At 68.0% G+C, this 55,713-nt stretch carries 59 protein-coding genes and 1 riboswitch (2 of these 60 running past the window's edge); of the genes, 18 read left to right on the top strand and 41 right to left on the bottom strand.

Features of this window, described 5'->3' with window-relative positions:
- The 9 genes in view from NA10_RS03370 to NA10_RS03330 are tightly spaced (at most 48 nt apart) and all read right to left on the bottom strand, a layout consistent with a single transcriptional unit that may run on beyond the window.
- A protein-coding gene (locus tag NA10_RS03370; RefSeq protein WP_067563159.1) for an N-acyl homoserine lactonase family protein crosses the window boundary here: on the bottom strand, positions 1–649 show its 5' portion. 35 nt of this gene lie to the left of the window's left edge; only the first 649 of its 684 coding nucleotides appear in the window; it begins with the start codon at positions 647–649; the stop codon falls past the left edge of the window.
- Between the two features lie 12 nt (positions 650–661).
- Positions 662–2,038, bottom strand: coding sequence for an acetyl-CoA carboxylase biotin carboxylase subunit (locus tag NA10_RS03365; protein ID WP_067563157.1), 1,377 nt, complete (start codon positions 2,036–2,038; stop codon positions 662–664).
- Complete coding sequence (gene accA, locus NA10_RS03360; RefSeq protein ID WP_067563155.1) at positions 2,035–3,684, bottom strand: acetyl-CoA carboxylase carboxyl transferase subunit alpha; 1,650 nt, start codon at positions 3,682–3,684, stop codon at positions 2,035–2,037. Before accA ends, NA10_RS03365 begins: the two co-directional genes overlap by 4 nt.
- 16 nt (positions 3,685–3,700) lie before the next feature.
- Complete coding sequence (locus tag NA10_RS03355) at positions 3,701–4,003, bottom strand: antibiotic biosynthesis monooxygenase family protein (RefSeq protein WP_067563152.1); 303 nt, start codon at positions 4,001–4,003, stop codon at positions 3,701–3,703.
- Complete coding sequence (locus NA10_RS03350; protein WP_067563150.1) at positions 3,988–4,350, bottom strand: antibiotic biosynthesis monooxygenase family protein; 363 nt, start codon at positions 4,348–4,350, stop codon at positions 3,988–3,990. Before NA10_RS03350 ends, NA10_RS03355 begins: the two co-directional genes overlap by 16 nt.
- A complete protein-coding gene (locus tag NA10_RS03345) occupies positions 4,350–5,102 on the bottom strand; it encodes an SDR family NAD(P)-dependent oxidoreductase (RefSeq protein ID WP_067563148.1) in 753 nt (250 codons plus the stop codon). Before NA10_RS03345 ends, NA10_RS03350 begins: the two co-directional genes overlap by 1 nt.
- A gap of 48 nt (positions 5,103–5,150) precedes the next feature.
- Complete coding sequence (locus NA10_RS03340) at positions 5,151–5,606, bottom strand: anthrone oxygenase family protein (RefSeq protein ID WP_067563145.1); 456 nt, start codon at positions 5,604–5,606, stop codon at positions 5,151–5,153.
- Positions 5,607–5,614: 8 nt separating this feature from the next.
- The gene (locus NA10_RS03335) at positions 5,615–6,070 is read right to left on the bottom strand and encodes an SRPBCC family protein (protein ID WP_067563142.1); all 456 of its coding nucleotides are present in this window, start codon (positions 6,068–6,070) and stop codon (positions 5,615–5,617) included.
- Between the two features lie 8 nt (positions 6,071–6,078).
- Complete coding sequence (locus NA10_RS03330; protein ID WP_067563139.1) at positions 6,079–7,311, bottom strand: ketosynthase chain-length factor; 1,233 nt, start codon at positions 7,309–7,311, stop codon at positions 6,079–6,081.
- A gap of 209 nt (positions 7,312–7,520) precedes the next feature.
- Here NA10_RS03330 and NA10_RS39075 point away from each other — a divergent pair, with 209 nt between their 5' ends.
- The 5 genes from NA10_RS39075 (at position 7,521) to NA10_RS03305 (ending at position 14,822) form a co-directional block, all read left to right on the top strand.
- Positions 7,521–9,323, top strand: a complete 1,803-nt coding sequence (locus NA10_RS39075) for an FAD-dependent oxidoreductase (protein WP_084514259.1) — start codon at positions 7,521–7,523, stop codon at positions 9,321–9,323.
- A 106-nt stretch (positions 9,324–9,429) separates the two neighbouring features.
- The gene (glyA, locus tag NA10_RS03320) at positions 9,430–10,788 is read left to right on the top strand and encodes a serine hydroxymethyltransferase (protein WP_218021436.1); all 1,359 of its coding nucleotides are present in this window, start codon (positions 9,430–9,432) and stop codon (positions 10,786–10,788) included.
- 54 nt (positions 10,789–10,842) lie between these two features.
- Positions 10,843–12,306 carry a multicopper oxidase family protein gene (locus NA10_RS03315; protein WP_067563131.1) on the top strand — a complete coding sequence of 488 codons (1,464 nt, stop codon included), beginning with the start codon at positions 10,843–10,845 and terminating at the stop codon, positions 12,304–12,306.
- 60 nt (positions 12,307–12,366) lie between these two features.
- Entirely contained in the window at positions 12,367–13,716 is a 1,350-nt protein-coding gene (locus NA10_RS03310) for an NDP-hexose 2,3-dehydratase family protein (RefSeq protein WP_067563129.1), read from the top strand.
- A gap of 38 nt (positions 13,717–13,754) precedes the next feature.
- Entirely contained in the window at positions 13,755–14,822 is a 1,068-nt protein-coding gene (locus NA10_RS03305) for a glucose-1-phosphate thymidylyltransferase (RefSeq protein ID WP_067563127.1), read from the top strand.
- Here the strand turns inward: NA10_RS03305 and NA10_RS03300 are convergent.
- Genes NA10_RS03300 through NA10_RS03285 form a run of 4 tightly spaced genes read right to left on the bottom strand, consistent with a single transcriptional unit; the run spans position 14,801 to position 20,283 of the window.
- Positions 14,801–15,844: a Gfo/Idh/MocA family protein gene (locus NA10_RS03300; protein ID WP_218021435.1), complete on the bottom strand. Its 1,044-nt coding sequence runs from the start codon at positions 15,842–15,844 to the stop codon at positions 14,801–14,803. The two genes, NA10_RS03305 and NA10_RS03300, sit on opposite strands and share 22 nt — an antisense overlap.
- On the bottom strand, positions 15,841–17,163 hold the full coding sequence (locus tag NA10_RS03295) for a glycosyltransferase (RefSeq protein ID WP_067563124.1): 1,323 nt from the start codon (positions 17,161–17,163) through the stop codon (positions 15,841–15,843). The genes NA10_RS03300 and NA10_RS03295 overlap by 4 nt, the downstream gene beginning before the upstream one ends.
- A gap of 47 nt (positions 17,164–17,210) precedes the next feature.
- The gene (locus NA10_RS03290; protein ID WP_067563122.1) at positions 17,211–18,407 is read right to left on the bottom strand and encodes a phthiocerol/phthiodiolone dimycocerosyl transferase family protein; all 1,197 of its coding nucleotides are present in this window, start codon (positions 18,405–18,407) and stop codon (positions 17,211–17,213) included.
- 37 nt (positions 18,408–18,444) lie between these two features.
- Positions 18,445–20,283, bottom strand: coding sequence for a TolB-like translocation protein (locus tag NA10_RS03285; RefSeq protein WP_157555996.1), 1,839 nt, complete (start codon positions 20,281–20,283; stop codon positions 18,445–18,447).
- A gap of 202 nt (positions 20,284–20,485) precedes the next feature.
- Between NA10_RS03285 and NA10_RS03280 the strand changes: the two genes are divergently transcribed.
- Positions 20,486–20,731 carry an acyl carrier protein gene (locus NA10_RS03280; RefSeq protein ID WP_067563116.1) on the top strand — a complete coding sequence of 82 codons (246 nt, stop codon included), beginning with the start codon at positions 20,486–20,488 and terminating at the stop codon, positions 20,729–20,731.
- A gap of 58 nt (positions 20,732–20,789) precedes the next feature.
- Here the strand turns inward: NA10_RS03280 and NA10_RS03275 are convergent, their stop codons facing one another.
- Positions 20,790–21,626, bottom strand: a complete 837-nt coding sequence (locus NA10_RS03275) for an ABC transporter permease (RefSeq protein ID WP_084514257.1) — start codon at positions 21,624–21,626, stop codon at positions 20,790–20,792.
- Positions 21,623–22,567 (bottom strand): ATP-binding cassette domain-containing protein, encoded by a 945-nt coding sequence (locus NA10_RS03270; protein ID WP_067563113.1) that lies wholly within the window; start codon positions 22,565–22,567, stop codon positions 21,623–21,625. Before NA10_RS03270 ends, NA10_RS03275 begins: the two co-directional genes overlap by 4 nt.
- Positions 22,568–22,623: 56 nt before the next feature.
- Between NA10_RS03270 and NA10_RS03265 the strand changes: the two genes are divergently transcribed.
- A complete protein-coding gene (locus NA10_RS03265; RefSeq protein WP_245676995.1) occupies positions 22,624–23,193 on the top strand; it encodes a MarR family winged helix-turn-helix transcriptional regulator in 570 nt (189 codons plus the stop codon).
- Between the two features lie 73 nt (positions 23,194–23,266).
- Here the strand turns inward: NA10_RS03265 and NA10_RS03260 are convergent, their stop codons facing one another.
- The 18 genes from NA10_RS03260 to NA10_RS39745 form a co-directional block, all read right to left on the bottom strand.
- Positions 23,267–24,088: an alpha/beta fold hydrolase gene (locus NA10_RS03260; RefSeq protein WP_067563109.1), complete on the bottom strand. Its 822-nt coding sequence runs from the start codon at positions 24,086–24,088 to the stop codon at positions 23,267–23,269.
- Between the two features lie 35 nt (positions 24,089–24,123).
- Positions 24,124–25,119, bottom strand: a complete 996-nt coding sequence (locus tag NA10_RS03255; RefSeq protein WP_067563106.1) for a zinc-binding dehydrogenase — start codon at positions 25,117–25,119, stop codon at positions 24,124–24,126.
- Complete coding sequence (locus NA10_RS03250; protein WP_218021434.1) at positions 25,120–26,118, bottom strand: 3-oxoacyl-ACP synthase III family protein; 999 nt, start codon at positions 26,116–26,118, stop codon at positions 25,120–25,122. It abuts the gene before it with no gap.
- On the bottom strand, positions 26,115–27,455 hold the full coding sequence (locus NA10_RS03245) for an acyltransferase family protein (RefSeq protein WP_157555994.1): 1,341 nt from the start codon (positions 27,453–27,455) through the stop codon (positions 26,115–26,117). The genes NA10_RS03250 and NA10_RS03245 overlap by 4 nt, the downstream gene beginning before the upstream one ends.
- A 102-nt stretch (positions 27,456–27,557) precedes the next feature.
- Positions 27,558–28,640 carry a dihydrolipoamide acetyltransferase family protein gene (locus tag NA10_RS03240; RefSeq protein ID WP_067563100.1) on the bottom strand — a complete coding sequence of 361 codons (1,083 nt, stop codon included), beginning with the start codon at positions 28,638–28,640 and terminating at the stop codon, positions 27,558–27,560.
- Positions 28,641–28,691: 51 nt separating this feature from the next.
- Positions 28,692–29,651: an alpha-ketoacid dehydrogenase subunit beta gene (locus tag NA10_RS03235; RefSeq protein WP_067563214.1), complete on the bottom strand. Its 960-nt coding sequence runs from the start codon at positions 29,649–29,651 to the stop codon at positions 28,692–28,694.
- A 5-nt stretch (positions 29,652–29,656) separates the two neighbouring features.
- Positions 29,657–30,784 carry a pyruvate dehydrogenase (acetyl-transferring) E1 component subunit alpha gene (pdhA, locus tag NA10_RS03230; RefSeq protein WP_067563099.1) on the bottom strand — a complete coding sequence of 376 codons (1,128 nt, stop codon included), beginning with the start codon at positions 30,782–30,784 and terminating at the stop codon, positions 29,657–29,659.
- 2 nt (positions 30,785–30,786) lie between these two features.
- Positions 30,787–31,689: an NAD(P)-dependent oxidoreductase gene (locus NA10_RS03225; protein WP_218021433.1), complete on the bottom strand. Its 903-nt coding sequence runs from the start codon at positions 31,687–31,689 to the stop codon at positions 30,787–30,789.
- Positions 31,686–32,210, bottom strand: coding sequence for an acetyl-CoA carboxylase biotin carboxyl carrier protein (locus NA10_RS36385; protein WP_157555992.1), 525 nt, complete (start codon positions 32,208–32,210; stop codon positions 31,686–31,688). The genes NA10_RS03225 and NA10_RS36385 overlap by 4 nt, the downstream gene beginning before the upstream one ends.
- A gap of 20 nt (positions 32,211–32,230) precedes the next feature.
- Entirely contained in the window at positions 32,231–33,481 is a 1,251-nt protein-coding gene (locus tag NA10_RS03215; protein ID WP_067563096.1) for a beta-ketoacyl-[acyl-carrier-protein] synthase family protein, read from the bottom strand.
- A complete protein-coding gene (locus tag NA10_RS03210; RefSeq protein WP_067563093.1) occupies positions 33,478–33,906 on the bottom strand; it encodes a cupin domain-containing protein in 429 nt (142 codons plus the stop codon). The genes NA10_RS03215 and NA10_RS03210 overlap by 4 nt, the downstream gene beginning before the upstream one ends.
- Positions 33,903–34,238 (bottom strand): TcmI family type II polyketide cyclase, encoded by a 336-nt coding sequence (locus NA10_RS03205; protein WP_067563090.1) that lies wholly within the window; start codon positions 34,236–34,238, stop codon positions 33,903–33,905. Before NA10_RS03205 ends, NA10_RS03210 begins: the two co-directional genes overlap by 4 nt.
- 97 nt (positions 34,239–34,335) lie before the next feature.
- Positions 34,336–34,539 carry a hypothetical protein gene (locus tag NA10_RS03200; protein ID WP_067563087.1) on the bottom strand — a complete coding sequence of 68 codons (204 nt, stop codon included), beginning with the start codon at positions 34,537–34,539 and terminating at the stop codon, positions 34,336–34,338.
- 15 nt (positions 34,540–34,554) lie between these two features.
- Entirely contained in the window at positions 34,555–35,010 is a 456-nt protein-coding gene (locus NA10_RS03195) for an anthrone oxygenase family protein (protein WP_067563085.1), read from the bottom strand.
- 4 nt (positions 35,011–35,014) lie between these two features.
- On the bottom strand, positions 35,015–35,392 hold the full coding sequence (locus NA10_RS03190) for a SchA/CurD-like domain-containing protein (protein WP_067563082.1): 378 nt from the start codon (positions 35,390–35,392) through the stop codon (positions 35,015–35,017).
- Positions 35,392–36,132, bottom strand: coding sequence for an SDR family NAD(P)-dependent oxidoreductase (locus NA10_RS03185; RefSeq protein WP_067563081.1), 741 nt, complete (start codon positions 36,130–36,132; stop codon positions 35,392–35,394). Before NA10_RS03185 ends, NA10_RS03190 begins: the two co-directional genes overlap by 1 nt.
- A gap of 115 nt (positions 36,133–36,247) precedes the next feature.
- On the bottom strand, positions 36,248–38,113 hold the full coding sequence (locus NA10_RS03180; protein ID WP_084514255.1) for an AfsR/SARP family transcriptional regulator: 1,866 nt from the start codon (positions 38,111–38,113) through the stop codon (positions 36,248–36,250).
- Between the two features lie 530 nt (positions 38,114–38,643).
- Positions 38,644–39,126, bottom strand: a complete 483-nt coding sequence (locus NA10_RS39745; protein ID WP_507763257.1) for a DUF8817 family protein — start codon at positions 39,124–39,126, stop codon at positions 38,644–38,646.
- Positions 39,127–39,160: 34 nt separating this feature from the next.
- Between NA10_RS39745 and NA10_RS03175 the strand changes: the two genes are divergently transcribed.
- Positions 39,161–39,544 carry a PPOX class F420-dependent oxidoreductase gene (locus NA10_RS03175; RefSeq protein WP_067563075.1) on the top strand — a complete coding sequence of 128 codons (384 nt, stop codon included), beginning with the start codon at positions 39,161–39,163 and terminating at the stop codon, positions 39,542–39,544.
- Here the strand turns inward: NA10_RS03175 and NA10_RS03170 are convergent.
- From NA10_RS03170 to cobN, 3 genes are all read right to left on the bottom strand, one after another.
- Positions 39,541–39,921, bottom strand: coding sequence for a PPOX class F420-dependent oxidoreductase (locus NA10_RS03170; RefSeq protein ID WP_067563072.1), 381 nt, complete (start codon positions 39,919–39,921; stop codon positions 39,541–39,543). The genes NA10_RS03175 and NA10_RS03170 overlap by 4 nt on opposite strands.
- A gap of 170 nt (positions 39,922–40,091) precedes the next feature.
- Positions 40,092–40,631: a DUF8020 domain-containing protein gene (locus NA10_RS03165; RefSeq protein ID WP_067563070.1), complete on the bottom strand. Its 540-nt coding sequence runs from the start codon at positions 40,629–40,631 to the stop codon at positions 40,092–40,094.
- Between the two features lie 251 nt (positions 40,632–40,882).
- The gene (gene cobN, locus NA10_RS03160; RefSeq protein WP_067563068.1) at positions 40,883–44,521 is read right to left on the bottom strand and encodes a cobaltochelatase subunit CobN; all 3,639 of its coding nucleotides are present in this window, start codon (positions 44,519–44,521) and stop codon (positions 40,883–40,885) included.
- A gap of 47 nt (positions 44,522–44,568) precedes the next feature.
- Positions 44,569–44,645: riboswitch (adenosylcobalamin-variant (AdoCbl-variant) riboswitch) on the bottom strand.
- A gap of 148 nt (positions 44,646–44,793) precedes the next feature.
- Between cobN and NA10_RS03155 the strand changes: the two genes are divergently transcribed.
- The 3 genes from NA10_RS03155 (at position 44,794) to NA10_RS03145 (ending at position 46,964) form a co-directional block, all read left to right on the top strand.
- Positions 44,794–45,048 carry a hypothetical protein gene (locus tag NA10_RS03155; RefSeq protein WP_157555988.1) on the top strand — a complete coding sequence of 85 codons (255 nt, stop codon included), beginning with the start codon at positions 44,794–44,796 and terminating at the stop codon, positions 45,046–45,048.
- A gap of 62 nt (positions 45,049–45,110) precedes the next feature.
- A complete protein-coding gene (gene cobG / locus NA10_RS03150; protein WP_067563063.1) occupies positions 45,111–46,310 on the top strand; it encodes a precorrin-3B synthase in 1,200 nt (399 codons plus the stop codon).
- A 105-nt stretch (positions 46,311–46,415) separates the two neighbouring features.
- Positions 46,416–46,964, top strand: a complete 549-nt coding sequence (locus NA10_RS03145; protein WP_067563060.1) for a hypothetical protein — start codon at positions 46,416–46,418, stop codon at positions 46,962–46,964.
- Here NA10_RS03145 and ddaH read toward each other — a convergent pair.
- Entirely contained in the window at positions 46,933–47,808 is an 876-nt protein-coding gene (gene ddaH, locus NA10_RS03140) for a dimethylargininase (protein ID WP_245676994.1), read from the bottom strand. The two genes, NA10_RS03145 and ddaH, sit on opposite strands and share 32 nt — an antisense overlap.
- Positions 47,809–47,946: 138 nt before the next feature.
- On the opposite strand from ddaH, the gene NA10_RS03135 reads away from it, so the two are divergent.
- The 4 genes from NA10_RS03135 to NA10_RS03120 all read left to right on the top strand — a co-directional run bounded on the left by NA10_RS03135 (position 47,947) and on the right by NA10_RS03120 (position 51,243).
- A complete protein-coding gene (locus NA10_RS03135; protein ID WP_067563206.1) occupies positions 47,947–48,384 on the top strand; it encodes an Lrp/AsnC family transcriptional regulator in 438 nt (145 codons plus the stop codon).
- A 74-nt stretch (positions 48,385–48,458) separates the two neighbouring features.
- Positions 48,459–49,094, top strand: a complete 636-nt coding sequence (locus tag NA10_RS03130) for a precorrin-8X methylmutase (protein WP_067563204.1) — start codon at positions 48,459–48,461, stop codon at positions 49,092–49,094.
- Positions 49,091–50,662 (top strand): precorrin-3B C(17)-methyltransferase, encoded by a 1,572-nt coding sequence (cobJ, locus tag NA10_RS03125; RefSeq protein ID WP_067563054.1) that lies wholly within the window; start codon positions 49,091–49,093, stop codon positions 50,660–50,662. Before NA10_RS03130 ends, cobJ begins: the two co-directional genes overlap by 4 nt.
- A gap of 35 nt (positions 50,663–50,697) precedes the next feature.
- Complete coding sequence (locus NA10_RS03120; RefSeq protein WP_067563051.1) at positions 50,698–51,243, top strand: PadR family transcriptional regulator; 546 nt, start codon at positions 50,698–50,700, stop codon at positions 51,241–51,243.
- Here NA10_RS03120 and NA10_RS03115 read toward each other — a convergent pair.
- Both NA10_RS03115 and NA10_RS03110 read right to left on the bottom strand, forming a co-directional pair.
- Positions 51,214–51,975, bottom strand: coding sequence for a cobalt-precorrin-6A reductase (locus NA10_RS03115; protein ID WP_067563201.1), 762 nt, complete (start codon positions 51,973–51,975; stop codon positions 51,214–51,216). The genes NA10_RS03120 and NA10_RS03115 overlap by 30 nt on opposite strands.
- Entirely contained in the window at positions 51,972–52,553 is a 582-nt protein-coding gene (locus NA10_RS03110) for a DUF8020 domain-containing protein (RefSeq protein WP_067563048.1), read from the bottom strand. The genes NA10_RS03115 and NA10_RS03110 overlap by 4 nt, the downstream gene beginning before the upstream one ends.
- Positions 52,554–52,955: 402 nt before the next feature.
- Between NA10_RS03110 and NA10_RS03105 the strand changes: the two genes are divergently transcribed.
- Positions 52,956–53,627: a PAS and ANTAR domain-containing protein gene (locus NA10_RS03105; protein ID WP_245676993.1), complete on the top strand. Its 672-nt coding sequence runs from the start codon at positions 52,956–52,958 to the stop codon at positions 53,625–53,627.
- Between the two features lie 173 nt (positions 53,628–53,800).
- Here the strand turns inward: NA10_RS03105 and NA10_RS03100 are convergent, their stop codons facing one another.
- Positions 53,801–54,238 (bottom strand): MerR family transcriptional regulator, encoded by a 438-nt coding sequence (locus NA10_RS03100; protein ID WP_067563045.1) that lies wholly within the window; start codon positions 54,236–54,238, stop codon positions 53,801–53,803.
- Positions 54,235–54,579 carry a hypothetical protein gene (locus NA10_RS03095; protein ID WP_067563042.1) on the bottom strand — a complete coding sequence of 115 codons (345 nt, stop codon included), beginning with the start codon at positions 54,577–54,579 and terminating at the stop codon, positions 54,235–54,237. Before NA10_RS03095 ends, NA10_RS03100 begins: the two co-directional genes overlap by 4 nt.
- A 225-nt stretch (positions 54,580–54,804) precedes the next feature.
- On the opposite strand from NA10_RS03095, the gene NA10_RS36375 reads away from it, so the two are divergent.
- Positions 54,805–54,957 (top strand): hypothetical protein, encoded by a 153-nt coding sequence (locus tag NA10_RS36375; RefSeq protein WP_157555984.1) that lies wholly within the window; start codon positions 54,805–54,807, stop codon positions 54,955–54,957.
- A gap of 93 nt (positions 54,958–55,050) precedes the next feature.
- On the top strand, positions 55,051–55,713 hold the 5' portion of the coding sequence (locus NA10_RS03090; RefSeq protein WP_067563039.1) for a TIGR03557 family F420-dependent LLM class oxidoreductase. 345 nt of this gene lie beyond the right edge of the window; 663 of the gene's 1,008 nt are visible here — the first part of the coding sequence; its start codon is at positions 55,051–55,053; its stop codon lies off the right edge, out of view.

Here is a 55,713-nt window from a genome sequence, read left to right as displayed (position 1 = left end):
GCCACTGCTCGGCATCGTGACCGCGCACGATCAGCGCCCCCTCGCGCTCGGCGAGGTCGATGAGTTTGGCCGTGCTGACACGCACCTGCTCCTCATCGGTGTCGAACGGGAAGATCGGACGGGCCGCCGCGTCCAGCGCCATACCGTTGGGGATGGCGTCCACGGCCAGCAGGACCGGGCCCGTGCCGGGCAGCCGCACCAGCACCGATTGATGGCCGGGGACATGCCCGCCGGAGGCGATCAGTTCGATGCCGGGCAGCAGTTCGGTATCGCCGTCCACCTCCCGGTAGCGCAAACCCGGTGCGCCCCAATGCTCTTTGGCCGCCAGCAGGCGCGGGACGTCTCCGGCGCGCGCGGCGGCCAGATGGGTGCGCTGCACCACGAATTCCGCGCCGGGAAAGCGGTCGTGGTTACCGGCGTGATCGGGGTCCAGGTGCGAGCACACCACGAAATCCACATCGGCGGGCCGGACACCGACCGCGGCCAGCCGGGCCACCGGATCGTCCTGCGGGTCGACCTGGACCATGCCGCCGGGTTCGGCCCCGGTGTCGATGAGGATGTTCACCCCGTCCTCGGTCTGGACGAGATAGCCGGGGACGGGGGCATTGATCCCGGGGATCACGCCGAAGCGAAACAGATACAGCCGCATGGTTATTCTCCTTCAGGCGACATCGGTGGCCCGCGGTTCGCGCAGGTCCAGGAATGCCGTGGTGTGGGCGCCGGCGAGGAATTCCGGATCGCCGAGGATCTCGGTGAGAATGCCGGTGGTCACCCGCACCCCCGGCCCCTCGATCTCGAATTCGGCCAGGGCGCGCCGCATGCGGGCGATGGCGGTGGGGCGATCGGGACCCCAGGCGATGACCTTGGCCAGCAGTGAGTCGTATTCCGCGGGAATGCGATAGCCGGGGTGGGCGTGCGTATCGACCCGGATGAACGGGCCGCCCGGGGGCCGGAACACCTCGAGCAAGCCCGGACTGGGCCGGTAGCCGTGCGCGGGATCCTCGGCATTGATGCGGCATTCGATGGCTACGCCGCGCCGCACCAGTTCGGCCTGACTGTGCCGCAACGAATGTCCGGCCGCGATGCGCAGCTGTTCGGCGACGATATCGATGCCGGTGACCGCCTCGGTCACCGGATGCTCCACCTGGATACGGCAATTCACCTCGATGAGCGCGACTTCGGTAGCGGTGACCAGGAATTCGAAGGTGCCCGCGCCGACATAGCCGGTGGCCCGCGCGCCCCGCACCGCGTACGCCCCCAGCCGCTCGGCGAGGTCGACGGGCAGTTCGGGCGCGGGGCTCTCCTCGATCAGCTTCTGATGCCGCCGCTGCACCGAACAGTCCCGCTCGCCCAGGTGCCGCACATTCCCGTGCCGATCGGCCAGAATCTGGACCTCGATATGGCGGGCGTCGTCGAGATAGCGCTCCAGGTACACCCGGTCGTCGCCGAAGGCGATGCGGGCCGCGGCGCGGGTGGCGCGATAGGCGCGCCCGAGGTCGGCGGGGTCGCGCACCACGGTCATACCGCGTCCGCCGCCGCCCGCCGCGGCCTTGATGATGAGCGGGCAGCCGATGCGCGCGGCGACCCGCTCGGCCTCCTCGGCGGTGGCCACCGCACCCTCGCTACCGGGCAGTACCGGAATACCGGCCTCCCCCAGTAGTTTCCGGGCCAGTGACTTATCGCCGAGCCGGGCCATGACCTCGGGCGGCGGGCCGATGAAGACCAGCTGTTCGGCCCCGCAGATCTCGGCGAAATCCGGGTCCTCGGAGAGGAATCCGTAGCCGGGATGGATGGCCTGGGCCCCGGTGCTGTGCGCCGCCTCGATAATGGCGGGCGCGTACAGGTAGCTGCGCCGAGCCGCCGCCGGGCCGATGTGCACGGCGCGGTCGGCGGCCCGGACCACTGCGGAGTCGCGGTCCCCGGTCGAGTACACCGCGACCGTGCGGATTCCCATATCACGGCAGGTGCGCAGGATCCGCAGTGCGATCTCGCCGCGGTTGGCCACGAGAACGGTGTCGAAGATCGGTTCGGCGTTCATCGGACCACCCCGTAGCGGCGGAATCGTTCCTGACGGGTGCGCACCAGCTCGGCGGCGGCGGTGCCGCGCAATTCGCGCAGCGCGCAGACGATGGCGGCGCGGACCGCCCCGGAGGCGGCTTCGGGGTTGAGGTGCGCGCCCCCTTCGGGTTCGGGCACGATCCCGTCCACCACGCCCAGCTCCAGCAGGGTGCGGGCGTCCAAGCGCAGCGCATCGGCCGCCTCGGCGACCCGGCCGCGGTCACGCCAGAGAATCGCCGCGCATCCCTCGGGGCTGATCACCGAGTAGACGGCGTTGCGGCACAACAGGACCCGGTCCGCGACCGCCAGGGCCAGCGCGCCGCCGCTGCCGCCCTCACCGGTGATGACGCTGACCACCGGCACCGGCAGGGTGCCGAGTTCGCGCAGGCATTCGGCGATGGCCGCGGCCTGTCCGTGCCGTTCGGCGTCCGCACCCGGATACGCGCCGGGCGTATCGACCAGGGTGACCAGCGGCAGTCCGAGCTTGCCGGCCAGGCGCATCATGCGCCGCGCCTTGCGATAGCCCGCCGGGGTCGGCATGCCGAAGTTGCGACGCGCCAATTCCCTTGTCTCGCGGCCTTTCTGATGGCCGATGACGACCACCGGCAGTCCGTCGAGCGCGGCGATGCCGCAGACGATGCTGGGGCAGTCCGCGCCCATCCGGTCACCGTGCAGTTCCACGAAGCCGTCGGTCCAGGCGGCGAGGTGTTCCAGGGTGGTGGGCCGGTCCCGATGCCGGGCCAGACGCACCTGTTCCACCGCCGCGATGGGGTCGATCAGCTGCGGATCGCGGATCACCGCATCGGATTCGCCCGCGCCCCAGTCGGATTCGGGCCGGTCCTGCACGGCCAGCAGTACCCGCAGCGCCTGCGGCAGTTCGGCGCGTGAGCGCACATCGTCGGCGAGTCCGGAGCGCAGCAGGAAGTCCGCGGTCTGGAAGCCCTCCGGCAGCACCTGCCGCACGGTCTGTTCGATCACCCGGGGACCGGCGAAGCCCATGCGCGCACCGGGTTCGGCGATGATCACATCCGAGAGCGAGGCGAACGACGCCGCCACCCCGCCGTAGGTGGGATCGGTGACCAGGGTCAGGGTGAGCACGCCGGCCGCGTCCAGCTCGGCCATGGCATTGCTGGTCTTGGCCATCTGCATGAGCGCCAGCGCGCCCTCCTGCATCCGGGCCCCGCCCGAGGCGGTGATCAGCAGGAGCGGAATCCGTTCGGCGCGAGCGAGTTCGCAGGCGGTGGTGATCGCCTCCCCCGCCGCGACGCCGAGGCTGCCGCCCAGGAAGCGGAAGTCCATGACCGCCGCCACCACCGCCCGGCCGCCGATACGCCCGCGCACCACCCGCACCGCGTCCGCGCCGACCCGGTGGTGCGCCTCGGTCAGGCGGGCGCGGTAGGGTTTGCGGTCCACGAATCCCAGCGGGTCCACGACCGTATCCGCCGGCAGCGCTTCGTGTTCGGAGCCGGGGTCCAGGAGCAGCGCCAGCCGCTCATCGGGGGTGAGGGGTCCGTGCCACCCGCACTCCGGGCAGGTCCGGCCCAATCGCCGGTACCGGTTCCGGTAGATCAGGCCCCGGCAACCCTCGCATTTGAGCCATTCGGATTCCGCTACTGCACTGGTCATTTCCACTCCCGCTGCCTCAGTACGAGGCGCTGACCTCGAGCACGGCGAATGGTCTGGCCATCCGCGTGTCCTGATAGGGCCGCAGCGCCGCGGTGCTGTCCCGATGCCGCGCGCCGCGCTCCCACACCTGGAACGACTCCAGGTCCTGCCATCTGCTGAGTACGACGAAGCTGCCCGGATCCGAGACCGAGCGCAGCAGTTCGTTGCCGAGCATGCCGGGGACCTCGGACATCTCCCGGCTGACCTCGTGGTACGCCGCGTGCACGGCGTCGCCGTGCTCGGTGAGGTGGTAGACGAGCACCCTCACTTCGCCGCCCATGCGGTCGCCTCCCATTCGGCATGGGTGGTCGCGGTGGCCGCCTCGGTGAGATGCGCGACGATCGTCATGGTCGTCATCGAACCGCCGGAGCGGAACGGGTGCAGATGCTGACGATGCGCGAGATGTCTTGCGCTGGTTTCGAATTCGCGGAAGCGCGGCTCATCGACCCAGTCGCTGACGATGTAGTAGACCCCGGTCTCCTCATCACTGCGCGAGAGCCATTGGCCGCGATTGGCCGGATGCGAGGTGACCCCGTCCCCGATCTGCAGCCACAGCGCCTCGAAATCGGCCTCCATACCCGGGTTGATCTGCATGCGCAGCATGACCCGGAACGTCGCGTCGCTCATCACGAGATCCCGCCGTCCACGTGAATGGTGGCGCCGGTGACGTACCGGGCCAGATCGCTGGCCAGGAACAGCACCGCACCGGCCACCTCATCGGGGGTGCCGAGCCGGCCCAGCGCGGTCTTGGCGCTGTACTGGGCGATCATCGCCTCGCGCGTCTCCTGCGGGCGGGCGTCCAGCTCCTCGGTGTGGATTACGCCCAGGGCCAGGGTGTTGAAGCGAATTCCCTTGCCGCCGAACTCTTTCGCCAGCGAGCGACTCAAACCGCGCAGCGCGTGCTTGGTGGCGGTGTAGTGCGCGCGCAGCGGAATGCCGACCTCGGAGGATTTGGAGCCGATGCTGATCACCGACGCGCCCGCGCCCAGCAGCGGCAACGCGCGCTGGATGACCAGGAAGGTTCCGGTCAGGTTGGTGTCGATGATCCGATGCCATTCCTCCAGCGGCAGTTCACCGAACGGCACGTGGCTGATCGCACCGGCATTGTTGACCACCAGGTCCAGGCTGCCGAACTCCTGCTGCGCCAGCGCCAGCAGCGCGTCGATCTGCTCGGGCTGGGTCACGTCGGCGCGCACCACATGGTGGTTGCCGCCGAGCTCCTTGAGTTCGCGGGTGAGCGAGGCCACGGCCTCGCTGTCCTGCTGATAGCAGGTGATGACATCGACGCCGTTGCGGGCCAGTGCCAGCACGATGCCGCGGCCGCAGCCGCGGGTGCCGCCGGTGACCAGGGCCTTGCGGCCGGACAGATTGAGAGTCATCCGAATTACGCTCCTGTCTGGAAACTTTCGATGGTCGGCCGATGCGTGTCACGCCAGGGCGATGGCCACGCAATTGGCCACGAAGGCGGCGCTCACCAGCAGCGTGCGCCGCCGGTTCCACAGCCCCCAGTTGGTGCGCCGGGCCTGCCAGTCGGCGGGCGGCCGGTGCGGATCGGCACGCTGGACCCATTTGTTCAGCGGCACGTTCTTGGTCAGCGAGATGAGGATGGTGACCAGTGCCGCGGCGGCGGCCAGGCCGAAGAACAGTGCCTGCGTGGCACTTCCGGCGAGCAATACCGCGGCGGTATCGCCGAGTACGGTGCCCAGCAGGCAGGCGGGCATGAACGGGTCGTATCGGGTGGAGAAGAACGCGTGCGTGGTCACGTACTGGTCGGCGGGCAGCGCGCGCATGAGCGGGAAGCCGCCGAGTTCGGTGCCCACGAGTACGCCCGCGGCCAGACCGTTGGCCAGAACCACCAGTGCGAGAACGATATTCGCTGTCACCGCCGCGATCAGCCCGCCTTGGCCACGGACTCGATCTTGTCCTTGATGATCTTCATCTGCTCGGCGGTATTGGTATTGAGCCGATCGGTCATGGCGGCGTCGTCGATGGGCGCCTGCGGGCGCATCTCGAAGTCCTGCACCCAGCGCATCTTGATGCCGCCCGGCACCTCGAGGTACTCCCAGAACAGCGACATGTATTTGAACGGCCCGGTTTCCACGCGCGCGGAGCGCACGGTGCGACCGGCCTTGTTCGGCACCCGCTCGGAGACCCAGCCCCAGACCGTGCCGGTCTCGTCGGGATGCAGGGCCAGTTTGAAGCGGATGACGCCGTCGCGTTCGGACAGGATCTTCGCCTCACCGTATTCGGTGAAAAGCTCTGTCCAGGACTCGATGTCATTGGTCATATCCCAGACCAGGTCCATCGGCGCGTCGATGACGATGTGATTATCGGTGTGTCCAGTCATCGGACTCCTCATTCCCCTCGGGTGTTCGGCCCGCCCAGCAGCAGAGCCGAGGTATAGCCGCCGTAGCCGCGGGCCAGCACGAGCGCGGTGCGCAGCCGGGCCGGGCGCGGGGTCTCCAGCACCAGATCGATCTCACAGCCGGGGGCGAGGCGGGTGGTGGCGGTGGTCGGCGGAATCACCTGGTGGCGCAGCGCCAGCAGTGCGGTGGCCACATCGAGCGAGGAGCCGCCCCCGTAGAGTCGCCCGGTCATGGTCTTGGGTACGGTGACCGGAATCCGCTGCGGGCCGAAGACTCCCGTGATCGCCTGCGCCTCGGCGAGATCGTCCGCGGGCAGGCCCGCGCCGTCGGCGAAGACGACATCGATATCGGCCGGGGCCAGTTCGGCATCGGCCAGGGCTCGTTCGATCACCCGCTGCAGCACCCGCGCGCCCTCGCGGCCGGCGGTGGGGTCGAAGCCCGCCGCGTAGCCCAGTACGGTGCCCCACCGGTGTGCGCGATTGCGCTCATTGGCCGGCTCCACGATGATGACCGCGCCGCCCTCACCCGGGAGCGATCCGCAGGCTTCGGCGTCGAAGGGCGCGTAGGCGCGCTCGGGATCGGGCAATGTGGACAGCCGCCCCGGCGGCAGCTGGGAGACCAGCGCGTACGGGCACATCGCCGAGTCCAGGCCGCCGCTCACCACCAGTTTGGTGCCGGCCCGAATCAGCCTGCGCGACTTGGCGATGGCGTCCAGGCCACCGGCCTGTTCGGCGCAGATCACCCCGCAGGGTCCGCGCATCCCGTGCCGGATGGCGACCTGTCCGGTGGTGGCGGCGTAGAACCAGGCGATGGATTGGTAGACCCCCACCCAGGACGGCCCCTTGTTGTACAGCTTGTCCATTTCGCGCTGGCCGAACTCGGTACCGCTGGACGAACTCGAGGTGACCACGGCCATGTCGTACTCGTCGAAGGCGGCCGGATCCGCCGCCGCATCGGCCAGCGCCGCCTCCGCGGCGTACAGCGCCAGATGCGTCCAGCGGTCGGTCTGCGGGATCAACCGGCCCGGAACCCATTCCGCGGCTTCGAATTCGGAGACCTCGCCGGCGAAGCGCACCGGATAGCCGGACGGATCGAACCGCGTGATCCGGGCGATCCCGGTCTTGCCCGCCAGCACCGACTGCCAGTGGGCGTCGATGCCGAGTCCGGTCGGCGCGGCGACACCGATGCCGGTGACGACCGCTGATTCGGAAGCGCTGCTCATCCGCTCTACCTTCTCGCTCGGCAACCCCACGGATCCGGTTGCTGTGCGAGCAGATTGGCGGTGCGCGCTGGAACGAACCTGGAGTGGCACTGGAGCAGCGCCGCCGGGCGGGCCACGACTGTAGTTGCGGCCGAGCGTCATTCGAGCCCGACCGGCGACTATGCCTGGCGCGCGGAAGGATTCGCGGCCATCGGGTGAGGAGAACAAGGATGACCAGTGACCGGACATACCCCGTTGTGATCGTCGGAGGCGGTCTCGTCGGCCTCTCGGCGGCGTGTTTCCTGGCCTGGCACGGGGTGCACAGCCTGGTGGTGGAGCGGCGCGAGACGCTGTCGAGCCAGCCGCGCTCACGCGGGATCAATCCGCGCACCATGGAGTTGATGAGCGAAATCGGTCTGGCGGAACGGATTCGGCAGACGGTCTCGGCGCGGGCGCTGCGCGCCAATACCGGCATCATCGCCATGCAATCGCTGGCCGGGGCCGAGATCGGCGCGCTACGCGAAGGCTATGTCGCCGAGGTCGACGGCGAACTGGGCGAGCTGACACCGGCGAGCTGGTGCCTGTGCCATCAGGGTGAGCTCGAGCCACTGCTCGCCGACCATGCCCGCGAACTCGGCGCGCTCATCGAATTCGGTTCCGAGGTCGTGGATCTCACCCAGGACGCGGAAGCGGTGCGACTGCGGGTGCGGGACCGTTCGGGGACCGAGCGCGAGGTGCGCGCCGCCTATGTGATCGCCGCCGACGGTGCGGGCAGCACGGTCCGGCAGCTGCTCGGGATCGATTTCGAGGGCGAACAGACATTGGGGCACTTCATGAATGTGCATTTCCGGGCCGATCTGCGCGACCAGCTCGGGGATCGCCGGTTCATCATGGCCTATACCTTCGGCCGCTATCGCGCCGCGCTGCTGCCGATCGACAATGCCCGGGACTGGCTGGTGCACGTCATGTTCGATCCGGCGAGTGAGACGCCGGAATCGTTCACCGAGGACAGATGCGCCGAGGTGATCCGCACCGTCACCGGGGTGCCCGATCTGGAGGTGAGCGTGCTGGGTGCGGGGGCCTGGCGGTCCGCGGGCGCGGTGGCGGCGCGGCTGCGCCGGGGGCGGGTACTGCTCGCCGGGGACGCGGCGCATGTCATGCCGCCCAGCGGGGCGTTCGGCTCCAATACCGGAATCGCCGACGCGCACAACCTCGCCTGGAAGCTGGCCGCGGTGCTGCGCCGCACCGCCGGGGACGAACTCCTGGACACCTATGCGACCGAACGCGGCCGAGCGGCGGCGGCCACCGTGCGCCAGGCCGTACTGCGCTCGATGGACCGCCCGCGCATGGCGCATGAGGATCCCGCTCCGCCGAACCCGGCGATCATCGCGGACGAACTCGTCTGGTTCGGCCCCCGCCAGCACGACGACATCACCACCACTCCCCCCAACACCACGGCGACCACGGCCACGTCGCCCACCCCGGCCACCCCAGTCACCCAGGCCACCCAGGCCACCCAGGCCACCCAGGCCACCCAGGCCACCCAGGCCACCCAGGCCACCCAGGCCACCGAGGATGGGGCGAATCCCGGTGTACCCGAGGATATCTGGCCCACCGCGCTCGACGGTTCGGTCGGCACTCGCGCCCCGCACGTGCCCGTGCTCGAGGCCGGGCGCGCCATCTCCACCATCGATCTGTTCGGTGCGGAGTTCGTACTCTTCGCCGGGGCCGAGGGCGCCGCCTGGTTCGAAGCCTGCGCGCGGGTGGCCGATCGGGTCGGGGTGGCGATCCGGCGCTATCGCATCGCCCCCGGCTCCGAGCTGCGCGGTCCGGTCACCCGGTATCGCGGGGTGCCGCTCACCGACTGCCTGCACGATCACAAGGCGCTGTGGCATCAGGCATACGGGGTCTCCGAACGCGGTGCGGTACTGGTCCGCCCGGACGGTGTAGTCGCCTGGCGCACTTCGGAATCCACCGACAATGCCGCCGAGGAGTTGACCGCGGTGCTGCGCCGGGTCCTGCGCACGCACTGACCCGGACCCTCGACCACGCCGCGAGCAGCGCGCGATCGAACCGGCCGAGACTGCCGGGCAGCGTCGGCCGGATCGGTAGTGCCGACACCGAATCCGGAGGTGTCCCATGCGCACTGCCTCGATGCGCAATGGCTCATTGCGCGCGCTCGCGCTGGACGGGGTGGACCGGCTCGAAGCCGGTGACCCGGAACTGTTCTCGCTACTGGAACGCGAATACCTGCGTCAGCAGGACACTTTGGCCATGATCGCCTCGTCCAGTCTGGCCGACGTCTCGGTGCTGGCCTGCGAATCCACCCCGGCCAGCAATGTGACCACCGAGGGGTATCCGGGCCGGCGCTATCACGCGGGCTGCGCGGTGATCGACGATATCGAGCGCCTGGCCATCGCCCGCGCCAAGGAGCTCTTCGGCGCGGATTACGCCAATGTGCAACCGCATTCGGGCACCGGCGCGAATCAGATCGTCATGACCGCGCTGCTGCGCCCCGGCGATACCGTGCTCGGGCTGCGCCTGGACGCCGGCGGTCACCTCACGCACGGTGCGACCGCCTCGTTCTCCGGCACCTACTTCACCGGTATCGGCTACGGCCTGGACGAGCACGGCTTCATCGATTACGCCGAGGTCGCCGAACTGGCCCGCACACACCGCCCCACCCTCATCATCTGCGGGGCCAGCGCCTATCCCCGGCTCATCGATTTCGAGCGGTTCCGGGCCATCGCGGACGAGGTGGGCGCGTATCTGCTCGCCGATATCTCCCATATCGCGGGTCTGGTGGTGGGCGGGCGGCATCCGAGCCCGGTGCGGGTCGCGCACTTCACCACCACCAGCACCTACAAACAGCTCTTCGGTCCGCGCGGCGGGCTCATCCTGATGGGTCCCGATGCGAACGCGCCCTCACCGGGCCGCGGCAAAACGCTCGCGGGCATGTTGCAGCACGGCGCTTTCCCGTACTTCCAGGGCACCCCGCGCATCAATACCATCGCCGCCAAGGCACGCGCCTTCGCCATGGCCGCGACCCCGCAGTTCCGCGACCTGACCGGCCGCATCCAGGACGATGCCGCCGCGCTGGCCGCGGCATTACAGCGCTGCGGGTGGGCGATTCGCACCGGCGGCACCGACAATCACATCGTGCTGGTGGATGTGGCCGCGCGCGGTCTCACCGGCGCCATCGCCGAACGCGCCGCCGAATCCTGCGGAATCGTGGTGAACCGCAACAAACTCGACCGCGACGGCTACTCGGCACTGGTCACCGGCGGGGTGCGCCTGGGCACCAACAGTCTGGCCGCGCGCGGGATGGGCGTGCGCGAGATGGCCGAGTGCGCCGCCCTCACCGATCAGGTGTGGAGCGCCACCGAACCGATCAGCGAGACCGAATACCACCTCGATCCGGAGATCCGGTCCGAGGCCGAACAGGCCGTGCTGTCGCTGTGCAAACGGTTCCCCCTGCCCGCCGAACTCTTCGGCTGATCCGGTTCCAGCCCGGCTCCAGCGCCGCACGAGCGGGAGGGGCCATGCTGCCTCGTGCCTACCAGACACGATCGCAAGACGGCCCTTTCCAGGCGAGACGCCCTCAAGTTGGCGGCGACCGGCGCGGTGGCGCTCACGCTCGCGGCGTGTGAGAACGCCACCGGCGCAACCGAATCCACCGCCACGACCACCCCCGCGGCCACCGGCCCGTTCGCACCGGCGCTGCGGATTCCGCAGATCCTGAAGCCGACGCACACCTCCGGCGATACGGACTATTACGCGCTCGCGGCGAAGACCACCGAGACCGAGATCCTGCCGGGGGTGCGCACCAAGGTGCTGACCTACGGCGACACCCTGCCCGGACCCACCATCAAGGCCACCCGCGGCCGTACGGTGGTGCTGACCCAGTACAACAGCCATACCGAGCCGATCAGCACCCACCTGCACGGCGGGCATGTCCCGGTGTCCCAGGACGGGGTGCCCTGGGACACCATCGAACCCGGTAAGGATCGGGACTACCGCTATCCCAACACCCAACCGGGCGCGACCCTCTGGTACCACGATCACTCGCATATGACCGAGGCCGAACACGTCTACCGCGGCCTGGCCGGCATGTATCTGCTGGACGATCCCGCCGAACAGACGCTCGGCCTGCCCACCGGCGAGTACGACGTGCCGATCATGCTGCGGGACGCCCAATTCGACGATGCCGGGCAGCTGGTCTTCACCATGGGCGGTTTCAAGGACCGCAAGACCCTGCTGGTGAACGGCACGCTGCCACCGCATTTCGAGGTCGCGGCCCGCAAGTACCGGCTGCGCTTCCTCAACTCCGCCAATGAGCGCGGTTTCAAACTCTCCCTGGGGGATGCGGTGCCGATGCAGATCATCGGTACGGACGGCGGACTGGTGCCCGCGCCGATCACGGTCACCGAATTCTATCTCTGGCCGGGCGAACGGGTGGAGGTGGTGGTGGATTTCGCCGCGCATCCGGTGGGAACCCAACTGGTGCTGAACAATTCGATCGGCGAGGTCGATGCGGTGAAGTCGGTCATGCGCTTCGACGTGACCAGATCCGCGACCGACGCGAGTGTGGTCCCGGCCGCCCTGCGGCCCGCGCTCGACCTGGGTGCGCCGACGGTGGAGCGGCAGCTGGTCTTCAAATTCGATCTGGCCATGGGCATGTATCTGATCGACGGGAAGATGTTCGACGAGAATCGGATCGATCAGCGAATCGCCCTGGGCGCCACGGAGATCTGGACCATTCGCAATGACGATCTCAAACCCTCGATTCCACACAATATGCATTTGCATCTGACACACTTCACCGTGTTGGATCGCAATGGAAAACCCGTCGACCCCGCCGAGACCGGCCCCAAGGACACCGTCACCACATTGCCCGGCGATACGGTCCGCATCAAGGTGAAGTTCACCGAAAATGCCGGTAAAACGGTGTATCACTGCCATCTGCTGGATCATTCGGCAATGGGCATGATGGCGGTTATGGAGATCACCGCCTGATCGGATCGAATTCGAGTCAGCTCCCACAGGCGCTCCAGCCCGTCCCGGTGCAATCTGTTTATGATCGATCAGCTGCCGGAGTTCTTCGCCTGGTTCGACAAGTGCCGGGAACGCAACGACTACGAGGTCCGCCGGATCGGGCTGGACGATGCGCCGGGATGGCATATCGAGCCCCGCACCGGCGATCTCAGCCATGAGACCGGAAAATTCCTCTCCGTGCGCGGCGTCGAGATCGACACCGACCACCGCGATACCGCGCACTGGCGGCAGCCGATCATCCTGCAACCCGAGACCGGTATCCTCGGCATTCTCGTCACACGCGTGCGGGGTGCCGTGTACTGCCTGATGCAGGCGAAGATGGAGCCGGGCAACATCAATCTGCTGCAACTGTCCCCGACCGTCCAGGCCACCCGTAGCAACTACACCAAGGTGCACGGCGGCAAATCCGTGCCCTATCTGGAATATTTCACCGATCCCGCACCGGGCCGGGTGCTGGTCGATGCCATGCAATCCGAACAGGGCGCCTGGTTCCTGCACAAACGCAATCGCAATATGGTGGTCGAGGTGACCGGCGATATTCCGGTGCACGAGGATTTCCATTGGATTCGCCTGGACTGTGTGGCGCGGTTGCTGGTGCGACCGCATGTGGTCAATATGTCCGCACGCTCGGTATTGGCCGGAATGGTGTTGCTCTATCCGGAATTATCGGTCGCCACACCGTATTCCGGTCCGGCCCGGCATTCGCTGGGCGCGGTGCTGAGCTGGCTGCGCGATGCCCGGGCCCGCTATCGGCTGACCCAGAGCCCGATCCCGTTGCGTGCGGTGCCCGAGTGGAACTGGGTGGACGGCACGCTCGAACACGAAGCCGGACTGCACTTCTCGATCATCGGCGTGGATGTGCGCGCCAGTAATCGGGAGATCACCCGCTGGTCCCAGCCGTTGCTGCGGCCGATCGCGGCGGGCGTGATCGGTTTCGCGGTACGGCATTTCGACGGTGTCCCGCATTTCCTGGTGCACGCGCGCACCGAGGCGGGTACCCGCGAGGTGGTGGAGATCGGTCCGACCGTCGCCGCCATCCCCGCCAACTACACCGGACTGCCCGCGATCCGCCGCCCGCGCTATCTCGACGCCCTGCTGACGGCGGCTCCCGGCGCGGTACTGGTCGACGTCCTGCACTCGGAGGAGGGCGGGCGCTTCTACCGCGCCGAAAACCGTTATGTCATCGCCGATCTCGGCCCCGCCCTGGGCGAATCGGTACCACCGGACTACCACTGGGTGAGCCTGCCGCAACTGGTGGAACTGGCCCGCTACGGCAATCTGGTCAATATCGCGGCCCGCTCACTGCTGAGCTGCCTGCTGGCCACCACCCTGGGCCTCGAGGCGGCCGCGGCCGACCTGGCAGTCCTATAACCCATTGCGCCGGATCAGCGAGTACCGAAGGAGTTTCGATGAAGGGGTTGGTGCTGGCAGGGGGGCGCGGCACGCGATTGCGGCCGATCACCCATACCTCTGCCAAACAATTGGTCCCGATCGCGAACCGCCCGGTCATCTTCTACGGGCTGGAGAGCCTGCGCAGCGCCGGGATTCACGAGGTCGGCATTGTCGTCGGCGATACCGCCGCGGAGGTGCGGGCCGCCATCGGTGACGGTTCCGCCTTCGGACTGCGCGTGACCTATCTGCCGCAGCAGGCCCCCATGGGCCTGGCGCACGGCGTCCTGATCGCCCGGGACTATCTGGGCGAGGACGATTTCGTCATGTACCTCGGGGACAATTTCATCGTCGGCGGCATCGCGGAGACGGTGCGCACCTTCGGTGCCGAAACCTGTGATGCCCGACTGCTTTTGGCCAAGGTACCCGATCCCACCCAGTTCGGCGTCGCCGAGATCGACGAGAACGGGGTGGTGCTGGGCCTGGCCGAGAAACCTGTCCGGCCGCGCAGCGACCTGGCGGTGGTGGGGGTCTACCTCTTCCGCGCGAGCATCCACGAGGCGGTGCGCGCCATCGAACCCAGCGACCGCGGCGAACTCGAGATCACCGATGCCCTGGACTGGCTGCTGCGCACCGGGCGCACCGTGCGCTCGGATGTGATCACCGGTTTCTGGAAGGACACCGGTAGGGCCGCGGATCTGCTGGCGTGCAATCAGATCGTGCTCGACGGCATTCACCGCGATGTACGCGGCAGCGTCGACGCCGACACCACCGTCACCGGCCGGGTGGTCATCGCACCGGGTGCGCGAGTGCACCGCTCCCGACTGGTGGGACCGCTCATCATCGGACCCGGCACGGTGGTGGACCACAGCTATGTGGGCCCGTTCACCTCGGTGGGCCGGGACTGCACGGTCACGCACAGCGAACTGGAGGGGTCGATCGTCATGGACGGCTCGGCCATCACCGGCATTCGGCGGATTCAGGATTCGCTGATCGGACGGGATGTGCGCGTCGCCCCCGCCAGCGGCGTCGCGCACATCCACCGCCTGGTACTCGGCGATCACAGTCAGGTGGAACTCGCGGTCTGAGCGCCCACGGCCCGGACCCGGTCCAGCAACCGGGCCCGGTCCAGCACCGCGGCCGCGGTATCGCCGACCCCGCCGGGATCCACATCCACGCCTACGCCCGCGCGCACCGCGTTCACGAAGGCGCGCAGCGCGTTTCGGAACTGATCGTCGGGCCGCCCCGGCAAAACCCGGCGCTGCGGGGCGAATATCTCGATACCCGGGGTCACGTCCGGGGGCGGGGTGAACGCCCGGTCGAGCACCAGATGCCCACGACTGCCCCAGATTTCGTAGGCGCAGCGATAGCCGTGATCGAAGCCGAACTCCAGCTGCGCCGAGACCCCGTCGCCATTGACCAGCAGAGCCGCGCCGTGCACATCCACCCCGGTGGCCGGATCGAGTGCGCGCATCGCCCCGGCGACCGACAGCGGTCCGGGCACCAGTAGCTGCGCCGCGGCGATCGGGTAGACCCCGACATCCAGCAGTGCGCCGCCCCCCAACTCGGGCCGGTAGCGAATATCGTCCGCCGCGCGCGGGGGAATGCCGAATCTGGCGGTGATCGAGCGCAATTCGCCGATCTCACCGCTCGCGATCAACTCCCGGACCCGACGGTGCTGGTCGTGGTAGCGGAACATCAGGTTCTCGCGCAGCAGCAGCCCGCGCCGGCGCGCGTCGTCGAGCAGAATGCGCGCCTGGGATGCGGTGGCGCAGAGCGGCTTCTCCAGCAGGACGTGTTTCCCGGCGGCCAAAGCCCTTGTCGCCCAGTCGAAGTGCATACCGGTCGGCAGCGGGATGTAGACGGCGTCGATATCGGTGCGCGCCAGCAGCCGGTCATAGCCCACCACCGGGGCACAGTCGAAGGCCGTCGCGAATTCGCCGGCCTTGTCCGGCTCACGGCTGGCCACCGCGATCAGCTCGGCACCGGGGGTCAGCGCCAGCGCGGGAAGGGTGCGCCGCCAAGCGATCTCGGCACAGCCGAGCACTCCGAAGCGCACCCGGTCGCGCACCGGTTCCGGGTCCGCCACCGTCTCCCGCACCTGACTCACCGCGGTCGCACCGCCGTCGAGTAGCCGCGCGCGAGGACCGGTCGCACGATCGGTGCGCGCTCCTCGGCCAATCTGCCGATCAGCGCGGCCGCCTCCCGGGGCGCGTCGTGCCGGGCGTACTCATTGGCCATGCGCAATGCGGCCTGCCGGAAATGCGGTTCGGTCAGGATGGCGTCCACCGCGCGGAGCAGCACGACCGGACTGGGCTGTTCGGTCCGCAGATCGATACCCGCACCGCACCAGCTCACCCGCCCGCACACCTCCGGCTTGTCATCGAGTCGGCCCGAAACCACCAGCGGCAGTGCGTGTGTCAGCGCCTGCTGGACGGTGCCGTAGCCGCCGTTGCACACCACCACATCCACCTTGGGCAGCAGTTCGTGATACGGCACGAACGAGGCCACCCGGACATTGGACGGCAATTGCTCGCTGCCGACCTCGGTGCCCGGCCCGCCGGTGGTGACCACCACCAGCGCATCGGTCTCGGCGAACGCCTCGATGGCCCGGCTCATCAGCACCCCGCGCCCGCGCGCGGTGGTGCCCTGGGTGACCAGGATGACCGGACGATCGGTGTCCAGCTCGGCGTACCAGGCCGGAAGCAGGTGCGGGCGGGTGGGTTTGGGAATGAGGGCTCCGACGAAGTGCACCTGCGGGGCCACCCGCCGCCGCGGATACTCGAAGGACGGCACCGACGCCTGGAGGAACAGATACGGCGTCACCCGCTGTCCGCGTGCGGGCGGCAGCCCCAATCGCGAACGCAGCCTGCTCATCTGGATCTCCACCCGGCCGAAGGTGGCGGCGAAGGCATTGCGCCCGGCCACATCATCGCGGCGGCGGGTACCGCCCGGCGGCGCCGGATGCCAGCCCTTGCCGAACGGCGGCAGCTCGGGATCCGGAATCGACATGGGCGACTGCGAAATGGTCGCCCACACCACCCCGTGCACCTCGTGCAGCAGATTCGCCGCCCACATGCCCGAGTCCGCGAGCAGGATCGACCCCGGGTCGCGCTGGAATTCCGCTGCCAGATCGTGGAATTGCCCCTCGCAGGTATCCGCCCACACATGCTCGAGGAACCACGCCCGGCGAGCCACCGGCGCCATCGCGACGATCTGCGGATTGTCGAGTTCCATCCGATCGAAGTCGACGAAGGTTCCGCGCCGGGGCGGGAGATAGCGAGCGCCCGCCTCCTCGACGGTGCCGCGATAGGCCGGGCCGGTGTACCAAGACACCTCGTGCCCGCGCCGAATCAGCTCCCGGACCAGTGGAACCATGGGGTTGACATGCGCGCGCGCCGCGTGGGTCGCCAATACCAAGTGTGCCATGGGTCGATGGTTGGCGCGCATGCTCGACTGCCACTCGAAGCACCGGCTCAGCCCAGCTCATTCAGTATTTTGCCGAGCAGATCCACGCGCCGGCGCGCACTGGCGGCGGATTCGCCCGGCCGGGTGAGGAATTCGATGCTCAGGCGGCCGTCGGCGGTGTGCATGACGTACTCCCCCGGCGGTACCGCGCCCGGGCGCGGTGGTGCCGGGAAATCCGGCGGGTTCACCGTCATGGCGGCCCGGAAGTCCGACAGCGTCAGCCCCGGCGGTTCCGGGAACGGTGGAATCGGCCCCCAGTTGGTGGCCCGCACCAGTTCGACGCCCGGTACCGCCGGATCCGGCCCATGCAGGGCCGTGCGCTCGATATCGCCCGCCGCCAGCTGACGTTGCAGATCCGCGGCCACATCGGCGGCCAACTCCAGCAGGCCCGAACGCTCCACGCGCGCACGGTAGTCGGCGAATCCGATGACATTGGTGCCGCCGGTCGCGCCGACCGACGGGCGCAGTCGTGAACGCAGATCCACCGCGTACAGATAGCGCAGCGCGGTCAGCGGCACCCCGCGAATTCTGCTCTCCGCCAGCAGGATCGCGGCCGAGGCCACCGAATTCACGGTCAGGCCGGTCATTCTGGTGTAGTCGATGAGCGCCGCGGTGCGCGCCACGCTCAGGTGCGCGCGATCGGTGTGCAGCGCCCGGCTGCCCTGCCGCGGCACGGGTTCGACGGCGGGCGCGTCATGCGGCTCCGGCGGCGCACCGGTCAACAGCGTCTCGACCGAGTGCGGATAACCCCGCATCGCGCCGAGCGCGGCCGCGCCGCCCTCGGGATCACCGTAGGCCCACCACAGTTCACCCAGCAGCGCCAGCGAGTGCCGGGCGTCGGCGATGCTGTGATGGGTCAGCAGGATGACCCGGGTGCGATCCCAGCCGCGCACCACGTGCAGCACGCCCAATGCCCGGTACTGGTCCGTCTCGACCTCCACCGGTGCCCGGGCGGGATCATCATGCACCACCGTCATCGACCAGCGGGGTTCGGCGGGTGCGGTGATATCGAAGCGCGCACCGTCCCGGGGCAGCAGCGCGGCGCGCAGAATCGGATTGCGGGTGCGCACCGCGTCGAAGGCCAGGGCCAGACGCGCCAGCTCCAGCGAGCCCGCGACCAGCACCGAATACCCCACGTACACTTCGGCTCTGGTGAAACCCAGCTCACTCGGTGCGAGCGGTCGAACCGATACCGTGGTGGTCACCGCGGCTCTCCTCTCCTCGGGATGCGAACGGTGTGCCTCACCACACGAAGGTGCGGGCCTGGGTCGAGGTGGTCTGCACCGCGGCCCCGTACACCGCCTTGGCCGTGACCGTATGGGTGATGCGGTAGATCTGCCCGAAGGCCGAAGTGGGCTGGAAGTCCAGTCGCTCCCACAGGTGGTCGAGGCTGCGGGCGCCGGTGCCGGTGGTGGTCCAATCCACCTGCAGCGCCGAGCCTTCCGAATGCACCGTGGCCTCCGGCGGCTGCCCGGTGACCGCGAAACCCTCACCGAAGAAGTCGATGCGCCACGACTCGGTCAACTCCATCGAGTCCGGTATCGGCCGCTCCGGAGCCGCGGCCGCGATCGCGTTGCTGCCCAGGAAGGAGGCGTAGTAGTTCAGGTACGGCACCACCGCATAGGAGCTGCCGCTCAGATTCACCGTGCCGCGACCGCTACTGCTGAGGAACTCGTTGCGGCTGGGCCGATTCGGCGCCTCGTGCGCGGGCGCCGCGGCATCGGAGGCCACCCCGCCGGTGCGCAGATACACCTGGGCGTAGCCGCCGGTGTCCGCGCCGAGCATATCGGTGGCGAAGGACAGATAGGCGACCACGCGCGCGTCCCGGTTCGGCACCGCCCACCAGTTCTCGCCATTGTTCTGTTTGCCCGCGGGATTGGTGCTGATCAGACTCAGCTCACCGGTTCTCAGATCGCGGTAGTAGGTGCTGTAGCGCCCGGACGGCGCGGCGGGCAGCAGATTGGTGGCCAGTGAGGCGAAGATGACGCCGTTCCCGTCGCCGGTGAGCGAGGTCCAGGTGGACTGGCCGTTCCCGGGTGCGCCCGTGCTGTCGTGATCGATGGCGATGGTGCGGTTGCCGGTGAGATCACGAATATAGGAGTGCGCGGTGTGATCACCCGGATGCTGCGCGGCTTGCAGATTGTCCGCGTGCGAGGTGAACGCGACGTAGCGCCCGTCCCGGGTGATGGAGGAGCCCACGGCGATATCGTTGCCCTGAACCCCGGTGTCCCCCACGCTGATCCGGGTGGTGACCCCGGTGGTCAGGTCCCGGGTGAAGACATCGCTGGCGCCATTGGTGTCGCCGGGTACCAGATTCGAGGCCAAGGAGGCGAAGGCCACGGTACGGCGCTGATCGTCGATGGACGCGCCATAGCTCAGGCCATTGGCGAGCGCACCGTCCATGGCCACGTTCACCAGGCTGGTGCGCCCGGTGTCCAGATCGCGCAGGAAGATATTCCAGGTGTCGCCGACCCGCTCGGGCACCAGATTGGTGGCGCGGGACATGAACACCACATGCTTGCCGTCCGAGGACATCTGGGCCTGGATGGCATCCTGGTTCGACGGTTCCCCGGCGGCATTGGCATCGACCAATACCGTGGTGCCGCTGCGCAGATCGCGGAGATAGATATGCGCGCGACCGTTCGTGCCGGGCGCCAGATTGCCCGCGTCGGAGAAGAAGAGCACATGGTTGCCGTCCGCGCCCAGCATGGGATCCCAGCTGCCCTGATCGGCGGAGTCGCCGCGCGCCCCGACATCGACCTGGATGGTGCTGGAATGGCGCACATCGCGCAGGTAGATATGCGATTTACCGTTGGGGACAGGCGAACTCACCAGATTGGTCGCCTTGGAGGCGAAGGCCACCAGGTTGCCGTCCGCGTCCACCGAGACCCGAATACTGTCCGCGTTCCCGGGTTTGCCGTCCACGCCGATACTGATCAGCGCGGGCGAGACGCCCAGCGTCGCGGCGCCGGAGTCCTTCTTGGATTCGGGCCACAGCGCGATCGCGAGCGTGACCGCCACGATCGACGCCGCCACCGCTGCGATGCGATACCACCTGGTCCTGGCTGCTGTGCCGGTCACCGTTTCCTCCTCGCCAGCGAAATATCCGCGGTGCCCACCGCATTCGCCAGATTGGCGGGGGCCGGTGGAGGAGGACTCGAATTCCGGCCGATGCCGCGCTCGAACGCCGGGTCGCGGGTATCCGTCCCGCCTCCAGCAGCGCACGAGGTGGATATCCCACCCTCGCACCGGCACCTGCCCGATTCGTAGGAAGCGTTATCTCATGATCACAATCGACGACCTCCGCCGCATTCTGACCCAGAGCTCGGGCGAGGACGAGAACATCGACCTCTCCGGCGATATTCTCGACACCTCCTTCGAGAACCTGGGTTACGACTCACTCGCCCTGATCGATACCGCGACCCGGATCAAGCACGAATACGGCATCGAGATCGACGATGAGGCCATCGCCATCGATATGACGCCGCGCACGCTGTTGGACGCGGTCGCCAGGCTGGTGCGCGGCTGACCCGCGCCCGGAATGACGATGGCCCACCGGTTTTCGAGCCGGTGGGCCATCGTCGTGTTCACAGCCGCCGGTAGGCGTTCAGAGCCACCGTGCCGCCGATGCCGGTGAGCACCGCGGCCCAGCCCAGCGAGCCCAGCAGGTACCAGGTGCGCGAATGCTCGAGCACCGAGGTGCTGATATCGCTCTGCAACAGATACCGCAGGGTGTCGGTGAACACCGTGATCGGCTGGTACTTGGCGAAGCCCTGCAACCAACCCGGCAGTGTCGCAACGGGAATGAAGGCGCTCGAGACGAACAGCAGTAGGAAGCCGGGCAGCGTCAGCGCGTTCACCGTCTCGGCATTGCGGGTGCTGAGCCCCATGGCGGCGAATACGCTGAAGAGCCCGACCCCGATGGCCAGCAGCAGCACCAGGAAGAGCACCAGATTCAGTGCGCCGGTGTGGAATCGGAAGCCGATGATCACACCGGTGACGATCACCAGGGCGTGCGCCACGAACTGGGTCAGCGTATCGGCCAGCGCGCGGCCCGCCAGCAGGGCCGCCCGCGGCGAGGGCAGAGACCGGAAGCGATCCACAATGCCGTCGGCGGCGTCCTGGGACAGGCCGGTGGCGCTCTGGAAACCGCCGAACACGATGTTCTGCACCAGCATCGCGGGCACGATGTAGTCCACGTAGGTCATGTTCTGGATGGGGATGGCCCCGCCGAACACGTACCGGAACAGCGCCAGGAACAGGATCGGTGAGGTCACCGCCGCGATGGCGGTCTGCGGGGTGCGCACCGTACGGATGAGCTGGCGCTTGGCCAGCGCCAGCGAATCGACGAAGAAGGCCGAGACCGGGAGCGAATTGCCGCCGGGCCGAGCCGAACCGGTGTCCGCGGCGAGTTGGGTGGTCATCGCAGCGCGCCTTTCGCGTCGGTGAGGGAGAGATAGACGTCTTCCAGGGAGGGCGCGCGCACGCCGATATCGGCGATCGAAATCCGCGCGTCGTCGAGCAGCCGGACCGCGGTGGCCAGACCGCTGCTGCCCTCGGCCATGCGAATCACCACCGAGGTGGTGGCGGTGTCGATCTCGGGTTCGCCGGCACTGATTCCGGCGAGCAGACCGCCCGCGCGCGCGAGGTCGGCATGGTCCTCGATTACCACGGTGATCGCCGTATGTCCGAGCCGGGCCTTCAACTCGGCGGTCGTACCGTGTGCTATCACGGAGCCATGCTGGAGGACGACGATATCCCGAGCGAGGTAGTCCGCCTCCTCGAGCGCCTGGGTGGTGAGCAAAACCGTGGTGCCGTCCGCGGTGAGGTCCCGAATCAGCCCCCAAAGCTCCAGGCGCGCAACGGGATCCAGACCCGTCGAGGGCTCGTCGAGCAGCAGCACCGAGGGGCGGCCGACCAGACTGGCCCCCACATCGAGACGCCTGCGCATGCCGCCCGAATACGTCCGCACCGGTCGGTCTGCGGCATCGTCGAGCGAAAGCCGCTCCAGGATCTCCCGGGCGCGCACCCCTACGGTGGCCTTTCCGAGTCGATAGAGCGTGCCCACCAGTTCGAGATTCTCCCGCCCGGTGAGCGCGTCGTCGATGGCCGCGTGCTGTCCGGCCAAGCCGATCTGACGCCGCACCGCGACGGGTTCGCGCACCACATCGTGCCCATTGATGACCACCCGGCCGGAGTCGGGGGCGAGCAGCGTGGCCAGAATTCGGACCAGTGTCGTCTTGCCGGCGCCGTTGTGCCCGAGCAGTCCGAGCACCTCACCCTGGGGCACCGCCAGATCCACTCCGGCGAGCGCGGTGACTTTTCCGAACGATTTGTGTACCTGATGTACTTCGATTGCGTTCATGTCTCGGAGTATTCTTCCTTGCATGGGCCAAGTATCTGCAACAAAAAGGTGTCTGCATGAATGCAACAAACCATAGCCCGGGTTCCCCGGACCCGTCAACGGATCTCGAACACCATCCACTGCGGTCGACGCTGCCCGCGGGAATGAGCCGGGAACAGCTCGAAAGGCTCGCGCAGGGCCACCATGTCTATCGGGAGTATCTGTCCGCGCAGGTCGTGGTGAGTCAGGCGCTGGCCCAGGCGCTCGGGCTCGGGGCCACCGATTTCTTCGGCCTGAACCTGATCCAACTGGCCGGTTCCCTCACCGCCGGGGAACTCGCCCACCGCACCGGTCTGACCACCGGCGCGGCCACTCGCCTCATCGACCGGCTGGAGCAGGCCGGGTTCGTCAAGCGGGTGCGCGATGTGGTGGATCGGCGCAAGGTCGTGGTCGTCCCCTCCAACGATCGCGAGCAGGAGATCAACGGCCTGCTCGCACCGGTGCGCACCAAAATGGGCGCGGTGTTCGCCGGCTATGACGCGGCGGCGGTGGCGACCGTGTTCGACTACTTCACCAAGGCGACGCCGATCCTGCGCGAGGTCGCCCAGGAACTGCGAGAGGTGGAGACACCGAGCAGAACCGAGTGAACGCACGCGGAATCGACGGCGCCGGTCGCGAATCCGGCGGACCGCGCGCGAAACCGTCCGAACCGCAGCGCCTTCAGTCCGCCAGCAGCTCGCGCAGGCGGAGTGCGAACGCCGCGGGATGCGTCGCGGCGCCGGCGTGCCCACCCGGGAAGGTCACCGGTTCGGCGCCCAGTGCGCGACCGAGCGCGAGCGCGGTATCGGCGGGCAGCGATCCGCCCGAGGCCGCACCGACGCCGACCACGATGCGAATCCCGGTGGCGCGCAAGGCGTCCAGATCGGGTTCGTAACCGCAGATCGGCACCAGCCGGTGTGCGAGGAAGGTATCGGCATTGTGCCGGACCCGTTCGAGCCGCTGCCGGAGCGACTCGGCCGCCTCGGGACTTTCCGGTACGGCCGCACCGTTTCCAGGTCGACCGCCCAATCCGGCCCCGGTGACGAAGCGGCCCATGGCCGCGGCGGCGCCCTCGCGCCGATAGATCCGGTAGACCTCGTCGTACAGCCACCGCCGCGGATCATCGGCGGCGAGCAGGGCGAAGGTCGCCGGTTCATGGGCCACCACGGTCCGCACCATTTCGGGATACGCCGTCGCCAGCGCCAGGGCGATCGGCACGCCCGCACTGGTGGCGAAGACATCGGCCGGTCCGTCGGTGACCGCGCGCAGCACCCGGTGGGCGTCGTCGACTTCGCTCGGCACCGTATCCGGGCGTTCGTGCGCGATGCTGCGTGAGATGCCGCGCGGATCGTAACCGATCACGGTGTACCGATCGGTCAGCTCCGCCGCGATGCCCGCCAGATCGCGGGCGTCATCGGTGCCGCCGCCGATGAGCAGCAGCGCCGAACCGGAACCGGCGCTCTCGTAATAGATTTCGGCTCCCGGCACGGCGAGAACGCTCATCCTGGGCACTCCTTCCCACGGCGATGCTCCCATCCTCACCCATCCCGGCCGACCGCGAGCACGATCTTGCCGAACTGCTCACCCGCCAGCATGGTGGTGAAGCCCTCCCGGGCGCGAGCGAGCGGAAGCACCTGATGGATTCGCGGGCGCAGTCCGGTGCGCGCGCAGAAATCGGTCAGTCCGAGCAGTTCCTCGCGGGTGCCGACGGTGGAGCCGACAATCGAGATCTGGCGATAGAACAGACGATTCAGATCCAGGGTGGTCAAATGCCCGGTGGTGGCGCCCGAGACGACCACCACGCCGCCGGGACGCACCGCCCGGACCGAATGCTCCCAGGTGGCCGCGCCGACGGTCTCCAGTACCGCGTCGACGCGCGCGGGCAACCGCGTCCCGGTCTCGAATACCCGCTCCGCACCGAGTTCCAGTGCGCTCCGGCGCTTCTCGGGACTGCGGCTGGTCACCCAGACCCGATGGTTCGCCGCGTGCGCGAGCATGATCAGCGCGGTCGCCACCCCGCCGCCCGCACCCTGCACCAGCACCAGCGAGCCCGCCGCCAGCCGAGCCCGATGAAACAGCATGCGGTACGCGGTGAGCCAGGCCCCCGGCAGACAGGCCGCCTCCTCGAAGGAGAGCCAATCGGGTTTGGGCACCACATTGCGGCGCGGCACCACGATCTGCTCGGCGAAGGTGCCGTCGTAATCCGAGGAGAGCATGCCCATGGCCGGATCCAGGGTTTCGTCACCGCCCCCTGCCGCCGGATCCCCGACGACCGGATAGACGATGACCGGATTGCCGTCCTCGTCGATCCCCGCGCCCTCCGCGCCGAGCACCACCGGCAATTGCTCACCGGTGACGCCGATTCCGCGCAGGGTCCACAGATCGTGATGGTTCAGCCCGGCCGCGCGGATCGAGATCCGCACCCCGTCCGGCCGGGGCGCGGGGGCCCGCCACGGGCCCACGCGCAGGCCGTCCAACGGCCGGTCCGGGCAGCTGTGTGTGGCCACCACCGCCAGGACCCGCTCCGAACTCATTCAGCCGAACCTCAGGCAGAGCGCGCCCCAGATGAAGCCCGCGCCGATACCGGCGATCACCACGGTATCGCCGCGCTGAATCTTCTTGCCGGTCACCAGGGTGTGCAGCACGGTGAAAACCGTTGCGCTGCCGGTGTTCCCGAGCCAGTCCACGGTGATCTCGGCGCGCGTGCGCTCCACCCCGAGCCGGTCCATCACCTCGTTGACCACATTGCCATTGGCCTGATGGATGACGTAGTGCCGGATATCGTTCACGTCCAGACCGGATTTGGTGACCGCCTGGTGAATGCATTTGGGCAGATGTTCGGTCGCCTCCTCCCAGACCGTGCGGCCGTTCATATAGAGGAAGTGATCGCCCGCGGCCACGGTCTCGGGGGTGGCCGGATAACGCGAACCGCCCGCGCGCACCTGCACCTCGTAGGAGAGGGCGGATTGGATATCCCAGCCCAGCAGACCGTGTTCCGGTGCGGCCGAGCGGCCCAGCACCACCGCGCCCGCGGCATCGCCGAAGAAGACGCGAATCTTGCGATCGGCCGGATCGGTGAGCCGGGACAGCGCCTCACCGCCGATCACCAAGATGTTGTTCATGGCCGGGTTCTGCAGCAGGTGGATGCCCAGGAACATGGCCAGCACACCGCCCGAACAGGCGGCCTGGGTCAGATCGATGGGTATCGCCCGGTGCGCCCCGATGGCCTCCTTGACCATGAGCGCGGTGGAGGGCAGCGGTTGATCGGGGGTGACGGTGGACAGGATGATCACGTCCACGTCCTCGGCGGCGACCCCGCTGTTGCGCAGCGCGTCGGTGGCCGCCTCGACGCACAGATCCGAAGTCGACTGTGCCGCATCGGCATAGCGGCGTTCCCGGATTCCGGTGCGCGAGCGGATCCATTCGTCGGAGGTGTCCAGGGTGGCGGTGAGATCCTCGTTGGTGACGATCCGGGTGGGCACGCTCAGCCCGGTGCCCAGGAAGGTCGCGGGCAGCATCGAGGCGGTATTCATGACTCGACGTCCTTTCCGATCGGGCTCGGCGCGGGGCGATTCGCGGGCGCTCTACCCAGCAGTGGTCGCAGCGTGCGCTGCAGGGGACGCTCCACCAGCACGAAGGTCGCACCGGCGAGCAGGAAGGCGGTGGGCAGCACCACCAGCGTGATCGGCAGGAACGCGCCCTGCCCCAATTCGAGCCCGCGCCATTTGAAGTAGGACACCAGCACCACCTGGTGCCACAGGTACACCCCGTACGAGAGCTGCCCGCCCCACACCATGATCGGATGCGACAGGAACCGGTTGCGCCGGCGCGCGGTCATCACGGCCAGCACCAGGGCACTCGCGGCGATGAGATGCAGGACGAACTGGACCAGGCCGTGCCCCTGGGTCGGATAGAAGGTGTTGGCGTCCTTGCCCATCAGCGCCGGAATGCCCAGGCCGACAATGGCCAGCGCCGCCACGATCCAGGCCAGATACGGCCGGCGGCGGGCGGCGCGGAAGAGTGCGGGCGCGCGCTCGGGGGCATGGTCCACCCAGTCGGCCAGCACGCCCAGGATCATGCCCGCGGCGAAGTAGCCGATCAGGCCGGGCAGCCAGTACCACTGCGGCGGCCACTGCCCCATGCTCGGCTTGTGCACGTACCAGACCCAGGCCACATTGATCAGGAAAAGCGGTGTGAGCGTGAGCATGACGACGCGCGCCCGGCGCACCAGATCGCCACCGGCGCGCGCGGCCACCCAGGCCAGGCCGACGGCGATGAGCGGCAGCAGCAGATAGAACACGACCTCGGTGGCCAGCGACCAGGTGGGCACCAGCCCCTCGGGCAGATCGGCGGTGCCGTACTGATTCTTGTGATAGATGGTCAGGAACAGCAGTGAGCGGACCCAGGTGGCCAGATCCTTATGCGTGACGAAGGCCAGGGAGGCGATCACCACCAGCCAGTACACCGGCAGGATGCGCAGCGCGCGCCGCCACATATAGGCGCTCACCGACGGCAGCCTGTCGCCTTTGAGGGCCATCCCGCTGAACTGCCGGTACAGCAGCATGCCGGACATGACGCAGAAGAACGGCACCGCCACCGAAAGCGGTTGCACCACATAGCCGAGCCAGTCCGACTGGAAGCTGCCGTTCCAGCCCGCGGCCACATCGCCGGTATAGATGGAGACGTGCCCGGCCACGATGGTGACGGCCACGATGGCGCGCAGTCCGTCCAGTGACGGCAGATACTCCTTGATCGACGGTGCGGCGGTCGCGTCCGAGGACGCGGGGCTCGTACCCTCCGTCGCGCGATCCTCGCCCGGCGGCGGGTCGACCTCATCTGGTTCGGAGACTTGACTCAACGTCTCGGACATATCCACCTCACTGTTCGACGCTCGAAGGTCCGCGCCCAGCCTGCGGACCCGCACTCGACGCAGCCTCGGATCCGAATCAGGCCGCGGTGGACCGGGTTCGGGTCATAACCGCCCGAGCAGGGCGTGCGGATCCTCCAGCACACCGGCGAGCGCGGCCAGGAAGCGCGAGCCCTGTTCCCCGTCGACCAGGCGGTGGTCGAAGGACAGCGCCAGCGTGGTGATCCAGCGCACCGCGAGCTCGCCGCGAAACACCCAGGGCCGCTGTCGAATCGCACCGAGGCAGAGGATGGCGGCCTGTCCGGCGGTGACGATCGGGGTGCCGCTGTCGATACCCCAGACGCCGATATTGCTCAGGGTGAAGGTGGCTCCGCGCATATCTGCCGGGGTGAGTTCACCGCGCCGCGCGGTGGCCGCGAGAGTCGCTATGGCGCCGCAGATTTCGGTGATGCCGCGCGAGTGGGCATCGGCCAGCACCGGCACCAGCAGCCCGCGCGGCGCGGCCACCGCGATACCCAGGTTCACCCGCTCCCGGGTGATGATCTCCCCCGCCTGCTCGTCCCAGGAGCTGTTGAGCGCGGGGTGATCGGGCAGCAGGGTGGCCACCGCCTTGGCGGTCAGGGTCAGGGCCGTGGGCCGCAGGTCGGCGAAAGTCGGACTGGCGCGCATGGTTTCGAGCAGCTCGACGGTGACGGTGGCATCGACGGTGACGAATTCGGTCACCTGGGGCACGGTGCGATGACTGGCGACCATGGCCGCGGCGGTGCTGCGGCGCACACCGGTGATCGGGGTGCGGATCTCCCCCGCCGGGCTCGGCGAATCCATTGGGACGACCGGTGTTTCAGCGTTGTCCACCGGCCGGGGGCGGGGGCGGCGACGCCGGGGACCGGCGGGTTTGGGCCCGTAGCCGACCAGGACGGTCGGCGCGGACTCCGGTTCGGCGGCGGCATCCTCGATCCGAATGATGGGTTCGCCCACCGGGACCCTCTCGCCCGGCGCGACCAGGATTTCCAGGACCACCCCGCTGAACGGGGACGGGATGGCGACCACCGCCTTCTCGGTCTCCACCTCCACAATGGGCTGATTGAGGTCGACGTGATCGCCGACCGCGACGGTCCAGGCGGCGATCTCGGCCTCGGTGAGCCCTTCGCCCAGATCGGGCAGCCGGAATTCGAGTGTGCGGGACATGCTGCGGCGCTCCGTAATTCGATTCGGCGGATATTTCGGGGCGGCGCGGGCTCAGATCAGGACCCGGTCGACCGCGTCGAGGATGCGATCCGCATCGGGCAGATAGTGCGATTCCAGACGAGAGGGTGGATAGGGGGTGTCGAATCCCCCCACCCGCAGCACCGGCGCGCGCAGCACCCCGAAGCAGCGTTCACCGATCCGGGCGGCGATCTCCGCGCCCAGACCGAACGAGACCGGGGCCTCGTGCACCACCACCAGTCGCCCGGTGCGGCGCACCGACTGCTCCACGGTGTCGAAATCGATCGGCGCGAGGCAGCGTAGATCGATCACCTCGAGCGAATTGCCCTCGGCGTCGGCGATTTCGGCGGCTTCGAGCGCGACCGCGACCATGGCCCCGTAGGCCACGACGGTGGCATCGGCTCCGGCCCGGGTGATGCGGGCGCGGTCCGGCGGCAGCGCGGGCGCGGCGAACAGGTCGACCGGGCCCTTCTCCCAGTAGCGGCGTTTGGGCTCGAGGAAGATCACCGGATCGTCCAGGGTGACCGCCTGCTGGATCATGACGAAGGCGTCGGCGGGGGTGCTGGGCGCGATCACGCGCAGGCCCGGGGTGTGTGCGAAGTACGCCTCGGGCGATTCCGAATGATGTTCCACCGCACCCATTCCGCCGCCGAACGGGATGCGGATGGTCACCGGCGCGCGGACCGCGCCCGCGGTGCGATAGTGGATCTTGGCCAGCTGCGAGACGATCTGATCGAAGGCCGGGAAGACGAAACCGTCGAACTGGATCTCACAGATCGGCCGGTACCCGCGCAGCGCCATCCCGAAAGCCGTTCCGACAATGCCGGATTCGGCCAGCGGGGTGTCGATCACCCGGTGCGCGCCGAAATCCTTCTGTAAGGCGTCGGTCACCCGGAAGACGCCGCCGAGCCGGCCGACGTCCTCACCCATGACCAGGACCTTGGGATCGTTCTCCATCGCCCGCCGGAGACCGGCATTGAGCGCGGCGACCATGGTGATCACGACTGGACCTCCTGCGATTCGGCCAGATAGCGCGCGTACTCACCGCGCTGGCGCGCCAGCGGCGCGTGCGGGGTGGCGTAGACGTGTTCGAAGAGGGTCATGGGCTCGGGATCGGGCATGGCGAGCGTGACCGCGCGAATGCGGGCGGCGGCGGCATCCCCGCGCGCGCGGACCATGTCGTCGACGGCGGTGGTGCGCAGCCCTTCGCGTTCGAGCAGCCGCAGCACTCGTGCGAGGGGGTCGCGCGCGGCCCAGAGATCGACCTCGGCGCTGTCCCGATAGCGGGTCGGATCATCGGAGGTGGCGTGCGGTCCCATCCGATAGGTGATGGCCTCGATGAACGAGGGTCCACCGCCCTCGCGGGCCCGGCGCGCGGCGGCCCGGGTGACCGCGAGTACCGCCAGCACGTCGTTCCCGTCCACCCGGACCGCCGGAATCCCATATCCCAGAGCACGATCGGCGATCGGCGCGGCGGCCTGCACCCCCACGGGAGCGCTGATCGCCCAGTGATTGTTGACGCAGACGAAGACCACCGGCGCGGACCAGCTGGCGGCGAACACCATGGCCTCGGCCACATCACCCTGACTGGTGGCGCCGTCGCCGAAGTAGACCACGGTCGCGATCTCCGCGCCGTCCAATTGCGCGGCGTAGGCGTATCCGGTGGCGTGCAGGGCTTGTGAGCCGACCACCAGCGCCGGATTGGTCATATTCACCGCGGCCGGATCCCAGCCCGCGTGGGCCGCTCCCCGCCACAGCGCGGTCATCTCCCCCGGATCGACGCCGCGGCAGTAGGCCACGCCGTGCTCGCGGTAGGCGTCGAAGACATAGTCCGCGTCCCCGAGTGCGTGCGCGGAGCCGACCTGCGCGGCCTCCTGCCCCAGGCTCGGGGTCCACAGGCCCAGCTCGCCCTGCCGTTGCAGTGCGGTGGCCTCGGTGTCCAACCGGCGCACCGCGACCATGTCCGCGTACAGCTCGATGAGCTCCTCGGCATCGACATCGGCTATGAGCGCGCGGAATTCGCGATCGAGCACCCGCCGTCCGTCGGGTTGCAGCAATTGGACGGGATAGCGGCGGGGCGAGGAGTCCCCCGCCGCCGTCCCGGTGCCGATACCGGTCGTGGTCATCGCTAATGCATGACTTCGACTGGGAGACCGACGTGTTCGACGATGACGGCCGCGTCCTTGTCACCGTCACCCGCCGCCACCACACCGGCGAAGGCGGTCCGCACCGCCTCGATCACCGGCAGTTCGGCCGCACCCTGGGCCAGTGCCAGGCGCAGATCCTTCGCCATGAGCGCCGAGCGGAAGAAGGCGGGTTCGTAGGCGCGCCTGCGCATCAGCTCGGCGCGGAAACGCAGGACCGGCGAACTGAATCCGGTGCCCGCGACCGTGCTCAGCAGGGTGTCGCGGTCCAGTCCGGCCGCGGTGCCGAAACGCACCGCCTCGGCCAGCGCCGCCACCTGCGCGCCCAGCAGCAGGTTCAGCACGAGTTTGAGCACCGCGGCATTACCGGCCGCACCGACGTGGGCGACCTCGGCCCCGAGCACCCCGAGCAGGTCGGCCACGGTCGCCGCGTCCTGTTCCGGACCGGCGGTGTACACCCGCAGCTCACCATTGCGCGCCTGGATCGGATTGCCGACCACGCACGCCTCGATGCGCCGAATCCCGTGCTCGCGCAGGCGTTCCGCGGCGCGGCGTGCGTATTCCGGTGCGACGGTGGAGGTGTCGACCACGGTCGCGCCGCTCGGCAGGGCGTCGAGCACCGCACCGAAGAGCACGCTCTCCACGGCCGCGTCATCGGCCAGGCTCAGGATCACCAGATCGTGGTCGGCCACCGCGGCCGCCGCCGTGGCCGCCCGGCGCGCCCCGCGCTCGACCAGTGCGGTCGCCTTGCCCGGGGTCCGATTGAACACTGTCAGTTGATAATCGGCGTCGAGCAGCCGGTGCGCCATTCCCGCGCCCATACTGCCGAGCCCGAGAAAGGCTACGCGTTTACCGGTGGCCATCGGATCGATCCCCTCGATTGTCATGATGCGTCGGCCGGTGCGACGAGGAACAGCGGCTGGTCGTACTCCACCGATTCGCCATCCTGGACCAGGAATTCCAGGATCGTCCCGTCGAAGGTGGCCTCGACCGGGTTCATCAGCTTCATCGCCTCCAGGATCGCGATCTGCTGACCGGCGGTGATCCGGTCACCGACCTCCGCGAAAGGCGGGGTATCGGGGTCCGGGCGGCGGTAGAAGGTGCCCACCATGGGTGCGGGCACCACCGTCCCGCCCGAGGGCGCGGGCGGCGGGGCGACGGCGGGCTCGGCGCTCTCGGTCCGCGAAACCGTTGCCTGCGCGGGCCATTCGACGTCGATGGCGGCGTCACCGTAGCGCACGCTGACCCGGCTGGGCGGGTGGGCCGCGCTGTGCACCGCGGTGACGACCGTCCCGACCAGTGCCTCCAGGGCGGCGCGCGCGTCGATGTCGGCGAGCGCCCCGCCGATCGGATTGTCCTGCCCCGGTAGCGGATCCACCGCGTGGGTATGGGTCGACGCAATGGTCATTGTCGATACCTCTCGTACTCTCAGCGGACCAGCACGATGGCGCTCTGGAAGCCGCCGAATCCGCTGCCGACACTGAGCACCACGTCCATCGGGTGCTCGCGTGCCTCCCGGGGCACGTAGTCGAGATCGCATTCGGGGTCGGCGTGCCACAGATTCGCGGTCGGCGGCACCACCTGTTTGGTCAATGCCAGTGCGCAGGCGGCGACTTCGAGCGAGCCGATCGCGCCCAGCGAATGCCCGATCATGGATTTGATCGAACTCACCGGCACTTTGTAGGCGTGTTCGCCCAGGCTGCGCTTGAACGCGGCGGTCTCGTGCCGATCGTTCTGCTTGGTCCCGGAGCCGTGCGCGTTGATGTAATCGACCGCGGTGCGATCGAGGTGGGCCAGATCCAGCGCCCGGGTGATGGCCTCGGCCATCTCCCGGCCGTCCGGGCGCAGCCCCGTCATATGAAAGGCGTTGCTGCGACTGCAGAATCCGGCGATGGCGCCGTAGCGCGGTGCGCCGCGGCGCTTGGCGTGCTCCTCGGATTCGAGCACCAGCACCGCCGCGCCCTCGCCCAGTACGAAACCGTCCCGGGTGCCGTCGAACGGCTTGGAGGCGTGCTCGGGATCGTCATTGCGCGTCGAGGTGGCCTTGATGGCGTCGAAGGAGGCCGAGGTGATGGGTGAGATCGGCGCGTCGGTGGCCCCGGCCAGCACCACATCGGCCAGGCCGTCGGCGATCAGCTCCGCGCCGTGCGCGATGGCGTCCAGTCCCGAGGTGCAGCCGGTGGAGATGAGCGCCACCGGCCCCTCCGCGCCCGCGTCGGTCGCGACTTCCACGGCGAGGGAAGAGGGTACGAGATAGTCGTACAGCTGCGGCACCGCGTAGGCCGGATCCACCAGCCACTTCTTGCCGCCGTCGGAGACCACCTGATACTCCTCCTCCAGCCCGGTGGTGCAGCCCACCGCGCTGCCCAGGCTCACCCCGAGGCGAGACCGGTCCAGATTCGGCAGATCCAGACCGCTGTCCGCCAGCGCCTCCCGCGCGCACAGCACCGCGAATTGCGCGGCCCGGTCCATTCGCCGAATCTCGCGGTGGGACAGGCCCATGGCGATCGGATCGAAATCCACCTCGGCGGCGATCCGGGAGCGGAACGCCGAGGCGTCGAACAGGGTGATGGCCCGGGTCGCGGTGGTTCCGGAGGAGAGCAGATCCCAGTACGCCTCGCGCCCGACCCCGCCGGGCGCGACGACGCCGATACCGGTGACCACCACCTGCCCGGTCACTGCCCACCCCCGACCGAGAGTTGCGGTTGGCTGGTGTCGACGTCCTCGGTGTCGACATGCCCGAGCTCGGGGCGCGGTGCGAGCGGGGACAGGTGGAACACCACCCGCGCGTCCGCGGTGCCCACGTTCACCAGGCGGTGCCGCACGCCGATCGGCACCAGGAACCAGTCTCCCGCGCGCAGATCCACGAAGGTCGCACCGTCCAGCCGCAATCGCAGCGAGCCGGAGACCACGTGCAGGAACTCCTCGGAGTACGGGTGGTAGTGCTCGGTGACGACCTCGTCCGGAGCCAGGGTCAGCTCGCCGCCGAAGCCGCAGGTGGACCCGACGGTCTTGGGGCTCAACACGACTCGGATATCCCCGCCGCGCCGGCGATTGGGCTCGACCTGCTCGGCGGTCACCGTCTTCCAGTTCGCGGTGCTCACAGCACTCGCCCCTCGGTGGGGGTCCAGACGTAGAACGGGTTCGCCATGGCGTCCTTGGGCTCGGCCCAATTCGGGTCGTAGGGCTGGACGAATTCGCGCAGACGAGTGTTGATGTCGTCGTACAGCGGATGCTTGCGGGCGCGGTACAGACTCGGGGTGATGTCGTCCTCTGCCTCCACCAGGTGGAAGTACAGATCATGGAAGCTGAACAGCGTGCGCCGGGAGACGCCGATCATATGCGGCAGTTCGGTGCTGTCCGAGGTGCCGAAGACATCGGCGATTCCGGGTGTCGCGCCGGGATTCAACTTTGCGACGATCAGTGTGCGATGCACTGTACGTCCTCCTTCGATCGAATGACTTCACACCATGCTGGTCCGCCGGACTCGAATTCGACTCGACGGAATATCCACCGTGGCAAGGGTTTTCAGCTCAACGCGAGCGCGGCCAGACACCGTCCAGGTCGACCTCGAGCTCATCGTCCAGCCGCACCCGGCGAGCGCCGGCACTGAAGATGAGCACCTCCGCGGGCACGGTGCCGTAGTAGGCCAGCACCATCGGGGCCATGGCCGTCAGCGTCCGCATCAGCCAGCGCGAGAAGCGTTCCCGCCGGCCCGCCCGCTCGGGTGATGACATCGCCGGTCCTCTCGGCTAGACCGATACCGCCAGCGCGGCGGCATTGACCGCCAGCGCCGCCACCGCGACCGCGGTGCGCAGCAGATGCCAGCGCCGCCAGACCGGTCGCGGATCCTGCCAGTCGGGCGGAATCCGTTCCGGATCAAGCGTTTTCACCTGGCGGTTGAGCGGAACATTGCAGAAGTGCGAGACCACCGAGACCACCAGCAGCAGCACCGCCGCGCTCGCCCACAGCGGCCGGGCCCGGTCGTGGTCGGTGCAGACGGCCAGCAGGATATCGAGCAGGGTGGAGCTCAGCACGATCACCGGCATGGTGGGATCCCAATGGCGGCCGAGCAATTGATGTGTGTAGACGTACCGGTCGGCGGGCATCGCGCGCAGTCCGGGCAGCACGCTCAGCGCCACCGCGAACAGCACACCGGCAGTGATACCGCTGCCGACCAGTACGGCCACGGGCAGAAACGTCAGCATCGAGTCACGACTGCGGCAGGGTGTCCACCGACAGCTGGGAGATGCAGCGCATTCCCGCATTGCGGAAGTAGTTGCCGAAGCCCTCCGCGGTACCGGTGTCACGCTGTTCGGCCAGATACGGCGCGAGCTGCTTCTCCAGGATGTGCACACCCGGATGCGCGGCCATATGACCGGCGATGGCGGCGTACTCACCCTCGTAGTGGATGACCCGCACCATGAACTCGTCCTTGATGAACACCGCGGTGCCCACCAGCCGTCCGACCTCGGAGCCGTCGGCGTCCCGCATGGTCGGCGTGCCGACCCGCTGGAAGTTCCCGAAGATCTCCGCGATCGCGTCCTCGTTGCCCGGTTTGACCCGGTAGGTGATTGCGGCGTAAGGCATTACATTCCTCCATCTACTTTGATCGCTTCGCCGGTCACGAAGTCTGAGCGCGGACTCGCCAGGAACTCGATGACGCCCGCGACGTCCTCGGGGGTGCAGAGCCGGCCCAGCGGGGTCGCCTCCACCACCTTCTGCACCACGAACGGCGGCGCGGAATGCTCGGCGTCGGGGGAATCCACCAGACCGGGTTCGACCGAATTCACCCGGATGCCACGGGGTCCCAGCTCGCGGGCCAGACCGCGGGTGAACCCGAGCAGTGCGGCCTTGGAGGCCGCGTAGTGCGCCGCGGCGGGTCGCCCGCGCAGCGCCGCCGCCGATCCCACCGTGATGATCGAGCCGCCGCTGCCCAGCAACGGCAGCGCCGCCCGGGTCACCCGGTAGACCGAGGTGAGATTGCGGTCCAGCATGTCCTGCCACATCTCCGGGGTCAGCTGGGACAGCGGCGCCATCCCGTCGACGCCGACATTGTTGACCAGCACATCCAGCCCGCCGAGGGTGGTCAGGCAGGTGTCCATCACCCGCTCGACCGCGGCCGCGTCGGTGATATCGGCCACGACCAGGGTGCCGGGCGCGCCGATCCCGGCCAACTCCTTGGCCAGGGCCTCGGCGGCCGGTCCCGGGGTGCGATGACAGGTGACCACCGTGGCCCCCGCACGGGCGCAGGCCAGCACCGCCGCCTTACCGATACCGCGGGTGCCGCCGGTGATCAGAATCCGCTTGCCGGCCAGTTCGTTGTGCATCGCTGCCCTCCGTGTGCGGTGCAGAGCCATTGTCCGGGAAACGATTTCGCGCTTCCCGGACTCGATCCTGGCGGTCGGCGCTCGGTGCCGGCTGGAGGGCGGGTCGAGGACCGGATCAGGCGGTCGATTCGGCGACGAACAGGGTGTCCGGGTTCAGCGGAATCGGTTCGCCCAGTTCGCCTTCCTCATAACTGAAAGCCGCGGCGACGGCCCGGAACAGGGGGATGAAGCGGTAACCGAACTCCCCGAGACCCGGTGCGAGCGCGACCTCGACCAGCTGCACCTCGACCAGCTCCTCGAGCAGCCACTCCGCCTCGGCCGTATTGGTGCCCAGGATCTGGGCGGCGTCATCGGCCGAGATCGGCTCGCGCGCCACCGCCAGGGCGCGGAAGGCGAATTGCGCGTCGTGCGAGAGCAATCGATACGATCGCCGCACCACCTCGACCACCTCGTCCCGCGCGCTGGTGATGCCGAGCCGGGCTCCCTTGGAGTGGGTTCCATTGCGCCAGTCCAGCATTCGCGAGACGGGCCAGTGCGAGCGCTGCGCCAGCACCTTCGACACCGCCCCCAGCGCGGCCGGATAGCCGGCACAGGAGTCGATCATGGTGGTCACCGCCTCGGCCTCCCGGTCGATGCGCTCGCGCCCGAGCGCGTCGACCAGCACCTGCCAGGACACCCCGCGGCTGAGGGGGGTCGCCTCGACCACCTTGGTCAGCTTCATATGCGCCAGCCGGCGGCGACAGGTCAGGATGGTGGCGCAGCCGGATCCGCTGGGTAGCAACGGATCCAGCTGTTCGGCGCTGACCACGTCGTCGAGCACCACCAGCACCCGATTCGAGGAGGTCCAGCTGCGGAACATCCGCGCCCGCTCCTCGACATTGGAAGGAATGCGCACATCGTCGAATCCGATGGCGCGCAGGAAATCTCGCAGCACCGTACCGGGGGCGACGGCCTCACCCTCGGCGGTGCACAGGCGTGCCCAGACCTGCCCGTCCGGGAAATTGCCGCGTACCTGATGCGCGGCGCGCAAGGCCAGCGCGGTCTTACCCGAGCCGGGCGCACCCACCACCGCGACCACGGGGGTCACCGCGGCCTGCGCGCCCACCAGCCGCTCGATCTCCTTCACCTGCGAATCACGGCCCGCCAGAAAGATATCCGGCGGCAATTGGTTCGGACGGCCGGACCTGGAGGGCCCGGGCGACCCAGCATGGGCGTCGCGGAGTTTGAGGATGGGATCCTCGGCCAGGATATGGCGATGCAAGCGCTGCAACTCCACACAGGGTTCCAGGCCCATCTCCTGCGACAGCAGCGCGTGAATCTGCCGGTAGGAGTCCAAGGCGTCGAGTCGGCGACCCGAACGATGCAGCGCCAGCATCAATTTCGCGCGCAGGCCCTCATGTGTCGGATTCTCCGAGACCAGTCCGCAGAGCTCGCCGACCAGCTGGCGATGCCTGCCCAGCTCGAGCTCGGCATCGATGCGCTGCTCCAGCGCGGATTTGCGCAACTCCTCGAGGCGCACGATCTCCGCCTCCAAGACCGGACCGGTCGCCACCGCGCCCAGCAGTCCGCCGCGCCACATGGCGAGCGCGTCCTTGAGGATCGATACCGCCTCGGCCAGTTCCCCGGCCACCAGCAGTTCCATGCCCTCGGCCACCAGGTCCTCGAAGACCTGCGCGTCCAGTGCCCCGGCGGGCAGCCGCATGACATAACCCGACTGGGTGGTGTCCAATCCGATCGAATCATCTTGGCAGGGATGGAGTTTCAATAACTTGCGAAGTTGATAGATGTACGTCTGCAGGGTGGTGTTCGCACTCGGCGGTGGTCGATCGTCCCATAACTCGGACATGAGCTGGTCGACCCGTACGACGCCGCCCCGATTGAGCGCCAACAGCATCAGCACGGCGCGCAGCTTCGGCGCGGACGGCGTGATGTCCCGACCTTGAAAAGTTACCTCGAACGGCCCTAGTACTCGTATTTTCATTTTCGCCCCCCGGCGTGGTTAGTGCAGTGATGCAGGGGTATGACATGAACCGTGGCCTCGGCACGACCGCGATCTGAACTGCTAGCGTTTCACTCGCGAGCGTCCGGCGATCGGTCGAAGTCGAGGCGGGGCAAGAGTAAAAGTATGAAACACTCGCAGGTCAGCATCGTGATCGCAATGAGATCAGCGCGATGATCCAGGACTTCATTGTCACGAGCGAGTTCGAAGACCTCCTCGAACTATCTGTTACCGAAATACACGCCCGCGCAGTCGCTTACCCGATTGCCGGTGGCCCGGCGGACGCCTCGCACTGTCGTCCATCCGACCACGAGCGGCTCTGGAGCCGCGCTCGAATGAGACCTTCGACGGTGAAGATCACTACATAAGTAAGCATCTGCGCAGATTGTGATTCTGCACAGACGCAAAGGATACTCCCCGGCAGAGGATCTCGCGTGATCATCAAGAACAACGCCCGCCACCGCCATCACCGCCTCGACCAATACTGGGGCCCAATCGAATTGGTCCCCGGGCTACGCGACTTCCACGGTGCCGAGCTCCTCGGCGACCACCGCGCGATCGGCGTCGGAGAGTTCCAATTCCCGTAGCCGAGAGAGCATTTCCGCCACCTTCTCGGAATCTTCGGCAGCAGTGGCGATTTCGGCGAGCATGGCCAGCGCGCGGGCACGCCCCGGGAGCCGCGGCCGCACCGTGGCGACACAGACCGGTCTCGAGGACCCGGGTCGCGGCCGAATCGTCATTCGTGGCGCCCCGCAGAATACGGGCATTGTCCAGCACCCGCGCCGATCCCTCGGGGCGTTTGGCGCCGCCGTACTCGAGATCGGGTTCATACGTTGAATGTAGATGACGGAATTGCCGACCGGGTCGACCACGGTGAACCGCGACTGGCCGGGACGGAAACGGGTGATGCGGGGTAACCCGCGCGCCGGAATCCGGCCGAACTTCGCCCGCGGCGCGGCGGTGAATTCAGCTCGACACGCGCCTATAACCCGCACCGCCGAGGTCGCGGGCACCGGATAGGCTGCGGGCGTGGATAACCCGTTCGGCCCCGTGGGGACCGCCAAGTATGTGCTGTTGACGACCTTCAAGAAGGACGGCACGCCCGTCGGCACCCCGCTGTGGGCCGCCCTCGACAATGGTCGCCTGTACATCTGGACCGTGACCGACAGCTGGAAGGTCAAGCGCATTCGGCGCAATCCGGAGGTCACCGTGCAGGCGTGCGATGTGCGCGGCAAGCCGCACGGGGACATCGTCAAGGGCACCGCGAAGATCCTGGACGACGCCGGTGGTGACCGGGTGCGCGGATTGGTCAAGCGCCGCTACGGATTACAGGGGCATCTCATCGTCACCGGAAGTACGCTGCGGCGCGGGAAGACCGGCACCGTCGGCATCGAGATCACCGCGGAGGTCTAGACCGACCGGGTGATCGCCAGGCCCACCGAGGCGTCCGCGCCGCGGATCAGCCGATGTCCGCGAATGGCCAGCCTACCCAGGAGTCCGTACTTCGCGCAGACCACCGCGCGGACGTGTTCGGTGCCCTCGGAATCGAGAATGCGCGCGGTGCCCGCGAACACCTCATCGGCCAGCGGGCGGCCGCGGTTGTCGCAGATCTGCACGGTGACGCTCGGGTTGCGGCGAATGCGCTTGACCTTCCAGGTCTTCGGATTCGTCCACACCACCAGCCGCTCACCGTCGGGGGCGATCCAGACCGGGGTGCTCGCCGCGGTGCCGTCCTTCTTGTAGGTGGTGAGCAGGGCGTATTTGGCCTGGGCCAGATCATTCCACGTCATGATCGCACGGTATTGCGCCCCGGATGACGCGCACATCCGCCGGGGCGCGGAAATCCGCCTACGACCGCGGGCGTACGCGCGACCACGGTCGGACCGCCGGGCCGGATAATCGGTCCGGCGGTCCGCCATGCGCACGGCCGAGTGCTGCCCCGCGCACAGCCGTGCTCACCTCATGGTTGTTGGCCGGCGATGATCGCCCCGAGCAGACCGCCCACCCCGCAGCCCACGATCGCGCCGACGAAGAAGAACCAGATGCCGATGACTATGCCGACCACACAACCGATCAGCGCGCCGGCCACGATCGATCCGGCATTGGCGACGTTCGCCAGCGCCACCGGATCGGCGGCGGGCGTGGCGATATCGGCCGCGTTGGCCGGTCGCATGGTCAAGGTCGTTCCGGCGGCGTCGATTTCGGGCACGACATCGAGTGACCGGTCGGCGACCTGATACGTCAGCGGCAGCGAGGCGATGGCCTCCCCGCTCGGGCCGAGCACGGTGACGGCGCCCCCGGCCATTTCGAACCGGCCACCGGCCAGAGTGGTGGTGACCGCGGAATGATCGGGCGCCAGGCTGGTGGTGTACTCGACCCCTCGATCGACACCACTGATGCCCGGTTGCGCCACGGCCGGTTCACCATGCGCGGTGACGGTGGCGACGCAGAGCGCGGCAATGGAGAAGAGAGTTGTTGCGGCGAATTTGGCTATTCTCATGATGATTACCTGTATTCGAAAGAGCCGATTCGCCGAACACGTCGAGGATGACCGATCCGGCGAATCAGGGAATCCACATCCAATGAGCAATCCACATTGAGTGATTGGACTTCCCGACGCCTCCCCGAGTCTGACGCCGGGACGATTCTTATCGTCCTCTCAGACTTGCCGCGGGGGTAGAACAGGTGCCGGGGTTGTCCGCCGTTGTCCTATGCGCCCTACCCCGGCATCCCGCGAAATGCGGAATTCGCCTATTCCAGTTCGCCTTCGGTTTCCAGATACACCTGACGCAGTCGGTCCAGGGTATCGGCCTCCGGCTGCTCCCAGAGCTTACGTTCGGCGGCCTCCAGCAATCGCTCCGCAATACCGTGCAGGGCCCACGGATTCGACTGCTCCATGAACTTCCGATTCACGTCGTCGAATACATAGGATTCGGCGAGCTTTTCGTACATCCAGTCCGCGACCACATTCGTGGTGGCGTCATAACCGAACAGATAGTCCACTGTAGCGGCCATTTCGAAGGCACCCTTGTAACCGTGCCGGCGCATCGCCTCGAGCCAGCGCGGATTCACCACGCGCGCACGGAATACCCGCGCCGTCTCCTCCGACAGCGTGCGGGTGCGCACGGCATCGGGGCGGGTGCTGTCACCGATATAGGCTTCGGGATTCCTACCGGTGAGCGCGCGCACCGCGGCCACCATGCCACCGTGATACTGGAAGTAATCGTCAGAGTCGGCGATATCGTGTTCGCGGGTGTCGGTGTTCTTGGCCGCCACCGCGATTCGGCGATACGCGGTGCGCATATCGTCCGCCGCCGGGACGCCGTCGAGCTCGCGCCCGTACGCGAAACCGCCCCAGGCCGTGTACACCTGGGCCAGATCGTCATCGGTGCGCCAGCTCTTGGAATCGATGAGCTGGAGCAGACCCGCGCCGTAGGTGCCCGGTTTGGAGCCGAAGATGCGGGTGGTGGCGCGGCGCTCGTCCCCGTGCGCGGCCAGATCCGATTGGGTATGCGCGCGAACGTAATTCGTCTCGGCGGGCTCGTCGAGTCCGGCGGCCAGGCGCACCGCGTCGTCGAGCAGGGCCAGCACGTGCGGGAAGGCGTCGCGGAAGAATCCGCTGATGCGCACGGTGACATCGATGCGCGGGCGACCGAGTTCCTCCAGCCCGATGGCCTCGAGCTTGGTGACGCGGCGACTGGCCTCATCCCAGACCGGCCGCACCCCCAGCAGGGCGAAGACCTCGGCGATATCGTCGCCGGAGGTGCGCATGGCCGAGGTGCCCCACACCGAAAGACCCACCGAGCGCGGGTATTCGCCGTGATCGGCCAGGTAGCGCGCCAGCAGCGACTCCGCCATGGCCTGCCCGGTCTCCCAGGCCAGCCGCGAGGGTACCGCCTTGGGATCGACCGAGTAGAAATTGCGCCCGGTGGGCAGCACATTGATGAGTCCGCGCAGCGGTGAGCCGCTCGGTCCGGCCGGAATGAATCCGCCATTGAGCGCATGCAGGATGCGTGCGATCTCGACACCGGTCTGCCGCAGCCGCGGAACCACCTCCGTCGCAGCGAATCCCAGCACCCGGCGCACCGCCGATAGGCTGGACTCGGGCTCCGCGCCCGCACCGGCGACGGCCGTGCCGTCCGCGCCCACCAGATCCTCGGTAATGGCGTCGATGGCATCGACGTCCCAGTCGACCTCCTGCATGGCCGCCACCAGTTCCCGGGCGCGCGTCTCGAAGGCATCGACCCGGTTTCGCGATTCGTCACCACTTTCGCTGAGCCCCAGCGCTTCTCGCAGTCCGGGCACATTGACCTCGCCGCCCCAGAGCTGGCGGGCGCGCAGCATGGCCAGCACCAGATCGACCTCGGCCTCCCCGGCGGGGGCCTGGCCGAGAATGTGCAGGCCGTCGCGGATCTGCACATCCTTGATCTCGCACAGCCAGCCGTCGACGTGGAGCAGCATATCGTCGAAGACGTCCTCGTCCGGGCGCTCGGCCAGCCCGAGGTCGTGGTCCATCTTGGCCGCGCGCATGAGCGTCCAGATCTGCTGGCGGATGGCGGGCAGCTTGGCAGGATCCAGGGTGGAGATATTGGCGTGCTCGTCGAGCAGCTGCTCCAAACGCGAGATATCACCGTAGGTTTCGGCGCGCGCCATGGGCGGGATGAGATGGTCGACCAGGGTGGCGTGGGCGCGGCGCTTGGCCTGGGTGCCCTCACCCGGATCGTTCACCAGGAACGGGTAGATCAGCGGCAGATCGCCCAGGGCGGCGTCGGTGCCGCAGGAGGCGGACATGCCGAGCGTCTTACCCGGCAGCCACTCCAGGTTGCCGTGCTTGCCCAAGTGCACCATGGCATCGGCGGCGAAGCCGTCCGGTGCGGCCAGCCAGCGGTAGGCGGCCAGATAGTGGTGGCTCGGCGGCAGATCCGGGTCGTGGTAGATGGCGACCGGGTTCTCCCCGAATCCGCGCGGCGGTTGCACGATGAGCACCACATTGCCGAATCGCAGTGCGGCGATGACGATTTCACCCCGGGGATCGGCGGAGCGATCCACGTACAGCTCACCCGGTGCGGTCCCCCACGCCTCCTCGACGGCCTCGCGCAGATCCTGTGGCAGCTGCGCGAACCACGCGCCGTAGGTGTCGGCCCCGATGCGAATCGGGTTGCCCTCCAACTGTTCCGCGGTCAGCCAGTCCGGATCCTGACCACCGGCGGCGATGAGCGCGTGGATCAGCGCATCGCCGTCACTCTCCTCCAGGCCCGGAATCTCCCCCGGTTCGCCCAGGTGGTAACCGGCCGAACGCATTTCGTTCAGCAGCCGGATGGCGCTGGCCGGAGTATCGAGCCCGACGGCATTGCCGATGCGCGCATGCTTGGTCGGATACGCCGACAGCACGATCGCAATATGCTTGTCGGAGTTGGGAATATGCCGCAGTCGCGCATACCGCACCGCGATTCCGGCGACCCGCGCCGCGCGCTCGGGGTCGGGCACGTAGGTGGAGAGCCCGTCGGCGTCGAACTCCTTGAACGAGAACGGCACCGTGATGATGCGACCGTCGAACTCGGGCACCGCGACCTGGGTGGCGACGTCCAGGGGTGAGAGGCCGTCGTCATTGGCCTCCCACTGCGCGCGCCCGCTGGTCAGGCACAGGCCCTGCAGGATCGGCACATCCAGATCCGCGAGCGCGCCCACATCCCAGGCTTCGTCATCGCCACCGGCCGAGGCGGTGGCTGGTTTGGTGCCGCCCGCCGCGAGCACGGTCACCACGAGCGCGTCGGCCTTGCGCAGTTCGGCGAGCAGTTCCGGCTCCGCGGTGCGCAGCGAGGCGCAGTACACCGGCAGCGCCCGCGCGCCCTTGTCCTCGATGGCCGCGCACAGCGCGTCGATATAGCCGGTGTTCCCGGCCAGATGCTGGGCGCGGTAGTAGACGACCGCGACCGTCGGCGCATCCGCGGCAATCTCGCGCGAATCCCGTTCCAGCTCACCCCAGCTGGGCAGCTCCACGGGCGGGTCGAAGCCGTGGCCGGTGAGCAGCACGGTGTCGGAGAGGAAGTTGTGCAGCTGCAACAGGTTTCCGGGTCCACCGGCCGCCAGGTAGTTGTGCGCGTCCGCCGCCACACCGCCGGGGACGGTGGAGCACTCCATGAGCTCGGCGTCGGGCGCGATCTCACCACCCAGGGCGACCATGGGAATCCCGCTGGCGCGCACCGTTTCCAGGCCCTCCTCCCAGGCCCGCTTACCGCCGAGAATGCGCACGATCACCAGATCGGCGCCGGCGAGCAGGCCGGGCAGATCCTCGGGGAGGATGCGCGCCGGATTGGCGAGCCGATACTCCGCGCCGCTGGCGCGCGCGCTCAGCAGATCGGTATCGGACGTGGACAGCAGCACAATCACAGATTTCGGCCTTCCTAGGGTGGACGCGCCCAGCACGGTACGGCGCTCGACGGGAAGGTCTGACTGTCACAGTGGCGCGACCGCACCGGAATTGCACCGGTTTCTCCGTCCGACGAGCCCGCCGATGCTATCGCGCCCACATCACAGTGCCGCAAACCTGTTCCGCGAACCTGTTCGGGGCTGGCCGCCGCGCGTACGCTGCCGGTATGCCAAACACTCCGGGATGGGTCAGGCGGAATCGCTTCACCGCCTGGTCAGGATATTTTTGCGCATTGGTTGCCTTCGCAACGCTGGCTATGGCTCTGACCGCGGCCGGCAGTGGACACACGCGGTACGCGATGCTCGCGGCCATCATCTGCGCCGGGACCGTGCTGTATGGAATCACCCTCATCACCACCACGGTGCGCCGCGATCACCGCGACCACCACAACACTCCGAACCTGCTCCAGGACAGCTGGCAACTCTCGCCGGCCTTCGCCCGGCGTCGCGGCGCACCCCGGGCCGTCGAGCCGCGCCGAGACGGTTAGCCCGCGCCGCGACGGCGGGCGACGGTGCCGCACACCGTCCTGCGCCGTACGCTGATGAGGCCATGACCCGCACAAATCCCGACTCCTGCCCGGGCGTACTGCGTCTGCACGATGCCGCCGACGGGCCCCTCGCCCGCATTCGTGTACCCGGCGGACAGCTCACGCCGCCACAATTGCAGGCGCTCGCCGACGCCGCACGCGACGTGGGCGACGGCAATATCGAACTCACCTCGCGCGGCAACGCGCAGCTGCGGCAGGTTCGCGACGCGGCCGCGCTACAGGAGCGATTGGCCGCGGCCGGGTTGCTGCCCAGCGCCACCCATGAGCGGATTCGCAATATCATCGCCTCGCCCCTGGCCGGACGGGTCGGCGGCTGGGCCGATGTGCATCCGCTCGTGCCCGCGCTCGACACCGGATTGCAAGGTGCCGCCGAGTTGGCCGGCCTGTCCGGGCGCGTGCTGTTCACCCTCGACGACGGGCGCGGCGATGTGAGCGGGCTCGGCGGCGATATCGGCGTGCACGCGGTGGACGGCGATACCTTCGCGCTGCTGCTCGCGGGCGCGGACAGCGGCGTGCGGGTCTCCGCCGCCGAGGCCGTCGATCTGATGCTCGCCGCCGCACACGGATTCCTCGACCTGCGCGAGGGACAGTGGCGACTGCACGAAATCCCCGATGGCAGCGCCCGCCTCACCGATCGCCTGCTGACCGCCCGGCCGCATCTGGCCACCGCCGACGAGGTCGTGGAAGTGACCGCGCGCCAGGATATTCCGATCGGCTGGCTGACCCAGGCCGATGATCTCGTCGCCCTCGGGGCGGGGGTGCGCCTGGGCTCGCTGCCCGCGCGCACCGCCGAATTCGTCGCCGCCGTGGAGCGACCGATCCTGCTCACCCCGTGGCGCAGCCTGGTCCTCACCGATATGGACGAATGGACCGCCGAACAGGTGGTCCGAGTACTGGCCCCCATGGGCCTGATCTTCGACGCCAACTCCCCCTGGCTGCTGGTCAGCGCCTGCGCAGGCCAACCCGGCTGCGGCAAATCCCTCACCGACGTACGCGCCGACGTCACCGCGGCCGTCGAATCCGGACGTGTAATCCCCACCGCCACACCACAATCCACCCGAACCACGCTCGGCGCGCAGGACATCGTCGCGGCGGGCCGGCAACACTGGTCCGGCTGCGAGCGCCACTGCGGCCGCCCCCGCGCAGCCGTCACCGATATCACCGCCACCCCCGACGGCTACCGACTCGACCCCGCCGACTGATCACACCGGGTTGTTACCCGCCCGCGGCCGATTTCGGTGAAGAATGGATGGTTCCGGCAGCCTGGATTGTTGATCGGCGCAGACGGTTCGTGTGCGGGAGGCCCGATGACCATTTCGACGCTGAGTGATGACGAGATCGCGGCGATGTCCGATCTGGAACGTCGCGCATTGATCGCACGGTTGCAGCCCGCGGAGCGGGTGCTGCCGCCGCCGCGAGTGGTGAGGATTCATCGGCGGATTCGGTTGACGCTGATGGTCGGCGGGTCGCTCATTCTGATTCCGTGGATCATCTATCTGGGGATGACGCTGCCCGCCGATTATCACGCCCGTAATTGGTCGCTGACCTGGATCGGATTCGATGTCCTGCTGGTGCTCATGATGGGGGCCACGGCCTATCTGGGCTGGCGACGGCGGGTGTTCCTGCTCCTGCCCGCCTTCGCCACCGGCATGCTGCTGCTGGTCGACGCCTGGTTCGATATCGTGACCGCCGAGCCCGGCGACGTCTGGGTGTCGGTGGGCACGGCGATCATCGGTGAGATTCCGCTGGCGATTCTGCAGATCAGCGGCGCGCTCATGCTGTTGCGCTTCCTGGTGCTGGCGCATCCGCTGAACGATCCGGCGGTCAGTCCATGGCGGGCGCCACTGCCGTTCTGACCGAATGCTGTTCCATGGTGCAGCATTTCACGCTGCCGCCCGCCTTCAACAGTTCGGACAGGTCGATGCCCACCGGTTCGTAGCCGCGGGCGCGCAACTGCTCGGCGATGGCGACCGCCTTATCGCTGAGGAAGACGTGGTAGCCGTCGCAGACACCGTTCAGGCCCAGCACATTCGCATCGTCCTCGGTGGCGATGATCGCATCCGGATACATGGTCGCGAGCAGGCGCGCGCTCTCACCGCTGAAGGCCGCCGGATAGTAGGCGATGGTGTCGCCCAGAACCATGAGCGCGGTATCGAGATGATAGAAGCGCGGATCGATCAATTCCAGTGAGATGACCGGCAATTCGAAGAATTCCTGCACCTCCTCGTGTGCGGCGCGGGAGCTGCGGAAACCGGTGCCCGCCAGAATCCGATCGGGTGCGATGGCGAAATCGCCTTCGCCCTCATTGGTTTCGCGGGCGGCGGCGACCCTGGTGAACCGTTGCGCGGCAAGCCAATCGTGATAGGCCGGGCCCTCGGCGGCGCGTTCTGGATTGGCGAAGCGAGCCGAGAGCGCGCGCTCCCCGATGACCAGACCGCCATTGGCGGCGAAGACCATATCGGGCAGGGCGGGCAGACCCTGGACCACGTCCACGGTGTGGCCGTGCCGTTCGAAGGTGGCGCGCAGGTTCTCCCACTGCGCCAGGGCCAGGGCCCGGTCGACCGGGGCCGAGGTGTCCATCCAGGGATTGATCGCGTAGTACACGTCGAAATGATCGGGTCGGCACATGAGATACCGGCGCGGGGTGGGGCGGCGAGCGCCCGCCGGTTCTGGAGCGCGGAGCGTGGCTACGGAGGTCAACGAGGCTCCTTCTGAACTTGTGCGGTACACAGCTTGGTCACGAAGGTAAATGGCGTACCGTTGCGCTTGAAATAGCGAATCGTTGCGTAGATTCGCGGTTCTGTAGCTAATCGTTGCGCCCAAGCGAAAGGCGTCGTGGTGGACGAGCTCGATCGTCGGATTCTGGCCCATCTGCTCAAGCAGGCGCGGGCATCGTTCCAGGAGATCGGCGCGGTGGTCGGGTTGTCCGCGCCCGCGGTGAAACGGCGGGTGGACAAGATGGTGGCGGGCGGGCAGATCACCGGCTTCACCGCACTGGTCAATCCGGCCGCGCTGGGCTGGCGCACCGAGGCGTATGTCGAGGTCTATTACCGCGACAACATCTCACCCGCCGAACTGCGCAAGAGCCTGGAACCTATTCCGCAGGTCGTCGGAGTCTGGACCATCGCGGGTGAGGCCGATGCGCTCGTGCACGTCATGGCCACCGATATGGCCGAGATCGAGGTGACCGTGGAGCGCATTCGCGAGAACGCGCGGGTCGGCCGCACCCGCAGCAGCATTGTCATGTCGCGGCTGCTGGAGCGTCCGCGCACCTGAGGGCACAGCGCGCAGGCGACGGCCCAGACCACCCGCCCCCGGCCGTCGCGGGGGCCAAATCTAGGGTGGAGGCCATGTCCGACGTGCGTACCAGCTACCTCACCGACGGGGCCGAGATCTATCGGCGCTCGTTCGCCACGATTCGCGCCGAAGCCGATCTGGAACGCTTTCCGGCGGATGTGTCGCAGGTCGTGGTGCGCATGATCCATGCCTGCGGGCAGGTGGATCTGGCCGCGGACGTGGAGTTCAGCAATGGTGTGGTGAACGCGGCGCGCGCGGCCATGCGGGCCGGAGCGCCCATTCTGTGCGATGCCAATATGGTGGCCTCGGGGGTGACCCGCAAGCGGCTGCCCGCGGACAACGAGGTGCTGTGCCTGCTGGGCGATCCCCGGGTGCCCGGGCTCGCGGCAGCGATGGGCAATACCAGATCCGTTGCGGCACTGGAACTCCTGCGCGATCGTATGGACGGCGCGGTGGTGGCGATCGGCAATGCCCCGACCGCGCTGTTCCATCTGCTCGATATGCTCGACGCCGGTGTGCCCGCACCCGCGGCGGTGATCGGGATTCCGGTCGGATTCATCGGCGCGGCCGAATCCAAACAGGCCCTGGCCGAATACGGGGATATCGAATTCCTCACCGTGCGCGGACGACGCGGTGGCAGTGCCATGACCGCCGCCGCCCTCAATGCGATTGCGAGCGAACAGGAATGAGCGGCAAGCTCTGGGGCGTCGGCCTCGGACCGGGCGATCCGGAACTGGTGACGGTCAAGGCTGCGCGGATCATCGGCGCGGCCGATGTGATCGCGTTCCACAGCGCCAAGCACGGGCGCAGCATCTCGCGGGCCATTGCCGCGCCGTATATGCGGGCCGGGCAGCTCGAAGAACACCTGGTGTATCCGGTGACCACCGAGACCACCGACCATCCGGGTGGTTATCAGGGCGCGATCGACGAGTTCTACGAGTCCGCGGCCGCCCGGCTGGCCGAGCACCTCGACGCCGGGCGTTCGGTGGCATTGCTCGCCGCCGGAGATCCGTTCTTCTACAGTTCCTTTCAGCATATGCATCGCCGCCTGGCCGATCGCTTCGAGAGCGAGATCATTCCGGGCGTCACCTCGGTCAGCGCCGCCTCCGCCGCACTGGGCACGCCCCTGGTCGAGGGCGAGCAGGTGCTTTCGGTACTGCCCGGCACCATGCCGGTCGAGGAGCTCACCGAGCGGCTGCGCACCACCGACGCCGCGGCCATCATGAAGTTGGGGCGGATGTATCCCGGTGTGCGCCAGGCACTTTCGGATTCGGGCCGCCTGGACGACGCCTACTACGTGGAGCGGGCGAGCTCCGCCCGGCAGCGGGTGCTGCGCGCCGCCGAGGTGGACGAGGCCGGCGTGCCGTATTTCGCCATCACCATCGTGCCGGGCCCGAAGCCCGAGACCCGAATCGCCTTGACCGGCGCGGCGTCCACGGCGGCAGCCACCGAGCGGAACGATACCGCGGTCACATCTCATGCGACCGCATCGGTTGCGGCGCAGGGTAGTTCGATCGGCGAGGTGGTCGTGGTCGGCTTGGGCCCCGGTGCCGCCGACTGGGTTACACCGGAGGTCACGCGGGCGCTCGCGGAAGCCACCGACATCGTCGGCTATACGACCTACATGAACCGGGTCCCCGAGCGCGCGGGCCAGCGCCGCCACTCCAGCGATAACAAGGTCGAATCAGAGCGCGCCGCAATGGCTTTGGACCTGGCCAAGAATGGGCACAAGGTGGTGGTTGTTTCGGGTGGGGATCCCGGGGTATTCGCCATGGCAGCGGCGGTGGTCGAGGAGTCGGCCGATCCGCAGTGGCGGGATGTCCCGGTGCGGGTGCTCCCCGGCGTGACCGCGGCCAATGCCGTGGCGAGCAGGATGGGCGCACCGCTGGGCCACGATTTCGCCATGCTCTCGCTCTCGGACCGGCTCAAGCCGTGGGAGGTGGTGGCCGGGCGGATCTCCGCCGTGGCCGCGGCCGATATGGCCTTCGCCGTTTACAACCCGGCCTCCTCGCAACGCAAGTGGCAGGTCGGGGCCATGCGGGATCTCGTGCTCGAGCATCGCAAGCCCGAGACCCCGGTGGTGATCGGCCGCGATGTGGGCGGCCCGACCGAGACCGTGCGGGTGACCACCCTGGCCGAACTGAACCCCGACGAAGTGGATATGCGCACCCTGCTGATCATCGGGGCCTCCACCACCAGGCTGTTCGACGCGCCGGACGGACCGAGGGTGTACACCTCCCGCCGATACGGCGATTAATATTCCATAGTGGAATACAGGCTGGAAGGAGTGCAGTGGCAGAGGAAAAGACCCGGCGCCCGCTCAATTCGACGGCCGCTTCCCTACTCGGTTTCCTGCACCGGGGCGATATGTCCGGCTGGGATCTGGTCGCCCAGGCGCAGGATCGCATCGGCGACTTCTGGACCATCACCCAGAGCCAGGTCTACCGCGAACTGGCGGCCATGCACCAGATCGGTCTGGTCGAGAAGGGTGAGGCAGGTGCGCGCGATCGCACCCCGTACCGGATCACCGAGAACGGCCGGGAAGCCTTCGCCGAGTGGATCGCCCGCGATCCGGGGGCCGAAACCATCCGGGTGCCACTGCTACTCACCCTGTCCTTCGGTGAGTTCGTGGAACGCTCCCGCCTGGACCGAATCATCGCCACCAATCGGGTGATTCACGAACAGCGCCTCTCCGGATACCTCGGCAGCCATGACGAACAGCAGTTGTCGCCGTTCGAGCGGGCCACCGTCGACTTCGGCATCCGCTACGAGCGTGCGGTACTGGCCTGGTTCGACCGGCTGCCCGAGCTACTCCAGCCCACCAGCCGACTCTCCTGAACCGAGTTGCCGCAGCCAATCCCGGGCCGCGGCAACGTTTTCCACCTGAAGCGCCCCCTCAGGCAGCGGCGGGCGATCGATCATCACCACCGGGATACCCAGGGTGCGGGCGGCGGTGAGCTTGGCCTCGGTCAACGCTCCCCCGCTGTCCTTGGTCACCACGACCTCGATGCGATGCTCTCGCAGCAGTGCGATCTCCTCCGCGAGCGCGAAAGGTCCACGCGCCAGCAGCAATTCATACCGCGCCGGAACGGCATCCTCGGGCGGATCGATGGCGCGGATCAGAAACCACTGCCCCGCTCCGGCGAACGCCGCCACCCCTTGCCGCCCGATGGTCAGGAAGACCCGATCCCCCAGTCCCGCAATGGCTTCCGCGGCAGCCTTGCCATCGGGTACGCGAATCCATCTGTCCCCCCGCCGTTCCCGCCATCCCGGGCGGCGCACATGCAGCACCCGCAATCCGGCGTCCGCGGCGGCCCGCGCGGCATTGGCGGTCATCCCCCCGGCGAACGGATGCGTGGCATCGACGACGGCGTCGATCTCGTTCTCGCCCAGCCACTCCCGCAGCCCGTCCACTCCCCCGAATCCCCCCACCCGCACCTGCCCCACCGGCAGGACGGGTGCGCGCACGCGACCGGCGAGCGAGGAGACGATGTCCAATCCCCGCTCACCGGAGGCGATATCGGCCAGCTCCCGGGCCTCCCGGGTGCCGCCCAGAATCAGAATCCTCAGGGCTGCCCACTGAAGTACGCGGACCCCGAATCGATGAGCGGCTGTCCGCCCGCGATGAGCAGGCCGATCAGCGCACCGAACGGCAATCCGATCCCGAAGAAGAACGCACCGACGATCGCGCCGATGACGCCACCGAGCGCGGCATGCTGCAATTCGGAGAAGAACCACTCCTGCGATCCGATGAACTCGACCGACACATCCTTGGGCGCGGTCAGCGACAGCTGCCGCCCGTCCTGATCGATCGCCGCGGTCAGCGCGATCTCCTGCTGCCCCGCCTTCCCGGTCAACGGCAGCTGAGCCACGACCTGTCCGTCCTGCCTCTTCAGCGTGACGGCCTTGCCATCGGCATCGAGGCTGAACGCGCCCCCGGTCACCCGGGTGACGACGGTATTCCCGGCATCAGCCAACTTCACCGAGTAATCAACCCCGTGATCCTGCCCCTGTGCCTCGGCAGCCGGAGTCACCTGCTGCACGGCGGCCGGAGCCGGATCGGCCGGAGCCGCATAACCGGTCCCGGCGGCAATACCGGTCGCAGCGGCAGCCATGAGCGCGGTAGCGGCGAACTTCCTGTAACGCATACATCTCCCAATATGTTTGAAACGCAACCCGATAAACTTCGGACCGCCGCGGGTCACGATACCGTTGACCTACCGATGTTTCATTCTGATGGCTTCACTGAAACGTCGAATTCCACTTTTGCTCCGCCCATGGCGTGCGGGTTTACGCGTGCGCGGCCAGGACCGTGCGCATGATGCCGATGGTGGCGTCGATATCGGGTCCGCGACTGGCGGCGACATTGGCCCGCGATCCGCACACCTGTTCGACCACCACCGGACGACGGCCATGACCGTGTGGTTGTTGGCCTGCCGCCCGTTCTTCGATGAGTCCAGCCCGCCGCGCATCCGATCCGCGGTCGAACATGCCCGCCGGACCGGGCTGCTGTGACGACCGAAGCGCACACCACGGGGGATAATGGCGTGGTGAGTTCAACTGTCGGGCAGCCTGAAGACCCGGTCGTATTTGCTGATGGTTCGCGTCCGGGTCCCGTAGCGGGCAGCTTCCGGTTCTGGTTCGGTACCCAACGCTGGGATTGGTCCCCGGAGGTGTACCGGATGCACGGATACATCCCGGGCGAGGTCGAGCCGACCACCGAATTGATGCTGTCCCATAAGCATCCCGACGATCGCGAGCAGGTGGCCGCGACCATCGCGCGGTCGATCACCAGTGGCGAACCGTTCTCGAGCAGGCATCGGTTCATCGATACCCGCGGCAACGAGCACAATGTCATGGTGGTCGCGGACCGTATCTACGGCGATGACGGCGCGCCCGTCGGCACGACCGGGTTCTATATCGATCTGTCCGATACCCTCGCCGCGGCCGAGCAGAGTGCGCTGGACCATCAACTCCCACAGGTGCTGGAGGCGCGCGCGGTCATCGAACAGGCCAAGGGTGTGCTCATGCGCATGTACCGCATCAGCGCCGATCAGGCGTTCAAGGTGTTGGTGTGGCGGTCCCAGGAAGCCAATGTCAAATTGCGGGATCTGGCCCAGCAGCTCGTTTTCGAATTGCCGACCGTGCCCGCACCGCGTCCGGAGACCATGGCCGCGTTCGACCACATCCTGCTGACCTTGCACGAACGCATGCCCAAGTAGCTCTGACGATTACCAGATCTAATGAGTTGCGCCGACCACGCATAGCTTGCGGCGATGGGGCTACCCGATGTGAGAGGTCAGGTTAAGCAGTCAGCCCGGTCTCACACGCCGGGGCGAGGTCGGGCCCGTGGCCACGACCTCGCCTCGGTCTCGCACGCCGAGGTGGCGGGCGTTCAGGACAGAGAAGGAGTGGTCATTGGCAAGCCGTCGAACGGGAGGGGGCACCCGGGCGATTCACCGCACACCAGTAGGTCGGTGCACCCGGCCGCCAGTGCGGCGCGCAGGGTGTCGCGGACTTCGGTGAGTTCGGCGAGTTCGGCGTCGATCTCGGAGAGCTTGCCGCTCACTCGCGCCCGCAACCCCGCGTCCGCGCGCCGATTGGAGCCGACTCGGGTACCTTCCAGCAGTTCGGCGACTTGTTCGAGGGTGAATCCGAGGCGCTGGGCCGCTTTGATCAACCGCAACACGGTCAGCGCGCCGTCGGGGTAGAGCCGGTGCCCGCCCAGGGTGCGCTCGGGTTCGGCGAGCAGGCCCCGGCGCTCGTAGTAGCGCAGCGTCTGGACATTGACTCCGGCCGCGGCCGCCAACTCGCCGGTACGCAACGCACTCACCGCCCGGCCTCGATCCCGGTCCGAGCGCGCGCGGTGAAGGCGTCCAATACTTCCACGTAGGCCGGAGGAACTCCGACGGCCATTACCAATCCCTCTGCGGTGCTGGTGAATTCGAAGGTGAAGAACGAGCAGCAGTTCGACTCGCGCCCGGCCAGCTCTCGCGCGAGAGCTTCGGCTGCCGGGTCGACCACCACCTCCAATCTCACCGGGCCGGGCCGGCGAAAGGCACGTGCGGAGGTGGTGAAGAACTGGTCGAACTCTGCGATCCGGTTCCGCTGCGCGGCGGTCGGCAGGGTGCACGCGTCCGGCACCCAGCCGGTGCAACCGGTGTTGATCGTCATGAACCCACGGTAAGCCTGTACCCAGGTACCGAATGCAAGCCCGAAAAGACGGGTCAGGCATTGGTGACAATTACTGTCCTAAAAGGCTTCCACCGTCGATTTCGGTTCGCTTCATCGGACACGGAAAGCGAGGGCGTCATGGCATTCGACCCGCCGCCGAAGGAACGCAAGCGCGAGGTAGCGCAATAGCTTGCCGCACAAGCGAATTCACGACGGGAGACCGCCATGATCACCGGAATCGATACGGCCGTCGCCTGGGTGCTGGACCAGGATGCGGCCAAGAAGTTCTTCAGCCTGTGCCAGGGCGCACCCGATGACCTGATCGCCACCCCGAATCCACAACCCGGGCAGGGGGCGGGGGCCGAGGCGATGGTGTAGGCAACAACCGGTCTCCCGGTTTTGGTTTCGCCTGCGCGGCTATCTCCAGCGCATACCAGGCAACATTCGGAACCGTCCGTGAGAGGAGCAGAAATGACCCGATTCGGATACACGCTGATGACCGAGCAGAGCGGTCCCCGTGAGCTGGTCCGCTACGCGGTCGCCGCCGAGCAGGCCGGATTCGATTTCCTGGTCAGCAGCGACCACTACTCACCGTGGCTCGAGGAACAGGGGCACGCACCGCACGCGTGGACGACCCTCGGCGCTGTCGCGCAGGCGACCCGGCACATTCCACTCATGACCTATGTGACCTGCCCGACCATGCGGTACCACCCGGTGGTCGTGGCACAGCAGGCGGCCACCTTGCAGATTTTGGCGCAGGGACGGTTCACGCTCGGGCTCGGCAGCGGGGAAAGCCTGAACGAGCATGTGATCGGCGCGGGCTGGCCGGGGCTCGAGGAACGACAGGACCGGCTCGAGGAAGCCATCGGCATCATCCGGGAACTGCACACCGGTGCCACGGTCAGCACGCACGGCCACTGGTATCGGGTCGACGCCGCACGCATCTGGGACCTGCCGCAGGTGCCGGTACCGATAGCGGTCGCGGTGTCTGGGCCGCGATCGGTGCGACGATTCGCCCCGCTGGCCGATGAGATGATCGCGACCGATCCGGACGCCGACCTCGTACGATCCTGGCAGGACACTCGATCCGCATCCGCCGACGCACCCCGATCCCGGGTGACCGGGCAATTGCCG

The organism is Nocardia acidivorans NBRC 108247 (assembly GCF_001625085.1).
In the GTDB taxonomy this organism is placed as follows: Bacteria; Actinomycetota; Actinomycetes; order Mycobacteriales; family Mycobacteriaceae; genus Nocardia; species Nocardia acidivorans.
The sequence above is the reverse complement of the archived record's forward strand: the minus strand, read 5'-3'. Positions and strand labels throughout refer to the sequence as shown.

Bases quoted from the DNA above. Each gene is read 5' to 3' on its own strand.
- NA10_RS03365 (WP_067563157.1), bottom strand. From the start codon at position 2,038: ATGAACGCCGAACCGATCTTCGACACCGTTCTCGTGGCCAACCGCGGC.
- accA (WP_067563155.1), bottom strand. From the start codon at position 3,684: ATGACCAGTGCAGTAGCGGAATCCGAATGGCTCAAATGCGAGGGTTGC.
- NA10_RS03355 (WP_067563152.1), bottom strand. From the start codon at position 4,003: ATGGGCGGCGAAGTGAGGGTGCTCGTCTACCACCTCACCGAGCACGGC.
- NA10_RS03350 (WP_067563150.1), bottom strand. From the start codon at position 4,350: ATGAGCGACGCGACGTTCCGGGTCATGCTGCGCATGCAGATCAACCCG.
- NA10_RS03345 (WP_067563148.1), bottom strand. From the start codon at position 5,102: ATGACTCTCAATCTGTCCGGCCGCAAGGCCCTGGTCACCGGCGGCACC.
- NA10_RS03335 (WP_067563142.1), bottom strand. From the start codon at position 6,070: ATGACTGGACACACCGATAATCACATCGTCATCGACGCGCCGATGGAC.
- NA10_RS03330 (WP_067563139.1), bottom strand. From the start codon at position 7,311: ATGAGCAGCGCTTCCGAATCAGCGGTCGTCACCGGCATCGGTGTCGCC.
- NA10_RS39075 (WP_084514259.1), top strand. From the start codon at position 7,521: ATGACCAGTGACCGGACATACCCCGTTGTGATCGTCGGAGGCGGTCTC.
- glyA (WP_218021436.1), top strand. From the start codon at position 9,430: ATGCGCACTGCCTCGATGCGCAATGGCTCATTGCGCGCGCTCGCGCTG.
- NA10_RS03310 (WP_067563129.1), top strand. From the start codon at position 12,367: ATGATCGATCAGCTGCCGGAGTTCTTCGCCTGGTTCGACAAGTGCCGG.
- NA10_RS03305 (WP_067563127.1), top strand. From the start codon at position 13,755: ATGAAGGGGTTGGTGCTGGCAGGGGGGCGCGGCACGCGATTGCGGCCG.
- NA10_RS03295 (WP_067563124.1), bottom strand. From the start codon at position 17,163: ATGGCACACTTGGTATTGGCGACCCACGCGGCGCGCGCGCATGTCAAC.
- NA10_RS03280 (WP_067563116.1), top strand. From the start codon at position 20,486: ATGATCACAATCGACGACCTCCGCCGCATTCTGACCCAGAGCTCGGGC.
- NA10_RS03275 (WP_084514257.1), bottom strand. From the start codon at position 21,626: ATGACCACCCAACTCGCCGCGGACACCGGTTCGGCTCGGCCCGGCGGC.
- NA10_RS03270 (WP_067563113.1), bottom strand. From the start codon at position 22,567: ATGAACGCAATCGAAGTACATCAGGTACACAAATCGTTCGGAAAAGTC.
- NA10_RS03265 (WP_245676995.1), top strand. From the start codon at position 22,624: ATGAATGCAACAAACCATAGCCCGGGTTCCCCGGACCCGTCAACGGAT.
- NA10_RS03260 (WP_067563109.1), bottom strand. From the start codon at position 24,088: ATGAGCGTTCTCGCCGTGCCGGGAGCCGAAATCTATTACGAGAGCGCC.
- NA10_RS03255 (WP_067563106.1), bottom strand. From the start codon at position 25,119: ATGAGTTCGGAGCGGGTCCTGGCGGTGGTGGCCACACACAGCTGCCCG.
- NA10_RS03250 (WP_218021434.1), bottom strand. From the start codon at position 26,118: ATGAATACCGCCTCGATGCTGCCCGCGACCTTCCTGGGCACCGGGCTG.
- NA10_RS03245 (WP_157555994.1), bottom strand. From the start codon at position 27,455: ATGTCCGAGACGTTGAGTCAAGTCTCCGAACCAGATGAGGTCGACCCG.
- NA10_RS03240 (WP_067563100.1), bottom strand. From the start codon at position 28,640: ATGTCCCGCACACTCGAATTCCGGCTGCCCGATCTGGGCGAAGGGCTC.
- NA10_RS03235 (WP_067563214.1), bottom strand. From the start codon at position 29,651: ATGGTCGCCGCGCTCAATGCCGGTCTCCGGCGGGCGATGGAGAACGAT.
- pdhA (WP_067563099.1), bottom strand. From the start codon at position 30,784: ATGACCACGACCGGTATCGGCACCGGGACGGCGGCGGGGGACTCCTCG.
- NA10_RS03225 (WP_218021433.1), bottom strand. From the start codon at position 31,689: ATGACAATCGAGGGGATCGATCCGATGGCCACCGGTAAACGCGTAGCC.
- NA10_RS36385 (WP_157555992.1), bottom strand. From the start codon at position 32,210: ATGACCATTGCGTCGACCCATACCCACGCGGTGGATCCGCTACCGGGG.
- NA10_RS03200 (WP_067563087.1), bottom strand. From the start codon at position 34,539: ATGTCATCACCCGAGCGGGCGGGCCGGCGGGAACGCTTCTCGCGCTGG.
- NA10_RS03195 (WP_067563085.1), bottom strand. From the start codon at position 35,010: ATGCTGACGTTTCTGCCCGTGGCCGTACTGGTCGGCAGCGGTATCACT.
- NA10_RS03190 (WP_067563082.1), bottom strand. From the start codon at position 35,392: ATGCCTTACGCCGCAATCACCTACCGGGTCAAACCGGGCAACGAGGAC.
- NA10_RS03185 (WP_067563081.1), bottom strand. From the start codon at position 36,132: ATGCACAACGAACTGGCCGGCAAGCGGATTCTGATCACCGGCGGCACC.
- NA10_RS03180 (WP_084514255.1), bottom strand. From the start codon at position 38,113: ATGAAAATACGAGTACTAGGGCCGTTCGAGGTAACTTTTCAAGGTCGG.
- NA10_RS03170 (WP_067563072.1), bottom strand. From the start codon at position 39,921: ATGACGTGGAATGATCTGGCCCAGGCCAAATACGCCCTGCTCACCACC.
- NA10_RS03165 (WP_067563070.1), bottom strand. From the start codon at position 40,631: ATGAGAATAGCCAAATTCGCCGCAACAACTCTCTTCTCCATTGCCGCG.
- cobG (WP_067563063.1), top strand. From the start codon at position 45,111: ATGACCCGCACAAATCCCGACTCCTGCCCGGGCGTACTGCGTCTGCAC.
- NA10_RS03145 (WP_067563060.1), top strand. From the start codon at position 46,416: ATGACCATTTCGACGCTGAGTGATGACGAGATCGCGGCGATGTCCGAT.
- NA10_RS03130 (WP_067563204.1), top strand. From the start codon at position 48,459: ATGTCCGACGTGCGTACCAGCTACCTCACCGACGGGGCCGAGATCTAT.
- cobJ (WP_067563054.1), top strand. From the start codon at position 49,091: ATGAGCGGCAAGCTCTGGGGCGTCGGCCTCGGACCGGGCGATCCGGAA.
- NA10_RS03110 (WP_067563048.1), bottom strand. From the start codon at position 52,553: ATGCGTTACAGGAAGTTCGCCGCTACCGCGCTCATGGCTGCCGCTGCG.
- NA10_RS03095 (WP_067563042.1), bottom strand. From the start codon at position 54,579: ATGACGATCAACACCGGTTGCACCGGCTGGGTGCCGGACGCGTGCACC.
- NA10_RS36375 (WP_157555984.1), top strand. From the start codon at position 54,805: ATGATCACCGGAATCGATACGGCCGTCGCCTGGGTGCTGGACCAGGAT.